This window comes from Pseudoalteromonas sp. NEC-BIFX-2020_015 (genome assembly GCF_012952265.1).
Lineage (GTDB): Bacteria > Pseudomonadota > Gammaproteobacteria > Enterobacterales > Alteromonadaceae > Pseudoalteromonas > Pseudoalteromonas neustonica.
In genome coordinates, this window is record NZ_JABCJL010000003.1 from 115,343 (window position 1) to 173,013 (window position 57,671).

Annotated in this window: 43 protein-coding genes, 1 pseudogene and 1 riboswitch (1 of these 45 cut by a window edge); of the genes and pseudogenes, 15 read left to right on the forward strand and 29 right to left on the reverse strand. The window is 40.1% G+C overall.

Going from position 1 to position 57,671, the window contains the following annotated elements; all coding sequences use genetic code 11:
* Together HH219_RS03510 and agaR are read right to left on the reverse strand one after the other, a co-directional pair.
* On the reverse strand, nt 1–674 hold the 5' portion of the coding sequence (locus tag HH219_RS03510; protein WP_054205311.1) for a D-tagatose-bisphosphate aldolase, class II, non-catalytic subunit. Its footprint begins 607 nt before the window's first position; the window shows 674 of its 1,281 coding nt (coding positions 1–674); the start codon lies at nt 672–674; the stop codon falls past the left edge of the window.
* 44 nt (nt 675–718) lie between these two features.
* A complete protein-coding gene (gene agaR, locus HH219_RS03515) occupies nt 719–1,489 on the reverse strand; it encodes a transcriptional repressor AgaR (protein WP_054205312.1) in 771 nt (256 codons plus the stop codon).
* Between the two features lie 264 nt (nt 1,490–1,753).
* Here agaR and HH219_RS03520 point away from each other — a divergent pair, with 264 nt between their 5' ends.
* From HH219_RS03520 to HH219_RS03530, 3 genes are all read left to right on the forward strand, one after another.
* Complete coding sequence (locus HH219_RS03520) at nt 1,754–3,127, forward strand: Gfo/Idh/MocA family oxidoreductase (RefSeq protein ID WP_054205313.1); 1,374 nt, start codon at nt 1,754–1,756, stop codon at nt 3,125–3,127.
* 93 nt (nt 3,128–3,220) lie between these two features.
* Complete coding sequence (locus HH219_RS03525) at nt 3,221–6,058, forward strand: TonB-dependent receptor (RefSeq protein WP_169326641.1); 2,838 nt, start codon at nt 3,221–3,223, stop codon at nt 6,056–6,058.
* A gap of 44 nt (nt 6,059–6,102) precedes the next feature.
* On the forward strand, nt 6,103–7,395 hold the full coding sequence (locus HH219_RS03530) for a DUF3472 domain-containing protein (protein ID WP_249118438.1): 1,293 nt from the start codon (nt 6,103–6,105) through the stop codon (nt 7,393–7,395).
* A 392-nt stretch (nt 7,396–7,787) separates the two neighbouring features.
* Here the strand turns inward: HH219_RS03530 and HH219_RS03535 are convergent, their stop codons facing one another.
* From HH219_RS03535 to HH219_RS03620, 19 genes and pseudogenes are all read right to left on the reverse strand, one after another.
* Nucleotides 7,788–8,348: a hypothetical protein gene (locus HH219_RS03535; RefSeq protein WP_054205316.1), complete on the reverse strand. Its 561-nt coding sequence runs from the start codon at nt 8,346–8,348 to the stop codon at nt 7,788–7,790.
* Between the two features lie 316 nt (nt 8,349–8,664).
* Nucleotides 8,665–9,108, reverse strand: coding sequence for a hypothetical protein (locus HH219_RS03540; RefSeq protein ID WP_169326643.1), 444 nt, complete (start codon nt 9,106–9,108; stop codon nt 8,665–8,667).
* A 215-nt stretch (nt 9,109–9,323) separates the two neighbouring features.
* A protein-coding gene (locus tag HH219_RS03545; protein WP_169326644.1) for an IS3 family transposase occupies nt 9,324–10,485 on the reverse strand; the annotation gives its coding sequence in 2 pieces (ribosomal slippage) (nt 9,324–10,221 and nt 10,220–10,485; 1,164 coding nt in all).
* A gap of 79 nt (nt 10,486–10,564) precedes the next feature.
* A complete protein-coding gene (locus HH219_RS03550) occupies nt 10,565–10,990 on the reverse strand; it encodes a hypothetical protein (protein ID WP_054456204.1) in 426 nt (141 codons plus the stop codon).
* On the reverse strand, nt 10,978–11,130 hold the full coding sequence (locus HH219_RS03555; protein ID WP_161803896.1) for a hypothetical protein: 153 nt from the start codon (nt 11,128–11,130) through the stop codon (nt 10,978–10,980). The genes HH219_RS03550 and HH219_RS03555 overlap by 13 nt, the downstream gene beginning before the upstream one ends.
* A gap of 421 nt (nt 11,131–11,551) precedes the next feature.
* On the reverse strand, nt 11,552–12,040 hold the full coding sequence (locus tag HH219_RS03560) for a hypothetical protein (protein ID WP_054454387.1): 489 nt from the start codon (nt 12,038–12,040) through the stop codon (nt 11,552–11,554).
* 634 nt (nt 12,041–12,674) lie between these two features.
* Complete coding sequence (locus tag HH219_RS03565) at nt 12,675–13,202, reverse strand: hypothetical protein (RefSeq protein WP_169326645.1); 528 nt, start codon at nt 13,200–13,202, stop codon at nt 12,675–12,677.
* Nucleotides 13,203–13,376: 174 nt separating this feature from the next.
* On the reverse strand, nt 13,377–13,976 hold the full coding sequence (locus HH219_RS03570; protein WP_054205889.1) for a hypothetical protein: 600 nt from the start codon (nt 13,974–13,976) through the stop codon (nt 13,377–13,379).
* 211 nt (nt 13,977–14,187) lie between these two features.
* The gene (locus tag HH219_RS03575) at nt 14,188–14,712 is read right to left on the reverse strand and encodes a hypothetical protein (protein WP_169326646.1); all 525 of its coding nucleotides are present in this window, start codon (nt 14,710–14,712) and stop codon (nt 14,188–14,190) included.
* Nucleotides 14,713–15,163: 451 nt separating this feature from the next.
* Nucleotides 15,164–16,138 (reverse strand): transposase, encoded by a 975-nt coding sequence (locus HH219_RS03580; protein ID WP_054205886.1) that lies wholly within the window; start codon nt 16,136–16,138, stop codon nt 15,164–15,166.
* 96 nt (nt 16,139–16,234) lie between these two features.
* The gene (locus HH219_RS03585; protein WP_054205885.1) at nt 16,235–17,032 is read right to left on the reverse strand and encodes a hypothetical protein; all 798 of its coding nucleotides are present in this window, start codon (nt 17,030–17,032) and stop codon (nt 16,235–16,237) included.
* A gap of 484 nt (nt 17,033–17,516) precedes the next feature.
* Nucleotides 17,517–17,737: pseudogene (locus HH219_RS22380) on the reverse strand (hypothetical protein); the annotation flags it as partial.
* Between the two features lie 48 nt (nt 17,738–17,785).
* The gene (locus tag HH219_RS03590; protein ID WP_054205883.1) at nt 17,786–18,508 is read right to left on the reverse strand and encodes a response regulator; all 723 of its coding nucleotides are present in this window, start codon (nt 18,506–18,508) and stop codon (nt 17,786–17,788) included.
* A gap of 88 nt (nt 18,509–18,596) precedes the next feature.
* Nucleotides 18,597–20,219, reverse strand: coding sequence for a sensor histidine kinase (locus tag HH219_RS03595; protein ID WP_054454393.1), 1,623 nt, complete (start codon nt 20,217–20,219; stop codon nt 18,597–18,599).
* A 17-nt stretch (nt 20,220–20,236) separates the two neighbouring features.
* A complete protein-coding gene (locus HH219_RS03600; protein ID WP_054205882.1) occupies nt 20,237–21,781 on the reverse strand; it encodes a tripartite tricarboxylate transporter permease in 1,545 nt (514 codons plus the stop codon).
* A gap of 3 nt (nt 21,782–21,784) precedes the next feature.
* Nucleotides 21,785–22,255, reverse strand: a complete 471-nt coding sequence (locus HH219_RS03605; protein ID WP_054205881.1) for a tripartite tricarboxylate transporter TctB family protein — start codon at nt 22,253–22,255, stop codon at nt 21,785–21,787.
* Nucleotides 22,256–22,266: 11 nt separating this feature from the next.
* On the reverse strand, nt 22,267–23,247 hold the full coding sequence (locus tag HH219_RS03610; RefSeq protein ID WP_054205880.1) for a tripartite tricarboxylate transporter substrate-binding protein: 981 nt from the start codon (nt 23,245–23,247) through the stop codon (nt 22,267–22,269).
* A gap of 13 nt (nt 23,248–23,260) precedes the next feature.
* Nucleotides 23,261–24,502 (reverse strand): porin, encoded by a 1,242-nt coding sequence (locus HH219_RS03615; RefSeq protein ID WP_054205879.1) that lies wholly within the window; start codon nt 24,500–24,502, stop codon nt 23,261–23,263.
* A 277-nt stretch (nt 24,503–24,779) separates the two neighbouring features.
* Nucleotides 24,780–26,426 carry a methyl-accepting chemotaxis protein gene (locus HH219_RS03620; RefSeq protein WP_054205878.1) on the reverse strand — a complete coding sequence of 549 codons (1,647 nt, stop codon included), beginning with the start codon at nt 26,424–26,426 and terminating at the stop codon, nt 24,780–24,782.
* A 338-nt stretch (nt 26,427–26,764) separates the two neighbouring features.
* Here HH219_RS03620 and HH219_RS03625 point away from each other — a divergent pair, with 338 nt between their 5' ends.
* From HH219_RS03625 to HH219_RS03655, 7 genes are all read left to right on the forward strand, one after another.
* Nucleotides 26,765–28,042, forward strand: coding sequence for an HlyD family efflux transporter periplasmic adaptor subunit (locus tag HH219_RS03625; protein WP_169326647.1), 1,278 nt, complete (start codon nt 26,765–26,767; stop codon nt 28,040–28,042).
* Nucleotides 28,039–28,794 (forward strand): ABC transporter ATP-binding protein, encoded by a 756-nt coding sequence (locus tag HH219_RS03630; protein ID WP_054454372.1) that lies wholly within the window; start codon nt 28,039–28,041, stop codon nt 28,792–28,794. The genes HH219_RS03625 and HH219_RS03630 overlap by 4 nt, the downstream gene beginning before the upstream one ends.
* Nucleotide 28,795: 1 nt before the next feature.
* Entirely contained in the window at nt 28,796–31,249 is a 2,454-nt protein-coding gene (locus HH219_RS03635) for an ABC transporter permease (RefSeq protein ID WP_169326648.1), read from the forward strand.
* Between the two features lie 67 nt (nt 31,250–31,316).
* Complete coding sequence (locus tag HH219_RS03640) at nt 31,317–32,696, forward strand: sigma-54 dependent transcriptional regulator (RefSeq protein WP_169326649.1); 1,380 nt, start codon at nt 31,317–31,319, stop codon at nt 32,694–32,696.
* A complete protein-coding gene (locus HH219_RS03645; protein WP_169326650.1) occupies nt 32,696–33,979 on the forward strand; it encodes a HAMP domain-containing sensor histidine kinase in 1,284 nt (427 codons plus the stop codon). The genes HH219_RS03640 and HH219_RS03645 overlap by 1 nt, the downstream gene beginning before the upstream one ends.
* Nucleotides 33,980–34,071: 92 nt before the next feature.
* The gene (locus HH219_RS03650; RefSeq protein WP_169326651.1) at nt 34,072–37,032 is read left to right on the forward strand and encodes a DUF3857 domain-containing transglutaminase family protein; all 2,961 of its coding nucleotides are present in this window, start codon (nt 34,072–34,074) and stop codon (nt 37,030–37,032) included.
* Between the two features lie 916 nt (nt 37,033–37,948).
* Complete coding sequence (locus HH219_RS03655; protein ID WP_169326652.1) at nt 37,949–39,412, forward strand: sensor domain-containing diguanylate cyclase; 1,464 nt, start codon at nt 37,949–37,951, stop codon at nt 39,410–39,412.
* 14 nt (nt 39,413–39,426) lie between these two features.
* Here the strand turns inward: HH219_RS03655 and ylqF are convergent, their stop codons facing one another.
* Nucleotides 39,427–40,371 (reverse strand): ribosome biogenesis GTPase YlqF, encoded by a 945-nt coding sequence (gene ylqF, locus HH219_RS03660; RefSeq protein WP_054205870.1) that lies wholly within the window; start codon nt 40,369–40,371, stop codon nt 39,427–39,429.
* A 90-nt stretch (nt 40,372–40,461) separates the two neighbouring features.
* Here ylqF and HH219_RS03665 point away from each other — a divergent pair, with 90 nt between their 5' ends.
* Both HH219_RS03665 and HH219_RS03670 read left to right on the forward strand, forming a co-directional pair.
* Nucleotides 40,462–40,998: a YaeQ family protein gene (locus HH219_RS03665; protein WP_054205869.1), complete on the forward strand. Its 537-nt coding sequence runs from the start codon at nt 40,462–40,464 to the stop codon at nt 40,996–40,998.
* Between the two features lie 22 nt (nt 40,999–41,020).
* The gene (locus HH219_RS03670) at nt 41,021–41,617 is read left to right on the forward strand and encodes an alpha/beta fold hydrolase (RefSeq protein ID WP_169326653.1); all 597 of its coding nucleotides are present in this window, start codon (nt 41,021–41,023) and stop codon (nt 41,615–41,617) included.
* Here the strand turns inward: HH219_RS03670 and HH219_RS03675 are convergent.
* Nucleotides 41,614–41,823: a hypothetical protein gene (locus tag HH219_RS03675; RefSeq protein ID WP_169326654.1), complete on the reverse strand. Its 210-nt coding sequence runs from the start codon at nt 41,821–41,823 to the stop codon at nt 41,614–41,616. The two genes, HH219_RS03670 and HH219_RS03675, sit on opposite strands and share 4 nt — an antisense overlap.
* Before the next feature lie 357 nt (nt 41,824–42,180).
* On the opposite strand from HH219_RS03675, the gene HH219_RS03680 reads away from it, so the two are divergent.
* On the forward strand, nt 42,181–42,654 hold the full coding sequence (locus tag HH219_RS03680; RefSeq protein WP_054205866.1) for a Dps family protein: 474 nt from the start codon (nt 42,181–42,183) through the stop codon (nt 42,652–42,654).
* 225 nt (nt 42,655–42,879) lie between these two features.
* On the opposite strand, the gene HH219_RS03685 is transcribed toward HH219_RS03680, so the two are convergent.
* Nucleotides 42,880–45,819, reverse strand: coding sequence for a TonB-dependent receptor (locus HH219_RS03685; protein WP_169326655.1), 2,940 nt, complete (start codon nt 45,817–45,819; stop codon nt 42,880–42,882).
* 240 nt (nt 45,820–46,059) lie between these two features.
* Here HH219_RS03685 and HH219_RS03690 point away from each other — a divergent pair, with 240 nt between their 5' ends.
* Nucleotides 46,060–46,806 (forward strand): response regulator transcription factor, encoded by a 747-nt coding sequence (locus tag HH219_RS03690; protein ID WP_169326656.1) that lies wholly within the window; start codon nt 46,060–46,062, stop codon nt 46,804–46,806.
* Here the strand turns inward: HH219_RS03690 and HH219_RS03695 are convergent, their stop codons facing one another.
* The 5 genes from HH219_RS03695 to HH219_RS03715 form a co-directional block, all read right to left on the reverse strand.
* Complete coding sequence (locus tag HH219_RS03695) at nt 46,807–47,205, reverse strand: hypothetical protein (RefSeq protein ID WP_054454348.1); 399 nt, start codon at nt 47,203–47,205, stop codon at nt 46,807–46,809.
* Nucleotides 47,206–47,240: 35 nt separating this feature from the next.
* A complete protein-coding gene (locus tag HH219_RS03700; protein ID WP_169326657.1) occupies nt 47,241–49,316 on the reverse strand; it encodes a S9 family peptidase in 2,076 nt (691 codons plus the stop codon).
* Nucleotides 49,317–49,418: 102 nt separating this feature from the next.
* Nucleotides 49,419–49,985: a hypothetical protein gene (locus tag HH219_RS03705; RefSeq protein WP_054205862.1), complete on the reverse strand. Its 567-nt coding sequence runs from the start codon at nt 49,983–49,985 to the stop codon at nt 49,419–49,421.
* 118 nt (nt 49,986–50,103) lie between these two features.
* A riboswitch (cyclic di-GMP riboswitch) is annotated at nt 50,104–50,196 on the reverse strand.
* A 185-nt stretch (nt 50,197–50,381) separates the two neighbouring features.
* Nucleotides 50,382–53,555 carry an efflux RND transporter permease subunit gene (locus HH219_RS03710; RefSeq protein WP_054205861.1) on the reverse strand — a complete coding sequence of 1,058 codons (3,174 nt, stop codon included), beginning with the start codon at nt 53,553–53,555 and terminating at the stop codon, nt 50,382–50,384.
* A 15-nt stretch (nt 53,556–53,570) separates the two neighbouring features.
* A complete protein-coding gene (locus HH219_RS03715; protein WP_169326658.1) occupies nt 53,571–54,749 on the reverse strand; it encodes an efflux RND transporter periplasmic adaptor subunit in 1,179 nt (392 codons plus the stop codon).
* Nucleotides 54,750–55,039: 290 nt separating this feature from the next.
* Here HH219_RS03715 and HH219_RS03720 point away from each other — a divergent pair, with 290 nt between their 5' ends.
* Nucleotides 55,040–57,556: a zinc-dependent metalloprotease gene (locus HH219_RS03720; RefSeq protein ID WP_169326659.1), complete on the forward strand. Its 2,517-nt coding sequence runs from the start codon at nt 55,040–55,042 to the stop codon at nt 57,554–57,556.
* Nucleotides 57,557–57,671: the final 115 nt, after the last annotated feature.

Genomic DNA, 57,671 nt, shown 5'->3' on the forward strand with positions numbered 1-57,671 from the left:
ACAACTAATCCCACTACACGCTGCCATGCAGATGATAAACCGAGCTGTAAAAATGCATCGTGATGCAGCGCTAAGGTACTTGCAACATGGGCAGTTTGCGTAACAGCGAGCGTGTCAATATGCTCATCTGCTCCACCTGGTGGGGGGACTTCAGTGCCTATCACGTACACCAAATCACTGTGACCAAATGTATCAACGGCTGTTTTTTCAGCCACAGCACACAACTGCGCCGCACGTATTGCCACCGTTTCATCTGCTAAAATTGCGTCGTCATCAGCGCAGCGCATACTGGTATCTAGGTGGATTTTTTTGAACCCTGCCGCCACATAACCAGCAATTAACTGCTCAGCCTTTTGCATCGCTGATCCAGCATCCTCGTCACACCAACACACTGGGCCTAAATGATCTCCACCTAGGATCAGTTTATCGACCGCAAACCCCTGCTCAGTCGCTAGCTGCTCAACAAATGCTATAAAATCAGTAGGCAACATGCCGGTATAACCGCCAAATTGATTAACCTGATTAGCAGTCGCTTCTATTAGTAGGTAACTGCTGTCTTGCTTGGCTTGCAATATGGCGGCTTCAAGCACCAATGGATGCGCCGAACACACGGCATAAATACCTTGTTTTTCACCGCGTTTATTCGCTGCGATTAATTGCTGTAATATCGTCATTGCAAGCCTCTATGTTGGTTAATCTTTTGTAGTTATGACTAAAGTCAAAGGTCAATTATGTGTAGCTGTACACCCGCATTCTCGATGGCCGTTTTAATCTCAGCTGGAATGCCACTGTCTGTTATCAATACATTTACTTCACTGGCGGCTATAATTTTATGCACGCCTTTACGGTTAAATTTACTGGAATCGGTAACAACAATGATCTCTCGCGATACTTCGCACATCACTCTGTTTAATAAGGCTTCCAATTCAAAATGCGTCGTGATCCCCACATCTTTTTCAAAACCATCAACACCTAAAATCAACTTATCAAAGTGGTACTGCTGCAAATGCTGCTCAGCTTGGCGGCCATAAAATGACAATGATTTTTTACGTAGCGTGCCACCAGTCATTAATACTTCAACGGATGGTGCATTCAACAGCGAATGTGCGACATTCAACCCGTTAGTCATCACCACGACACCATGGTGATTGGTTAAATTTTTAGCGACCTCTTCCGTTGTGGTCCCTGAATCTAAAATGATCGATTCACCATCTTTAATTAAGCTTGCAGCAAATTTGCCTAGCCGCTCTTTAATTCCGCGATTTGCGTCATGCTTCTCTTTTAATGACAACTCTTGCGTAAGGCGATTACTCATCACAGCACCACCGCGAGAGCGCACCAACAAACCTTTTTCATCCAATTCATTTAAATCATTTCGAATAGTAACCGTCGATACGCCAAACAGCTGAGCAAGCTCAGGAACCTGTACGCGTTCTTGCTTGCAAACTAATTGCACAATTTCATGACGTCTTTCGATAGTGTTAAGCATGCCCGCTCTCTTTCATTATTTACTTTCATTCATTGTACTCAGCTTTCACTTACTTTCAATTTAATTTATTTACATTTTTTATTTATTAACAATAAATAACACCAAACAACTGAATTAAAACAACTTAAATGAAAATTAAAATTACACACCGCCACAAATGAAAGTAAATGAAAGATTTTTATCTTGCTTTGATGTTTTCTTGGGTGTACAAATAAAAGCCTACGAAAGCGAATTCACAAATAATAAATATATAAGGGCAATGTCATGGGCGATCTCAACCGTAGACGGTTTTTACAATCAATGGCCGCAATTGCAGCAACAAGCGCAGCTTTAGGCTGTGCTTCGACAGTAAATCCCAAATCAATACTCAGAACGCCGCAACAAGGACGTTCAACCCTTGGCTTAACAGTGCCAAAAATGGATGTAGTAAGAGTGGGCTTTATTGGGGTTGGTGAACGCGGAGTTGGCGCTGTAAAACATTTTTGTCATCTTGATGGCGTTGAGATAAAAGCTATTTGTGACACCCATCAAGCCGTAGTAGACAGAGCTGTGAAAGTTGTTGTTGATAAAGGCTTTAAAAAACCAGATACCTACGGTAAAAGTGACCTCGATTATAGGCGTATGTTAGAACGCCAAGACATTGATATTGTCATTATTTCAACACCGTGGCAATGGCACACCCCCATGGCTGTCGATACCATGGAAAGCGGTAAACACGCTTTTGTTGAAGTGCCCGCAGCCGTGACAGTAGAAGAAGCATGGCAACTTGTTAATACCTCTGAGCGCACACAAAAAAATTGCATGATGTTAGAAAATGTTTGCTACGGCCGTGACGAGCTCATGGTGCTTAATATGGTTCGCCAAGGGGTTTTTGGAGAGTTATTGCACGGTGAAGCGGCGTACATTCATGAACTTCGCTGGCAGATGAAAGAAATTGATCATAAAACAGGTTCTTGGCGCACCCCTTGGCACGCAGCTGTTGATGGTAATTTATACCCAACTCATGGTTTAGGCCCAGTGTCCCAGTATATGAATATTAACCGTGGCGACCGTTTTGACTATATAAGCTCAATGAGCTCGCCATCATTAGGGCGCGCCGCCTACGCTAAAAAAGAATTTCCCGCAGATCATAGCCGCAATAAGCTTAACTACATTGCGGGTGATATGAACACCAGCATTATCAAAACAGTAAAAGGTCGTAGCATTATGGTGCAACACGACACCACCACGCCACGCCCTTACTCTCGTCACAACCTAATTCAAGGCACTAACGGCGCATTTGCAGGCTTTCCAAATCGGATCGCACTTGAGCAAGGTGGCAGTAAAAGCTACCACGAGTGGGATTACGACATGGCTGATTGGTATAACAAATACGATCACCCGCTCTGGCAAAAAATGGGCGCTGAGGCTGAACGTAACGGCGGCCATGGCGGCATGGACTTTTTAATGTTTTGGCGCATTGTGTTTTGCCTGCGCAACGGCGAACCACTTGATCAAGATGTGTATGACGCAGCCGCATGGTCTGCTGTTTTCCCATTATCAGTAGAGTCTGTCGCTGATCGTAGTAACAGCAAGGACTTCCCTGATTTCACTCGCGGCCTTTGGCAGCAAGCAAAGCCACTTGGCATTATTTCGTGATTTCCCCCAAGCGTACTGGAAAAAGACACCCAACACGCTTGGTAATAAACCAATAAAAAATAACCATCAACAAGTAAAATACAGGTAACTATTATGAAAGCACAATTAAAACTGTCCACCCTGTTTTTGTCCATGAGTGCCATTTTCAGTGGTGCTACGCTGGCTGCTGAAGAAGACAAAAAAAAGGAAAAAGAAGCCGAGACCGAGCAGGTAGAAGTAATCGAAGTCAGAGGTGTTCGCTCAAGTATTAAGGAATCCCTGTATTTAAAACAACAAGCCGTTGGGGTTATGGATGCCATAGTAGCAGAGGATATTGGTAAGTTTCCCGATCAAAATATTGCAGAGGCACTGCAACGGATGACGGGGATTGCGATTACCCGTAACGGTGGCGAGGGCCAAAATGTTACCGTGCGAGGTTTAGGTGGTGACTATAACGTAACCACCGTTAATGGTCGGCGCATGGCATCAGAGCATTCCAGCCGTAACTTTAATTTTGACTTAATCGCCCCTGAAATAGTCCAATCCCTCGAAGTATATAAATCCCCACAAAGTAAAACACAAGAAGGCGGCATTGGCTCTGTCATCAATATCAAAACCCGTAAACCTCTCGATTTAGACGGTTTTACTTTATCTGGCAGTGCAAAAGGTATTTATGAAGAGCGTACGGGTGATATAAACCCACAAGCATCCTTTTTGATTAGCGATACTTTTTTTGACGATACCTTTGGCGCATTATTTACCGCGGTTTATTCTGAGCGTACTCAACGAGCAGATTCTTATGAAGGCCAAGGGTTTTATGATCCAGACGAAAATGTAGACGTTCGTATTCCAATCGATAGCAATGGTAACGGTATACTTGAAGATAACGAGCAATCATATCCCTCGATCATTCCAGGCTACGTACGTTATTCAAACTGGCAAGATACCCGTGAACGCCTTGGCGCAAGCCTAGCGCTACAATGGCGCCCCTCTGACAAGTTTGATGTGAACTTTGATAGCATGTACTCACAGTACGAAACCAATGGCGAACAATATCAGATTTCATTTGTCACCTATGACGAATCATGGACTCCCGGCATTCCGGCAATCGGTGAAGTAAAATTTAATGATGATGGCAATGCAAATTACGTAGAGTTAGTTGATGGCGCAATGGCAGAACTGCTTAATGTATCTGTACCGCGTAATACCGATACATGGCAATGGGGCTTTAATACAGTTTGGTATGCCACAGAAAGCTTAACGGTTGATTTAGATATTTCACAATCACAAGCAAAAAATGTGAGTAACGGTAATAACCGCTTTATTGTTGCGCGTGGCTTTGTTGATGGTATCACTATCGACCAAACCGGCAGTAATATGCTACCAGATGTAACAATGACACCAGCGCTTAGTTCTGAGCAACCTTTTGGCGCACATTACAGCTACAACTCCGGCACTGATGTTAAAGACAAAATCGAAGAAGTACGCCTAGCAGCAACTTACATCCCTTCGTTTGAACTCGTCAAAGATGTGCAATTTGGTCTACATTACGGTAAACAAACTAAAGAGCGCAGCGTATTTAAATCTAAAAATGCCTCAATGTTTAGTAACGGCGGCGCTTACTTTAAAAACTCTGAGTACGATAGTTTTGATGACTCAAGTGTAGAAGAGCTTGGCGGCTTAAATTTATTCCGCTTACCTGCTGATGTATTAGTCCCTGCTAATTTTGATAACTTCTTAGATGGCGAACCCGGCAAACACCCTGATCCATGGGCAAGCTTTGATTACGACAAGCTGTATGCTTTTTATGAAACAATCAACCCACAAGCAGCTCAAGATAAAATTGTTGCAAAAAACAGCCCTAAAGATTCATTTGCACTAACAGAGCAAACCCTAGCCGCCTTTGTTGAAACAAACCTACAAGGCGATTTAGGCCAATTACCGTTTGCACTAAACATGGGCGTACGAGTTATTAAAACCGACGTCACATCGGATGGTTACACCTTTGATGTAGATAACGTTCGCTACAATGTGACTGAAAAAGATGGCGCATTAAGCTACCGTGTTGATGGTGATATTGACGATTATTATGCACGCTCAACCACAGAAGAAAGCTACACGGATGTACTGCCTAGCTTAAACTTCAAACTTAATTTACGCGATGATTTATTGTACCGCTTTAGTGCCGCAAAAGTGATCACACGGCCAAACCTTGGTTACTTATCACCGTACAGTTATTTAGATTTTAATAATGCTGAATACCATGCCTCTAACCCAGGTATCAAACCACTGAGAGCAAATCAGATTGATACCACTATTGAATGGTACTTCTCTGATTATGGCGCACTCACATTTGCAGCTTATTATAAAGACATAGAGTCTGTCATAGCCCGTGGCCGTGTAGGCACAGCACAAGTAGGTAATTACTTTAAAGATGGCGTTGCAGTAGACGGCCCTATTTTTACTAAAATTTCACCTACATCAGAAAAAGGCGCAACCATTTTAGGCTTTGAAACAGCTTATCAACAATCTTTTGATGAAATACTCCCAGCCCCCTTTGATGGCTTAGGCGTACAAGTAAACTATACTTTTACAGATAGTAGCTATGACGATGAAGAATTAAACGACCTTCCTTTTGTAGGAATGTCTGAGCATTCGTATAACGCGGTTATTTATTATGAGAAAGGTGATTACCAAACGCGTATTGCTTATAACTGGCGCGACGATTACCTTGTATACCCAGACGCATGGGGCGGCCCAGAATGGGCGGCTGATTATGGTCAATTTGATTTTAGTGCTAGCTACAACATTACTGAAAAAATGCGCGTTGATTTAAGCGTAACTAACTTAACAAACGAACGACAATGGTCGTATGTTAAAACTGAAGAACAGATTCGTCGCTTGGCGCGCTATGGTCGCTCGATTAGCTTGGGCTTTTCGGCATCATTTTAAGCTGATTAGCGCCGTTTATCGGCGCTTTTTTTATGGAACACACTATGAGATTTTTACTACTTGTTGCCTCATTAATAGGGAGCTTATTTTCTTCCTTTGTAACGGCGACTCAAACCACTGACTACTTCATTCCCAGTTATGGCAATAGTGCCACCAGCCATAGCATTAAAGAAAACAAAGAACTTATCAGCGATGAAGGGATTACGCATTGGCAAGACCCCACAATACCAATAAATCACTACTTTTACCTGCCAACAAAAACCCCTTTTAATTTAAAATTACGTGTAAAAGTGACCGATGGCAACAGTCAATTAAAAGTCGACTTTAATCAGCACAGCCAAATTATTAAACTCACAAACCAACAATTTCAAGACATCGATCTTGGGAAGTTCAACCCAACTGATGCAGGCTATCAGCAACTCACGCTTAGCGGGTTAACTCGCAGCAGCAACACCTTTGCTGATATTCAAGGGGTTATTGTCACGCTAAATAAAGACGCTGCTGCCCCATTATATGTAAAAGATGATATTTATTGGGGTCGTCGTGGGCCATCTGTGCATTTAAACTACCCAGTAGCTGATACCACTAAAAACTATCAATGGTTTTATTCAGAGCTGACTGTGCCACAAGGCTACGATAAGCAAGGCTCTTATTTTATGGCCAATGGTTTTGCAGAAGGCTACTTTGGCATTCAAGTTAATTCAGCCACTGAACGGCGCGTATTATTTTCAGTGTGGAGTCCTTTTCATACCGATGACCCTGCTGCTATCCCTGTGGAAATGCGTATTCAACAACTTGCTAAAGGCAAAGATGTTTACACAGGTAAATTTGGTAACGAAGGCTCTGGGGGTCAAAGTTACCTCGTTTTCCCATGGCAAGCAGAGCAAACCTATCGCTTTTTACTTAAAGTTAATCCGACTAAAAATCTTGCCAATCATACTGATTACAGCGCCTACTTTTATGATCCTATTGCTGCAAAATGGCTATTTATCGCATCATTTAGACGCCCAAGTACCAATACATATGTAACAAGACCACACAGCTTTTTAGAAAACTTTATCCCTGATGCAGGCCAGTTTGAACGCAAAGCGCTTTATAGCAATCAATGGCTTAGAGACACCCAAGGCCAGTGGCATGCACTAACTAAAGCACGTTTTACCTATGATGCAACCGCCGCTAAAAAATCGAGAATGGACTATCAAGGTGGCACTGAGAATACGGGGTTTTACTTACGCAACACCGGCTTTTTTACAGGACCTACTAAATTACACAGCGAATTTGAACGCCCAGTGAGTCAAGCGCCTGAGGTAAACTTAAACGCCTTGCCTAACAATTAAAGTTATTTCAACGTCGCGTTTTGTCCAATCCGCATATTTGTCGCTCCTTCAAGCGGCAAATATACTATAGTACGTAATCGACAACTGGCCTTACACGAATGTTTACAATCGATTTTCCTGACGCCCGGTTACAAGCAAATACTGTGTCACTTAAAAATAAAAACACGATAAAATTAATAGTTTTTTCATTATTTCCCTTAATTTTTTTAGAATGAGACAGGTCAACAAAATGTAAGACCTGTTCCTAATATTTTGTAAAAGGCAAGATTCAAGACCTGACCCTATTCACTTTATTCTAAAAGCCCATATTTCTTTATAGGTTGTGCCATCAATAATAGTGTGTTTCTCACGATTGCGACCGAATGCACCTGACCCTAAATACCTCACTCATTCTATCTAATTCCTTCATCACTCCATAAAGTTCGAGAAATTAAAAAAAGATTATCACCTATTTTCGTATAGTCATCGCTTACATAATCATAATGCTCAAATATTAATACCCCATGCTCTAAGCTATAGAAGTAAGAACCATAGACCTTTCCTTCATCTATTAACTTTGGTCTTTCTCCAATAGTTATGAAGAAGCCCGAATAGTTATTACCACCAAGATCTAGTTCAGTTTTAGTTATATTATATTTCAACCTACCACCTAACACATTACCTGAACTATACTTCTCAAAACTTCCGCTTGGTAAAACACTTTCCCTCGGAATGGCAATTATTGTCGAGTCAAAAATAAAACACTTTCTGAACCCATCAATATTACAATTTGACAATGAATTTACACCACTCCCTTCTAAAACAATCTTACTTTTAAGATTTATTTCCAATACCTCACCATCTATTCTGTAATAGCGATAAGACTTATAACTACCTTCTGTATCAACCTCATAGCTACAGGCCGGAATTAAAAATAAAAGCATCAAAAGTAAAAGTTTAAATGAAATTTTCATTAAATTTAATCCTTCTTATGTTTAAAACTATTAAATGCGCACGATAGCCCGTTAGTGCACCAATTATTATAGTTCCCCCAAAAAATTTAAGTTGACACCCATCTTAATAAAAAATTTAAGTTGACACCCATCTTAATTATTCACCGAAAGCAAACTTTAGGATGGGTGTCATCTTTGTTTTTTCTTTTCCGATAAAATTAATAGTTTTTTCATTATTTCCCTTAATTTTTTTAGAAGGAGACAGGTCTGCAAACTATAAGACCTGTCCTTGAGATTTCATAAAAGGCAAAATGCAAGACCTAACCCTAACACTTTTTTAGTAGCTTTCGAACCATTCATAAGGCGAGACTATCCCCCAAGCCCAGTCACCGAAAAAAAATAAAAAAGCAGCTGAAAAAATAATAATTACAATTATTAGTATTATTATTAAATTTAAAAAAGCCAATCTGGTTCCTTTAAGCCTAGTTATAACCTCAATAAAAAAAGAAACAGAGCCAAATAGTAAAACGACTATTATCAAACCTATTAATTTTGAAAGCTCTTGCTTTTCAAATATAAATTCAGTTACTAGTAACCAAATTAAAAAATAGAGCGCTGAAATATCGAGTACTAAAGTTAAGTCTGTATTTTTCTCTAAAAATAATGAATCAAATTTATCCGTCGCTAACAAGTATATAAACACAACAAAAAACTTTAAGTAAAAGCTAATTGAATAACCGATCTCAAACTTATCAAAATTTAAAAGGTATAAATCAGCCAATAAAAAAAGCGATATAACTAAAACTGATTGTAATATCGCACTTTTGTTAAAGAAATCAGGTCGACTATTCAATTACATACTTCCCATCTAGTCTAACTTTCATTCTTGGCTTTCCAGAACCCATTAAAGGTATTTTCATTCCTTTTCCCTTAAAATAACTAATTTAAGTTGACACCCATCTTAATTATTCACCGAAAGCAAACTTTATGTTGTGGTCAACTAATTCCGGACAGTGAATTAAGTTTTTCTTCGGCTACTCCAGGGGCAACCATTTGGTTGTGGCTATGCGGCCTGCGCCAGTTATAGTAATTCATCAAATAATAGCTAATATCTTTTTCAGCTTCTTGATAATTACGATAACCCAATGAGGGAACCCATTCTGTTTTTAAACTTCTAAATAGGCGCTCCATCGGGGCATTATCCCAGCAATTCCCTCGGCGACTCATACTTTGTTTTATACGGTAACGCCACAGCCTTTGTTGAAACCTTTTTGCGCTGTATTGACTCCCTTGGTCTGAATGAAACATCAGCCCAGATGGTTTGCCTCGTTGTTCGTATGCTCTATCTAATGCTTTAATAACTAAGTCAGTATCAGGCTTATCAGACATTGCCCAGCCAACCACACGACGAGAAAACAAGTCAATAATAACAGCCAAATACGACCATTTCTTACCCGTCCATATATACGTAATATCCCCACACCAAACTTGGTTTGGGCTATTTACTTCAAATTCACGGTTAAGTCTGTTTGGAATGTCTGGCCGCTCCCCCTTCGCTAATTTATATGAATGAGGCCCAGGTTGTTTACAGACCAACCCCATGTCACGCATGATACGGCGTACCTTAAAGACGCCAACAGGTAAGTCAGCGTCTTTTAGCATCGCCACCAACATGCGGCTACCAGCAGCTCCACGACTGAGTGAAAATAACTCATTAATCGTTGACCTAAGTTGCACCTCTTCAAGTTTAATTGATGTCACACGCTGCTTAAAATCATAATAACTTGAACGCGGAACATTAAATACGCTACAGACCATTTCCACAGACTCATGCTCACTTAATTGGTCTATCAACGAATATTGTTCATCTCGTCTGACATTAAGAGAGCGGTAGCTTTTTTAAAATTGTTTTTTCTCTTTCAAGCCGATTAACTTTAGCTTCAAGCTCCTGAATTCTCAGCTGCTCAGGAGTAAGCGCTTTAGAGTTTGGTGTTGTGCCACCACGCTCATCTTGTAATTGCTTAACCCAACGACGAAGAGCTGTTTCACCGACTTCTAGTGAGCGAGCAGCTTCTGGGAGTGAGTATCCTTCATCAAGGACTAATTTTGCTGAATCAAGTTTAAACTCTTGAGAAAAAGAGCGACGTTGTTTTGTCATAGAACACCTCTGTTTGAGTGGTAATAATACCACCTAAATTTGTGTCCGGTTTCATTGAATCACAACATTAGGATGGGTGTCATCTTTGTTTCATTGTAAAGCTAAACCTTTTAATCACCCCATTTCTATCTGGTAGTATCGATACGCTTTTCACTTCATTTAAGCTACCCGTTAGCTTTCCATTTTCTTTGTAAGAAAAAAAAGCATGAATAGAAACTCTCTTACCTTCTAATTTTCTTAAGCTGTCCTCTGGCAAATTAAGCGATAAAGAGAGAGCAGCACCATAGTCATAAAACTCATAAGACTCTTTATTTGGAAATAAAAAATGGTCTTTACTTTGAGATGATATTACACCTTGTAAAATAACTTCTTTATCTTGAAAAGATGCTCTATTACCTAATATTTCGAAAATACTAGTTTTATTTGGTCTTGCTTCTAGATCAGAACATCCGAAAACAAGTAAACACAGTGATAATTTATAAAAAACAATATTTAGTTTAGCCATTTATACCTATCATCCTTTGCCATTTCCCCGCCATTATTAACCCAATCAACCCCGTCGTGGCGATATAAAAAACCTTTTTGCGTGATTGAGCCATCTAGAGCAGATGCTGCTTTAAATGCTGAATAGTCAAACTTAGCCATTACTCTCCCACCTGCGGTCATGTAGGTACAAACTTTAGAATGGGTGTCATCTTTGTTTTTATCTTTGTTTCTATTTGTCGCTCCTTCAAGCGACAAATATACTATAGTACGTAATCGACAACTGGCCTTACACGAATGTTTACAATCGATTTTCCTGACGCCCGGTTACAAGCAAATACTGTGTCACTTAAAAATAAAAACACGATAAAATTAATAGTTTTTTCATTATTTTCCTTAATTTTTTTAGAAGGAGACAGGTCAATAAAATGTAAGACCTGTTCCTGATATTTTGTAAAAGGCAAAATGCAAGACCCGCTTCACAACACCACTCATATCCCAGTACCTGAACAATCATGATAAAGTATTATGAAGCAAGTGATCTGACCCTATTCACTCTTTTTCCTATTTCTAAAAGCTTAATCTATGCTTCAAAACATCCATATTTAGATATAACCAGGCTGTTACTTGAAAACTTTCTGTACTCACTATTTATTTTCACAACTTCCATAAGCGAAACTATATACTCCTCTTCTGAAATGGTTAATTTATAAATTTTCTCTATTGGGATATCAATAATGAAGATTTCACCGGCTTTAATTTCAACTTCGAAAGGAGTTATTTTTTCATGATGTTTTAAAAAAATTTTCATGAATATAAGCAAGCTATTACCAGTGTTAATGGCTTGCTTATATTCATCGTATTTAAATAAAGCTAACCCACTGAAATCAGTATTGAATCTTATTTTTCTTGAATCTTTTAAATTGTTATTACTGTAGCCTACTAATAAATTAAATTCTTCATTTTCAAAGTTACAGCTTAAATTGACTTTAACATCGACTGCCCTACTTTTAGCACAAGATAAACATGTGAATATCATCAAAGTTACAATAGCTAGTTTTTTAATCAACATAATTTTTCCCCATCATACTATGTTCTAAAACATAAGGGTTGTGCCTCAAATGAGAAATAGCAGACACTCTTTCTCTCGGTGAAAACGATCTATGTGCTACAGAATTAAGAACCTTTATATCCTTAATCCTTGAGCCAAAACTGGTATCTCCATTATGCACATGACCATAATCAAAACTTGGTAAATGTGATACTTCATGAATAATTGTAGTTTGAGGAACATCACCATATCGAAGGTTACTCTTAAAGTAATTGTTAGAAAACCCGATTTGAGTAGAGCCAGCCTCAGCAAAGTCACTACCTCCTGTATTATAACACTGCCAAAAACTGGACAGACATTGGCACTAAACGATGACTGAGGCGAAAGCCAAGGGCCTTAATTAACCATCAACGATGCTTAATTGAACAGCCTAAATTCATATGGGTGACTGGTGCATATTCACACCAATCGACGTCATTACTGGATGCATAGTCATATTTAAAGTGAGTTTAAAAAGTAACAACACTTGGTTTTTTGAATAAAAAGATCAAGAAAACACAGCTGCCTGCTTGACCGGAACTTTCTAATGGGTGACCCTATTTACTCGCACTTTACAACGGCTGACTAATGGGTGACCCCAACTTTTCTTTTTTTATCAGTAGTAAGCAAGTGCTGCTGCTCTCTCTATTTTACTGACCAATTCATATAAATCAGAATTTTTTGTCATCCCAACAAAGTTGTAACTCTTGTAACTAGAACTGCTATTAACTTCGATTGAGTAACACGAAAAGCCAAAAACATTTTCGGTTGTAAAATGATCAGAAACATTAATAGTCTCTAATGATTTGATAGCATTGAGAACATTATCGACATATTGAGGCGATAATAAACTAAAGACTTTATTTTCCTCACTGTTTATATAATAAACTGTTCCTTTTGATATCTCATTTTCGAAAAGTGTCACACTATAACTATTACTACTAGGATGCAGCTGTCGAACCAACAAGAAGTTATTTAACTCCGAGAGGCCGCTAATACTATTATTAACTTCACTTTCTAAGCCATTGATCAACTCATCATTAAAGTTACATAATTCCTCATATTCATGTAAGTTTGTTTCAAACCTGGTACATGAAGTTATCAATGTAACGGTAAGAGCAAATAATAGTTTAAGGTATTGCATATAATGTCCCTTTTTCTTCAAGATAATGCGTACGTTGATAATTTGCACCAGCTTGCATTCTAATTCTGTTTGTATATCTTAATAATTTAAGTTGACACCCATCTTAATTATTCACCGAAAGCAAACTTTAGGATGGGTGTCATCTTTGTTTCTCTATTCAACTCATTTCTGTTTTCACCGTTCTCCTAGCTCGGCGAAAACATCCTTATTCAGATAGTTAATTTGACTATCTTTCATCCGGAAAAGGTGCTCTTCCTGATTAAAGACGCTCTCTCTTTTACTAAAGATTTCATTAATTATCTTTACTGAGACAGGATGTGATTCATTTGTATATTTCAATACCTTAGAGTTTTCATCTCTATACTCAGTTACAGCACAAGAGCTATGAAATAATTTAGACTCACTAGCTGGTTCAGTAGATAGAGCTCTTAACTTATCAAAAATCAATCGACCTTCTCCAACCTCTAAATTTTGAGACTTCCACCCTCCAAACTGAAAGAACTCATGCAACTCAAAGCGATTTTTCTTTTCAACAAGTAAATAATACATTAATGAATTTCCACCTGCTGTCTTAAATACAAAGTAAGAACCATCACTTATAATATTTGCACCTTTTTTTACTGGAGAGTTACTAAGCTCAAAAAATGAGTTTAAATTAGCCAACGTTAACCTGCACTTTTCTTTTTCTTTATAAGATTCAATAAAGAAAAAAGCTAAAAAAATAGCAATTAATATTGGTATAAATAAAATTTTAGTCAATTCTTGATTTCGCATCTTTATAACTATCCACAAAGCTATTTGAATTTTTACCTAGACCCGAATTTAAGTTGAGAATTTAAGTTGACACCCATCTTAATTATTCACCGAAAGCAAACTTTAGAATGGGTGTCATCTTTGTTTAATCTTTGTTTTTTCTTTTCCTTAATTCTTTAGAATGAGGCAGGTCTGCAAAATGCAAGGCCCGTCCCTATAAATAGCACTTAGTTTAATCATCAGGCAAGGTAAGTAAATCATCAACTATTCCAAACTTACTATGTAATGACCTTATTGTTGATTGGTTTCCATTAATGATGTAGCGAGTATACATATCAGCAGCATAAACAACATATTCAGTACCTTTTTCAAAATTCAATCTATCTCTTTTTATTAGCGTAGTGTAAATTTTGACTTCTAAAGGTTTAAATATTGCGTCTTCTTTGAGTTTTGTAAACTCCACATTTTGAAACAGTAATGGATTGTCAAACGGATTATTCGTTGCATATACATCTTTCGCCTTATAAAAATTAAAAGCATGCTCAGTAAAATGAGTTTCGTCAAAGTAATTTGAAATTACCTTAATTTCAAATGCGGTATTATTTTTTAAAACAACACTCGTATTACAATATACCAAATCGCAAATTGTATATATTTCAGCTGAAATGGGTCTAGCTGGCTTTTCAATCGAACTTGAAAAGCACACCTGTGAATTAACTATTAAACATAATAGAGCTAACATTTTATTTTTTGACATTCTATTTCCTTGAAGCACTAGAAACTGACCATTCAAACCTATACGCAGAATGTTTTAGCCAATTGCGGTTATAACTAGTAATTTCAGCTGGTGTTCTTAGTAAACGTGCTTGAGAAGATATCACACGTAAGCTATCTCTTGCAGTACGAGAAGAACTTATTGTATGCCTTGATATGGGTGCATTATTTCCAGTTCCATCCACACCATCGGCATTAGCAAAAACTTTATGCGCACCTTGAAAACTTAAGTTAACACCCATCGCAATCATTCATTGGAAGCAAAACAACAAACACATCGCTTGAAGTCATCAGTAAGTGAACATTTTCGACATAATCACGATCTAAACACGGTTTCACTGAATTTGGCTAAATTCAAAAATGCAGGAGTCTACATTGCGGGCACATACGCTTTTCCCTTGAAGAGCAATTTTAGTTTTAAATGAGTGTTAACACTACGCCAGTAGTTTTTCGCAGTTGCTGAGGTTGCTGCGTCGTTTTCTGTTTAAATTTTCGCAGTAACCTGCGTGTGATGACGGTCTACCCACTGCGCCATGAAATACGCGGGTAAAGTGTGTGGTGAGTTTTAACCAGTTTTCAGGGGAGATATTGATGCGCGCTAAAAGTGGTAAGTTCGCCTCTTCAATGTGGCCGCGTTTGTCTTCACGCAAGCATCGCCCTGTGAGCTCTACTAATTCTAAGTAAGACTTTAGCTCAAACGGTAATCCTTTGGGCATGTGCTGCCTGGGCATCCCTGCAAAGCGCAGGAGTTGTTTGGGTTGTTTGCCGTCCTTTGCACTTTCAATGCGTTTTTGTACACTGGTGTGGGCTGACTCTTCTGGGGTATTCGCCATTTTGGCTCTAATTGGGTTTAAATCGACATAGGCCATGCATGCAGCTATGGCGGCTTCATCTAATAATGCGTGTGATTTGAATCTTCCCTCCCAGAATCGGCCTGTACACCCGTCTTCTTTATTGGCTTTGCGGGCGATATCTTCGTTTAACTGTCGCATAAACCAACTAATACTGGTTAAGCGTTCGCGGTATTCGGTAATGGTTTTATCTAAAAAGAACCGCTCGGCGTCGCTAATTTTTTCACCCTGAATGTATTTATTGGTGAGCACGGTGCCCTTACAGAGTTTATGCCAACGGATAATAATGGCTTTATCATTAAGGCGCTCTGCTTTTTTATCATCAACATACAGCACTAAATGCGTGTGGTTACTCATTACCGCATAAGCGCAAACGTCAATACAAAATACCTTGGCTAGACTGAGCAGTTTGTCTTCAACCCACCCTCTGCGATGCTCAAAAGACTTCCCTGTAAAACGGTCTTCACCGCACAAGAAAGCACGACGAACGCAACGTGAAATACAGTGATAATACTTTGTATCAACCAAACTTACTTGACGCTTTCTTGCAATTGCCATGTGACACCCTGATTATATTTTACACTAATTAAAAGTTAGTGAAAAATATAAAAAATACAAACTTTAGAATGGGTGTCACCTTTTCACCTTTGTTTTTTAATCTGTTGATTTAGGTGGTGGTACTTGCCTGCACTTCCCACTACTGTCGCAGTCTATAATTGTTACTGCGCCAACTCTAATACTTGTAGAAAACCCAAATCTTGAAAATGCACCAGATGCAGCCCCAATATTACTATGGTTGTTAAATTTGTATGTTCCAATATCACTTACTTTAAATGGTACGGTATTATTGTCACTATCTCTTGCTTCCAGAAGTTCTATAATAATTATTCCCCCATCTATCTTCATAGAAAAAAGTACCTTTCCTCCATTAGCAGTAGGTAACCAATATTTGTTTAACTCACCAGATAGAAAACCTAATTTTCTAGCTTTATCTTTTACTGCTTCGATTGTTATTGAACTAACCCAAAGTTGATCTTTAATATAGTCTGTTAAATTATTTTTATTTCTAGAATAATTTGGCAAATCCCAGACGTTATTAATGACATCTGGGGGGGCTATGCTTGAAGATGTATTATTTCCTAATTCATTAAGGGCATCACTAACTTCTTGAAATATTTTTTTATCCGTTTCCGAGGTTTTAACTCTAATAATTTCACGATGACTCACATACCCGTGCTCTTGATCCCATTCTGTGTAGTTTTCATAAGTTTCAATTTTTGATTGTGTAAAATCTAATACATTTATTGTTTGTCCGTGCTCACCCCAGCCTACATTTCCAGCTCGTATCTTCATATCATTGGAATTACAACCATGACAAGTCGTTGCTATTTTATCTCCAGCAAACACTGATTGAGAAAAGAAAAGCAAGATCATGAATATTTTTTTTAACATATTTAATTTCCTTATTTGCCCATTTATTAAAAACACTTCCCTAAGAAGATAGGCATAAATCAAAAAAAAGCGTATTGAACAGCACCTTTTTTTTTGGGGGGGGTTATAACCCCCCCCCAAAACGGCGTATATTATACAGCTCAAATATTACACTAAACAACCATACTGTAACCATACTGCAATGTTAAATTCACAAGAAAAAGCCAACTATTTTTATTCGTTTAAACAGCTTAGCGATAGATTACTTTTCAATAAAACGTGCACGAAGGTCTTCGCCAGTAAACTATAAACTAGACAGCCACTTTAATAGCACCAACACAGCTGCTCCTTTAAATTTACTTTTTAGGTTATGAGTTTATCTTTTACTGCTGCGTTACTTTCATTTCACCCATTAAATGAGTTACTTGTCCTCTTAAGCTTAAATTACACGCATGAAAATGACTGCATAGTTGCAGTTTTAACTTTTTACTGGGGACTTTTAACTTTATGCCAGCAACTTTTCGCAGTTACCTATATTTGCTCGCCGTTTTCTGTGTAGATTTTCACAGTAACTTTCTTATGAAGATGCCCCGCCTACTACGCCATGAAATACGCGCGTAAATTGCGTGGTCAATTTTAACCAGTTTTCTGGGGAATATTGACTCTTTCTAGTAAAGGTAAATGTGTGCTTTCAATATACCCACGTTTGCCTTCTCGTATGCAACGCCTAGCAAGCAAAGCGCCAGAGATTAACCTAAGCGCTTTGCCACATCACTAACCCATTTTATAGCAACGTTCAGGCCGACCAATACTGCCATAGCTTTGGTCGGCGCTGACTTGTTCAGCCTCTAGTAAATATTCAAGATAACGCCTTGCTGTAGAGCGACTCACTCCCACTAAATCGCCCATTTGCTGGGCAGTAAATGGTGTTTTTTGATTATTTTTAAATGCATCCATAATCTTTTTCAGCGTAAGCTGATCAACCCCTTTAGGGAGCCTTACCACCGCTTTACTTTGCTCATTTGAGCCAAATAACGTATCCACCATAGATTGCGTGACTTCGTCTGCGTCTGATAGGCAACGTTGACGCGCTTCAAAACGCGCCAATGCTTGATCAAGGCGATTGAGCATCAGCGGCTTAACTAAAAAGTCACAGGCACCAAGCTGCATGGCCTTTTCAAGAGTTTCGACTTCTTTGGCTGCAGTAAGCAACATAACATCACTTTTTATTGCACGTCGGCGTAAGTCACTTAATAACTCAAGGCCATTGCCATCTGGTAAATGAATATCGAGTAGAATAAGGTCTGGCTCTATCGCATGCAACAAGGCCGTTGCCGTGCTTAGGTTTGCAGCAATACCCACAACCTGATACTGGCCTTGACGCTGGCTTTGCCTTGCAGCTTGATTACCCGCCACACCATTTGGTAGCAATAAGTATTGCGCCAAAAGTTGTGCGACTTCTATTTCATCTTCGATGATAACTACTGAATATGTCATTGTTTATTACTCATTTTTAGCATTGCTAATGTGCCGCATTTCGTTTTATTATTATTTGCTTTACCACGGCTTGTTACCCTAAATTACGTTATTTAGGAATATAAACGCTTAGTCGTGCGCCTTTTAAATCTGATTCACCAATTTCTAAACTCCCTCCACAGGAGTCCAAATTGGTCTTTACTAAATATAAACCAATACCGTGTTCTGCCCCGGCTTTAGAGCTGTATTGTGGCGTAAATATCACTTCGTGATCATCGCCAACACCAAAACCACTGTCTTCTACATCGAATAACAGCGTTTTACTGGTTTCATCAACGGTCACTCTTACATACGGTGTGCGTTCGTTACTTGCTCTAATTGCTGCATCAATGGCGTTATCGATCAAATTACCCAGTATTGATACCACTCGTTCGAGCATCTCGGTACGGGCTATTGCACCGAGTAGACTATCTGGGTTTAATTCCAACGTAACATTGAGTTCGCGCGCTTTGTGGTATTTACCCACCAACAAACCTGCGAGCACGGGGTCTTGAATATGCTCTAACAAATGGTGTATTTGTGCTTGCGAGCCTTGACTTTCTTGGCCGATCAGCTCAATTGCCTCATCGCTCTTTCCCATTTGGATCAGTGCGCCAATTAAATTTAATTTGTTTGAATAGTCGTGTGTTTGTACACGTAAAAGCTCTGCAAACGCTTGTACCTTAGTCAATTGCTGACTTAAATACTCCAGCTCATCGGCAGGACGCAATGTTAATAATATGCCATCTGCCTGACCTTGTACTTGCAATGAAAACCGCGACAATACTAAGCGTTTATCCGCTGCAAACAGTTCAAAACCAACCATTTTACGACGTTGATTACGCAGCAAGAACTCAGCATGCTCAGGGAGTAAGTCACTTAGCATTAAATCTTGATTTATACAGGCGGTAGGTTTGTCTAAAATCTCGCAAGCTCTTTGGGTTAATTTGCGCACTCGACCATCGGGGTCTAGAGCTATGACACCGCTGCGCATGGTGTTTAAAATGGCATCTTGCTCTGAGAATAACCGCGCAATTTCGTCAGGTTGTAAACCAAATATGGCATTTCTAACGCGCCGCCCAATAAGCACCGCCGCTATAATGCTCAAAATAACCAGTAAAACTCCCCAAATCATCACCTCTACAATGCGTTCTTGAATCAAAGGTTCAATCGATTGCACCAAGAAACCAACCGACACCAACCCGATAATATCCCCCTGCGCATCATACACAGGCACCTTGCCACGAATTGACTCTCCCAAACTCCCTTTAGCAATAGAGATATAACGCTCTCCCTGCAAGGCCGCTTGGCTATCACCACCAACCATGCGCTTACCGAGTTTATTGCTATCTGGGTGAACAACTCGATGGGCATTTTTATCGCCTATAACAATAAAATCTGCGCCAGTGAGCTGGCGCAGATTTTCGATCTCTTGATTGATAGCGGTTAATTTTTGCGGATTATTTAATGCTTGAACAACATTGTTGCTCGCAGCAATACTGGTCGCCACCGCAAGGGCTTTATCACCTATGTGGTCGTTTAAGCTTTGCGCGGTAATCTGATACACCAATCCACCAAACATCAATGCTTGAAGTACGCACAACCCGGTTACCCAAATAATTAATCGCGTTTCTAAGCGCTTGGGCTTTTTAACCATGCTTTGCAATGGATTTAGTTTTTTGGTGTATTTCATCATTACCTCAGCCTACCTCACGATGCATGCTCTGATTTCACTTTAAGCGCGGCTTTATCTGCACGACGCTGGGTTATAAAGTCTTTTAATGGGAATAACAACACTAATATTGAAATAACAAAAATACTCAATGTCAGCGGGCGCTCCCACAAAAAGCTTAACGAGCCGTCAGAAATCATCATAGAGCGGCGGAAATTACGCTCAATCATGTCACCTAAAATAAAGCCTAGTAGTAATGGTGCCATTGGGAAAGCCAGTAACCGCAAGACTAAAGCGACAATAGCAAAGCCCACCATCATAAATAAATCAAAAGTATTAAAGGAGACGAGATACACGCCAATTAAGCTAAAGAACAAAATCATCACAGTCAAAACAGACTTTGGCATTGCCAGTACTTTTGCAAAATACGGGATTAACGGCAAGTTCAAAATAAGTAGCACAATATTGCCAAAGTACATGCTTACAATCACCGCCCAAAACACGCTAGGGTTTTCTTGCATTAACATAGGGCCCGGTTGAATACCGTAGGCAATTAATGCACCGAGCATAATCGCAGTTGTACCTGAACCTGGGATGCCTAATGTCAGTAATGGTACAAATGATCCCGTACATGCTGCATTATTGGCAGACTCTGGCGCTGCTAAACCGCGCAATGACCCTTTACCAAATTTCTCTTTTAGGCCTTTAGGCGCTAAGTTTCGCTCAGTTGCATAAGCCATAAAGCTGGCAATCGTTGCACCTGCGCCCGGTAATACACCTACAATAAAACCAAGAATAGACGAGCGACCAATAACAGGGGCTATATCTTTAATTTCTTCTTTAGTTAATTTGGTTGAGCCTATTTGTGGTGTGTCTGAATCATTAATGCCCTTAACGTCTTTTTTCTCCGGACGTGTAACATTAATAAGTGCTTCAGCCAGAGCAAAAGTTGCCATAGCCACCAATAAAAAACTAATACCATCAAGTAAATCAGCTTGGCCTAAAGTAAAACGCTCAGTACCTGAGGACGGATCAATACCGACTGTTGCCAACATAAGACCAAATACGGTCATCATCATGGCTTTTAAAAATTGCCCTTTATTTGAAAATGCTGCGATTGCTGTTAAACCTAAAAACATCAGCACGACATAATCGGGAGATTGAAAGCTCAGCGACACTTTTGCCAACAGCGGCGCGGCCACCATTAATAATATTGCGCCAATTGTGCCACCAATAAAGGAGGAATAAGCAGCAATTGCCAATGCTTTACCAGCGTGGCCTTGCTTTGCAAGTGGGTAGCCATCAAAGGAAGACGCTACGGTCCCAGCAACCCCTGGTGCATTTATTAAAATAGACGAGGTTGAACCGCCAAATATTGCGCCGTAATACACTCCAGCCATTAAAATCATACCCGAATCAGCACCAATGCTGTAAGTAATGGGGATCATCAATGCAATAGCGGTAATAGGGCCCAAGCCCGGCAACATGCCGATAAAAGTACCAACAAAACACCCTATGATCACATAAAGTAAGTTGTTCCAGTCGAGTACGGTCGACAAGCCCAGCATAATTCCATCAAACATAACTTAACTCCACAGGTTGCCAGGAACCAAATAAATGCCCAGCACTTGGGTCATTAAAAACCAAAACACCACAGCAACAGGAATTGAGGCCAGTAATAAAACTGCTTTACGGCGCTCGCCCATCACAAAAAAGCCTATTAACAAAAATGCACTGGTTGAGAGTAAAAAACCAATTGGCTCTAGCATAGCGCTGTATAACACCATTAAAATTAGCAATGCCACTGTGCGCAGTACATTCGATTTTTCAAGTGTTTGCTGCTCATCACTTGGTTGCTCTTTTGGCTTTAGCAAGGTTGCTGCTATCGACAGTAAACACACAATAATACCAAATGCCGCATAAACCTTAGGTAAGGTGGCTGAGGTCACTGTTTCATACTCTTCAAATGGGAGTAACGGAATTTGCCATGCAATAATGGCGTATAGGGTAAATAGCGCCAAGAATAAACTTGGCCCTAGTAATTCGCGGTTCAACATTGGCGCCTCGATTAACGTAATGTGCGAATAAAACCAAGCTCTTCCATCACGACTTTGAGCTGTGCTTCTTGTGCTTCGAGTGACTTAATGAATTGATCTTTTTCTTGAAACAGGTTTAACCAACCATTACGCGCACGGACCACTTCCCACTCAGGTGTTGTTTGTAGCTTACGTAATTTTTCAGTGTATTCTGCCAGTTTGTCGGCTGGTAAATCGGGAGCTGCAAAAAAGCCACGCCAATTCACAAATTCCATGTCATAACCTAGTGATTTAAGTGTTGGGATTTCAGGGTAATCAGGTAGTGCATCCCCTGAGGTCACAGCTAAAATACGTGCTTGACCGCCATTAGCCACTTCTAACGCTTCGCTTAGACCCGTTGAAAGCAAGTTAACTTCGCCAGATAGTAAACCAGCTTTTGCTTTACCGCCTGCATCATAAGGAATATAACGTAACCTGCGCCCATCAAGGCCTGCGGCTTTAACCGCTTGCGCTGCAACTAAGTGATCCATGCTGCCACGCGCCGAGCCACCGGCTACTTTTACCGAGCTTGGGTCTTTTTTCATTGAGGCGATCACATCTTGCCACGTTTTAAATGGCGAATCATTACGTACAACAAATGCACCATAATCGGCGATCATGCTGGCAACAGGCGTTAGATCGCGATAGCTATACGGAATTTTACCCGTTAATGCACGCAACACGATAGGTGTTGAGTTAACCATTAAAATATCGCCTTTTTTAGTCCCTGACTCAATCAAATATGCGATTGCACGGCCACCACCGCCACCCGACATATTTTGAAAAGAGGCATTATCTTCAATACCTGCTTTTACTAAGCCTTCGCCTACACCACGTGCTGTTGTATCCCAACCGCCGCCAGGACCACCGGGTACTAAAAAGTGAATATCGGCCAGTGCAAATGGACTGCTTAATATGAGCGATGCTGCAAGCACCGTCGTTTTAACTGATTTAAATGATTTGAATAAATTCATGTTCCGCTACCTCTTAAAATAAGTACTGCATACGTGCGCTAAAGCCCATACCCGAATCTTCATCACCTACAAGCGCGATTGTTCCTGGGCCTTCTACATCGCTGTAAATAAGGTTACCCATAAATTTAATGTCGCTGCTAATGTAGTAAGAAGTGCCTAATGTGTAAGTTGTTACTTCAGTGCCTTGCGTACTGCTTGTTGCGTCCATTTGCGATACACGAGCAACAAGTTCCCATGCGTCTTTAACGCCTTTAGGCTGTACAAATAACGCAGAACCCGCTTTGTACTGGCGCTGCTCGCCCCCTAGAAAGTAACTGGCTGATACATGAAAACCATCAAAGCGCTCACCATCAAGGGCGTCGGCGCTATTTACGGCATCAAGTGAACGACTGGCGTATTCCGCCTCAAGAGTGAGTGAGTCAGCTTGAAAAGCAAACTCAAGACCTGTTTGCGATAAACTATCTAATGCGACAGCATCACCACCAACAGCGTAATCCACCAAGCGCACATTGGTTTCGCGAATTTCACCACGGGCAAAACGCGCCCCTAATTCATTACCACCCATATCACGATATGAATGCCACGCACCTAGGTGAATAACATCGCCCGGCGACGCGCTCGACCACGTTAAACGCCCTGTTGCGGCAAGTGTTAAGTTATCATCTTCATCATGGCCTGATGCACCAAATGCATCGTTTTTATACACACCAACGGCATAACGCACGCCACTGTCTTTAAAATATTGATAAGCCGATACACCCCAACGGAAAAACGGTGAGAAAGTATTTGCTAAGGTACTACGCTCAATCGTGTTGATATGCTTAGAACTCGTTAACGCATTAAGCGACATATCTTCACGGATTTTACCCACCTTCACTTTTAGGCCGTTATCGAATGCATAACGCACACGCGCCATCACGATTTCAGCTGTGCCCTCGCCAAACTCAAGCAATAATTTGTGATCCCAATTACCGTGCTCACTTTCCACGTACGTACGAATACGGCGCGGGAAAAAATCACTGCCAGCATCACCGTCATTATTTGCGTTATATGCACCATTAAAGTAATTGTAATCAAGCTGAACGCGGCCACCAAACTCAAGGTCAAATGCTTTGTTGCCTTTCATTGAGTCGACTTCTTTTTGTAGCTCATCCAATTGCTGCTGTAGTTTTTGTGTATCGTTGTCGGCCAACACAGAGGTACTTGCTAACGCTGCTGCAACAGCTAACGCCAGTTGTGTATTACTTGCTTTCATTGTTTTACTCCACACCAATTATTTTAGTTTTGTTGTCATTAAGATGAGCTACTGCACACTGCCATCTAACTTCGAGCATAGTGTTAACGTGAGATTAACGAAATGTTTAGAAGTTAAGCTGCATTGATCTGTTTAAAATGCATTTAGCGCATAAAAACCACGCACAATATGCACAAAAAGAACGAGCAATAACTCATTGATAGTCATCTATTATTTAACGGGGATTAGCTAATTTAAGCGGATTAAGGGGCAGCATATACTCAAGCCCCTTCATTACTTATACTTTGAAGTTGCTTACTAAGTTGTCTAGCTGTTGACACTGCTGCGCCAATGCTTGGCATGCACGTTCAGCATGATCTACTTTTTCGAGCATATTACCGCTTGATGTAGCGATGCGCTGCACATTGATATTCACGTCTTCACTCACTTGGCTTTGCTGCGTCGCCGCTGTAGCTATTTGCATGTTCATATCATTAATGATGGTGACGGCATCATTAATGCGCTGCACCGATTGCGCCGCCCCGCGAGAGTGCTCAATAGTTTGCTGCCCGCTTTTAGTGCTCGCTTGCATTGCACTAACGGCCTGATTAGTCCCTTGCTGAAGCTTTTCAATCATGGCATTAATTTCACCAGTGCTGTCTTGTGTACGACTCGCTAACGAGCGCACTTCATCAGCAACCACAGCAAAACCACGTCCTTGCTCACCGGCTCTAGCGGCTTCAATGGCTGCATTTAACGCGAGTAAATTTGTTTGATCGGCAATCCCGCGAATAACATCAAGCACAGTGGCAATGTTCATCACATCTTGCTCTAGGGTGTTTATTACATCACTTGATGCTGAAATGTCGGTTACAAGTTGATTAATTAACGAGATAGTTTCTTCGATAGTCGCTTTTGCCACGTTTGCATCGTTATTTGCGTTACTTGTAGCGCTAGCTGCATCGTTAGCATTATGGCTAACATTATCGCTGGTGGTACTCATTTCATTAACCGCCGCAGCCACCTGCTCACTTTCAACTTGCTGATTACTGGCTTCGTTTAGCACACTGGCTGTAATAGTACGTAAGTTTGCCGTTTCAGTGCGTACCTGCTCAGCCGAACCAACAACTGCAAGTACCGTGTTATGAATTTTACTTATAAAAGTATTAAATGAACGCGCTAATGAACCCATTTCATCTTGCGATTCAATATTTAAACGCTGGGTTAAATCACCTTGCCCGCAAGCTATGTTTTCAAGTGCGAGTTGCATTTGCTTTAATGGCGCTAAAATAACGCCTGATAACAACCACGTAGCAGCAATCGATAATACAAAACTTAATAACATGCCAAATTGCAGTGCATAACTTGCCGAGGTTTGTTGCTCGTCAATCTCAATGAGTGAATTTGAAAGTTTAGCGTCTATTTCATCACGCATGGTAGTAACGTTTTTGCGAATGCGGCCAAGCACCGTTTCCATATCTTGTTTATGTTCAGCTAAATAACTTGCTGCTAAAGCATGATCACTAAATAACCCTTGATAATAACGAGACCAAATAACTACATCGGCTTTTATATTATCGATTCGCTGTGCATTTATCGCATCGATGTAACCTGAATCAACCAACTTTAATGGACTTGAAAGACGAGCATCTACACGCGCTATATTGCTTCTATACTCGTCTTGCTGAATTAAATAGTTTTGCTTATCACCTTGGCCTAACACCATGCTTAAGCCAGCGGTTTTTACTTGGAATAGATCGCGATAACCATCTTCTAGATCATCAAGTACAGTGCGCACTTCTAAACTTATAAAGCTATTAAGACGTGCCTGCTCTTTAAATGTATAAAGAACATACCCTGACAACACAGAAAATATAACTAGGGCAACAACCACAGGAATAGCAAATTTAACCCTAAAGCTAAGGTTATTTATTAATTGACTCATTTTTGATCACTTATTGATTTACAGGCAGAAGGAAATACGAGGACAGCAATAAAAAATAACGTTATGTACCTGAAAAGACAAATAAATTAAATGAACAAAAAGCCCAAAAAGAACAAAACAACAGCCATTTTGGAAAGATTAATTTTGAGGGCTGAATAAGGCCGCGACCACATCAATATTTAAAAATCACTTTACTCCCATTTTTAAATTCATATTCCCATCGATGGGAAAACCCATGCATCCATAAATATTTAATTTATTTATTTTCAATAAGTTAACCTTTGGCATAAAACTGGCTTTATCTGGTTAATTATTTTTGATAACGAATAACACATACCATGGATATAGACAGCACCTTAGCGCGAAGTAATAAACCAACGTCGCGTAAAAAGCTCATTATTGGTTTATTGATTATTGGCTGCGGATTAATTGCTTTTGCTTTACAGCAGTGGCTTGCTCCTCATTCATTAGCGGCCAGTCAGCTGCAAATTACCAGCGTAACCCAAGCTGACTTTGTGGTAAAAATTCGTGGGTTTGGCCGCTTAAAATCAAAGCACCAGCGTTACTTAACCAATACTGATACCGCCATGGTCGAAGCAATTCATGTTTACCCTGGCACGCGAGTTAGTAAAGACACGGTTATTTTAAGCCTCGTAAATCCACTTCAAGCGCAGCGTTTATCAGTCGCACGGTTAGAGTTAGCGAGGCAAAAAGCCAGCGTTAACGAACAAATAATCAATCAAAAAAGTCAACTGCTAGAGCGCCAAGCAAACCTGACTATTTTAAAAAGCGATCTTGAAAGTGCCCAGCTGCGTGCAGAGGCCGAAAGTAAATTGATCGAGCAAGGTATTGTCTCTAGCCTTGATTACAAACGCAGTTTATTAACCGTTAAACAGCTAGAACAACGTGTAGATATTGAAAAACAGCGCTTAGCCCAATTAGCCGATATGCACCATGAACGCAGCAAAATTCAGCAAGAGCTATTGAGCCAATTTGAACTAAATTACCAAGTACAACAACAAGCTTTTAATGATTTACAAATAACCGCAGGGATTGATGGCATGCTGCAAGCACTTAATGTAGAGCTTGGTCAAAATCTCACGCCGGGCACACGGCTTGCGGTCGTTGGTTCTGATACAGCCCTTAAGGCTGAATTGAGTATTCAACAAAGTGAAGCTGAAAAAATAACGTTAAATATGCCCGCTAAAGTAAATACATTTAGCGCAGGTGAAAGTAGCGAAGTTTTGGCTAAAGTCACTCGTATTGACCCTATCGTCAGTGACGGCCGTGTAATGATTGAGCTTGATTTAACAGGTACGCTGCCAGCTAACGCTCGCCCCGACTTAAGCATTGAAGGCTATGTAATAAGTCACATCATACCGAACGCTCTGACCATTAATTTACCCATAAAAGCACAAGCAAATAGCAATGCCATGCTTTTTAAGCTCAACCCGACCACTCATTTAGCACGCCCAACTAAAATTGAATTTGGTACACTCAGTGATAACAAAATTCAACTTTTAAGCGGCGCAAAAGTGGGTGAACAGCTGATCATTTCAGATCTCTCTAAATGGCAGCATTTGGCAACTATAAAAATAGAACAGGAAAGTTTATGAACGCAAATACGCTTATCTCATTAAAAAATATCGCCAAGGTTTACCGCAGCCAAAGTGTTGAAACCTACGCTTTAAAGAATATTGACCTTGCTATAACGCAAGGCGATTACATCTGCATTAGTGGTCCATCAGGGTGTGGTAAATCAACGCTACTGTCTTTACTTGGCTTACTCGACAGCCCTACCGAAGGGCAATATTTAATTAAAAGCGTCGATACTAAAACCCTTGATATGGACCAACAAGCAGAGCTACGTAATTTACACATTGGCTTTATTTTTCAGTCTTTTAATTTAATAGATGAACTCTCGGTGTTTGATAACGTGGCGCTTCCGCTTACTTATCGAGAACCAGCTATGAGCCAAGCCGATATTCAAAGTGCGGTAAAGCATGCGCTTGATGAAGTTGAAATGGGGCATCGTGCTCAGCATAAACCAAACCAGCTATCTGGTGGGCAACAACAACGTATTGCCATTGCCCGCGCCCTTGCCGGTAAACCAAGTATTTTATTGGTCGATGAGCCAACCGGTAACCTCGATTCTAAAAATGGTGATGCAGTGATGGACTTACTTGATGCGCTAAACCAAAAAGGCACCACCATTTGTATGGTAACCCATGATTTACGTTACGCAGGACGTGCAAAAACTCAGCTAAAATTACTCGATGGCGAAATTATCTCGTATTCGCAGGCGCGCCAAGATGCACACACTGAAAATACCAGCGCTGTACCCGCTAATACTGCCGAGGTAATTTAACATGAGCCGTTTAACTAAAACACGTAGTCAACTGCGCTTGGCGTGGGCATCACTGATGAACGCACCGGGGTTTGTTACCGCCGTTGTTGCCACCTTGGCGCTCACTCTCGCAACGTTATTTGTAGTGCTAAGCCTGGTTAATAGTTACTTTTTAAAACCCCTTGATGTGTTTGACGAAACCCGCATGGTGGTGGTTGAGCAAAGCCTAACCTATGACGACTATGATGCGGTTGGCTTTCAAAGTTACCAGTCAATTGTGCACTGGCTTAAAAACAACCAAAGCTTTGAGCAAGCTTTTATGATGAATGCCGCTGAAAATGTTTTTTTATACTTAGACGGCCAACCAAAAAAGGATGTGCTGTATGTGGGTGGTGAATATTTTGAGCTCCTACATACTCCTTTTTTACTCGGACATGGCTTTAAAAAGGGCGGAACTTTAGAGGAAGCTGATAATAGCGCGGTCATTTCAGAGAAGTTCTGGAAAGAACATTTTAATAGTGACCCTGATGTAATTGGTAAGTCCTTAAAAACAGCCAGTGAGATTGAAGGTGATGGGCATATAATAACGGGGGTTGTAGCGGCTAATTTCAGCCCACCCTACATGATTAAAGCGGGCTCTGTTGATGTGTGGTATCCAACCAGTTCTGACCGTCGATTTTTCCATAATGATGACTGGCAAAGCCCGTGGACCAACACCTTTAGAAACTTAAAACTGATTGCAGTATTAAAATCTAGCGTCACTAACGAGCAAGTAAAAACCGACTTAAAAGCTCAAATTGATACGATTAAATCCCAGTGGCTTAATAATGGCGGTATAACTGATGTAAAGCCCGTTGTTACACCGTATCGCGAAGTTGAACTTGGTAATAATGATCAACTTAGTTTAATGATGCTTGCAGGTGCAGTAGGGCTATTGATCATCGCTGTACTGAACGTCAGTACCTTGTTTTTCTCGCGCGCATTAGCACAACATAAAACCTTAGCACTGCAAGCCGTACTGGGCGCAAAACGTAAAACTTTATTTAGCAGCATTTTACTGCAATCACTCATTTTAATGAGCATATCGGTCAGTATTGCGCTGTTTTTATCTATTTGGGGTATTCGGTTATTTAAAGTACTTGCAGAAGGACGTTTACCATTAGTAAACAGCTTGGCTGTTGACCTTAATTTGGTGCTGATTGCGGTAGTTATGTGCATTGCTCTCGCATATATATTTTCGATGATTACCGCACGTTTAGTTAACTACAAAACCTTAAATAGCCAAATGCAAAACAGTGGCAAAGGCGGCGTGTCGCAAGTATCTGGGCGTACTGTGCGTATACTAATTGGCACACAAATGTTTGTGGCCGCTTTATTAGTTAGCTTTTCAATTATGATTGTTAGCAAAGCACTCGACACCATTAATCGCCCACTGGGTAGCGACACTCAAAACCTGTACTTTGCACAGTTATTTCAAACCAATAACAATGCAACACTGGCTGAGCGCTACGAGCAAATTAAGCAGTATCAAAAAGTATTACAAAATAGTGAGGGCATTAAAGATGTTGCTATTGGGCAAAGCCCGGTATCCGCAAGGCAAAATGCCAATACCTTGACCGATGTTGAAGGTAAAAGCTCAATCTTCTTTCCAAGCCAGTGGGTCGGGCCTGATTACTTTGATTTAGTGGGCACAAAAATACTCGCTGGGCGTACTTTTAGTGAGCAAGCAATGCGCGGTGAAACTAACGAGCTATTGGTATCTATCAGTGTCGCTAAATGGCTATTACCCGATCAAGAGTACACAAATGTTATCGGTAAAAGCTACAAAGGCCTTGAAGATAAAATGTTTGAAATTGTCGGCATAACGGAGGATTTTAACCATCCTAAATATTATGATGAATCATTTGGGCGGCATATGTGGTGGCCGGCACAGCCTTGGAGCTATATGTTTGTTATTGAAACAGAGCAAGGTGTTGAGCTTACCAGTAAGCAAGTTTTAAGTTTATTAAGAAAAGCCAATAGTCACCTAACGTTATGGCAATTTAGAGACTTACAACAAGAGTACGATGATTTATTGTATATGAGCCACCTAACCGTTGCACTATGTAGTACCTTGGCATTATTTACTCTATTATTAGCAGCAATAGGCATCTTTGGCGTGTTGAGCTATAACTTAGGCCTGCGCCGTTATGAGTTTGGTATTCGCATGGCGCTCGGCGCTAAAAAGATACGCTTATTTAAACTCATGAGTAAAGAAGCTGTTATTCCCGTACTCATTGGTTTTATTCTGGCCATAGCAACCGTATTGGCGGGTTACTTTATGCTACAAGAACAGCTAATATCGTGGTTAATTATGGACGTGCGACTACAATTAATAGCATGGACAATTACCTTGATTATTGCCATGTTTGCCTGCTTTAGACCACTATTGCTGTTAATTAAAGCCAAACCTATGGCCGCGCTTCGTAACGACTAAGCGAATATTGTTTACCCACCAAGCAAAAGCAAAGCAATTTGCTTTTGCTTGAAACAAGAAGAACAAAATGGACACAATTTTAGTTATCGACGACCAAGCCGATGTGCGCATGGCCGCCATCGTGGCGTTAAATCAAATTGGCTATCAATGCATTGAAGCACAAGGCCCAGAGCAGGCACTGGAGCTAATTAATAGCAGTACTATTAGCCTGATATTGCTAGATATGAATTTTAAACTCGACACCACCTCAGGCGACGAAGGGCTGCGATTTTTAAAACAACTACAGTCGCTTGGCTCAACAATACCCGTGGTGGTAATGACCGCATGGGCCAGTGTTGATGTTGCCGTAAAAGCAATGCAATTAGGCGCGCTAGATTTTATAGAAAAACCGTGGAACAACTTGCGCTTAACGGCGGTAGTACAACAGCAACTCAAACAGCAAAAAACCAGCCACGACAATGCTTGTTTAAAAGCCTTAAACACCACTAAAAATGCCGATTACATTGCCAATTCCCCCGCTATGCGGCAACTACTTACACGCGCTAAACGCGCAGCAAAAACCGATGCCAGTATTTTAATCACCGGTGAAAATGGCACCGGAAAAAGCTTATTAGCACAGTATATACATCAACATTCTAACCGTTGTGAACAACGTTACGTGAGCGTAAATATTGGCGCTATTGCCCCCTCATTATTTGAAAGCGAGTTATTCGGCCATAAAAAAGGCGCGTTTACCGATGCCAAAGAAGACCGCCTAGGACGCTTTGAAATAGCCAACGGCGGTACCTTATTTTTAGATGAAATAGCCACCTTGCCGCTTGAACTGCAAAGTAAAATGCTGCGTGTGCTAGAAAGCCAAGAGTTTGAAGTATTGGGTTCAAGCCAAACGCAAATAGCCGATGTACGGATTATTGCTGCCACCAATGCAGAACTTGCCAAAGCGATTGAAGAGGGAGAATTTCGCCGCGATTTACTATTCAGGCTCAACACTATTGAGCTACATATTCCACCACTGCGCGAACGAGTAGAAGATATTATTGAGCTGGCAAACCACCTACTCACAACTCATGGTAGAAAATATAAACGAACAAATATGACACTCACGACACACGCAATGACTGCCCTCACGCAATACAGTTGGCCGGGCAATGTACGCGAACTTAGCCATTGTATTGAACGCGCCGTGATCATGAGCGATAACGACAACATTACAGCCAATGATTTAATTTTAGAACAACCCAGCAGTGAGGTCAGTCATAGTGCAGCAGGTGATAAATCATTACCTTTATTGCCACTGGAAGAGCTTGAAAAGCAAATGATTCAAAAAGCACTGGCCGAATTTAATGGCAATGTCATTGCCGCAGGCGAGTTTTTAGGGCTCAGTAAGTCGGCCATATATCGTCGTATTGATAAGCATCAGCTCGATTTAAAAGAAGCAGACAGTTAATGCCAAACGTGCTCTCATTTGAACAACGTATTAAGCGGTATATTTATTTAGTTGCCGCAGTCTTACTTTTACTGTGCGGCTTGCTCGCCATTGCATGGGATGTTGATTGGTTTACCAGCGCCAGCATTTTATTACCAATAGCAGCGCTTGCGATAGGCGGTTTAGTTAAATGCTACCGACTCATTACTGATGTGATAGATCGCTTTGGCCTGCAATTAGATGCGTTAGCGAACGATGAAAGTAACAGCTGGCATTTAGCGCAATATCAAGGCGGGCGTATTAGCGGTCTAAAAACTGATTTTAATAAGCTCAGAAACAAAATTGCTAAAAATAAACGCCATTATATGCAAACCGAAGAGTTTGTATTTGAGTTTGTTGGCATACTTGATTTACCCATTGTTATTTTAGACCCTCACGGGCTTATATATTTTACCAATCAAGCATTTTTAAATAGCTTAACCAACCCAACCATTGATGGTTTAACAGCTAACAATCTCGGCCTCACTTACAGCCAAGGCAATTGGCAACAAAACGATGAATCACGCTTTGAGCAGCGTTTTCATATTTCATCACAAACTTTTTGGCGCGCCGGGCGAAGCTATGAACTACTCACTTTATTTTCTATCGAGCAGCAATTACGTGCCAATGAAAAGCAGGTATGGCAACGCTTAATTAGGGTTCTTAATCATGAAGTAAGAAACTCCCTAACCCCTATTTATTCAATGAGCCAATCATTGCAACTGATGAAACAGCAAGGGCAGATCAATAAAGAGCCTGACTTAGCCAGCGACATGCTGCTAGTAATTGAAAAACGTGCTCAGCATTTACTCGACTTTGTGGCCAGCTACAGCGCATTTTCGCAGTTACCTGCAGCAAAAAAACAAGCGGTGACGAACGAGACAATTAACCTTAGATTACATGCTTTATTTCCACAGCTCGACATTAAAGCCGCTGAGATTCAGCACTTTAATGTTGATCTTGGGCAGTTAGAACAAGCACTAATAAACCTAATTAAAAACGCTTTTGAAGCAGGAGGCAAACACGCACCAACACTTAATTGGCAGCAGCAAAGTGATAAGGTCATTATTGAGCTACTCGATAGCGGTACTGGTATTACAAATCCCGACAACCTATTTGTGCCCTTTTATTCAACTAAAGAACAAGGAGCTGGCATAGGCTTAGTTATAAGCCGCGAACTTATTCGTAACCAAAGTGGTCAACTACAGTTATTAGCCAATCCTTATTGCCAAGGTACACGCGTATTAATTACCTTACCGAAATAAAGAATCCTCTTCATTTTATTGGCTTAAAAGCAATAGCTTGGTAATCTAACGCCTATAGGGAACACCAAAAACCAACCAAAAGAAGAACAATAATGAAATGGACTCAGTTAACCAGCCTCGCTCTTAGCGTGTGCTTTTTAGTTATAAGTTTTTATAGCACCAGCCAAGAATACCAAATACAAACTGCCGATAGTTGGGTAAAAAAACACCCCCTCCTTGAAACTGACATTCCCGTTAACCAAATTATCGATGGTACTTACTATTTACTCCTCGATACCCAAATCAACGTTTCACAGCAGCAACCTACGCAACGCTATACGCGCACAGTTATGCAGGCCGTGAATCAAAGTGGTATTGATTATATAAGCCAACTAAATTTAGATTTTGATCCCAGTTATCAAACCCTCACCCTGAATGGGCTGGGCCTTATTCGTGATGGCCAATACATAGATAAACTCACCAGCGCGCAATTTAAGGTTTTACAACGAGAAACTGAATTAGCCAATGGCATCTACAACGGCAGCCTTACTTTAAATATTATTGTTGATGACATGCGCGTAAACGACAAACTCGACTACAGCTTTACGATTACGGGGCGTAATCCTGTTTATCAACACTTTAGCGTGTCTCGTACGTTAAACTGGTCAGTGCCCGTTGCACAACAATTTATGCGTGTGCTGTGGCAAAAATCAACGCCACTTTATATTAATACCGTCAATGGTGAGACTGATATAAAAGACACTCCGCTTGCTGTTGGGCATGACTATCAAATCAGCTTACGTAATCAAGCAACTGTTGCATCTTCAAATCAAACACCACGTTGGTATAGCCCTTATAAACAGGTTTTTTTCTCTGAATTAAACACATGGCAAGAGGTCACCGAGTGGGCTATTCCTTTATATCAATCTGCCATTGAGGTCACTGCTAGCGTTGCGCAAGTTGCCGATGATATTACTATGCAAAACCTCCAAGTCACTGATCGCATTGCCGCAGCCTTGAAGTTTAGCCAAGATGAAGTGCGTTATTTGGGCTTGGAAATGGGCACAAACTCACACCAACCAACACCCGCATCAGAAACTCTTGAACTGCGTTATGGCGACTGTAAAGACAAAACAGTGCTCCTTATATCATTACTCAAAGCGATGGGGATCCCAGCTTACCCAGCTCTGGTAAACACCGAAGAGGGCAAGCGCTTAAATCGGCTTCCTCCTTCTGCGAACCAGTTTGACCACGTTATTGTTACACTTGAATATGCAGGGCAACGTTATTGGTTAGACCCAACGATAAGCTATCAAACGGGAAGCTTAGAGCACCTAGCTCAACCAAACTATGGCTATGCATTAATCATTAAACCTTTTGAGCAGCAGCTCACAAAAATGACGCCACCTGTTGACGGTCTGAGAATTAAAACCACTGATAACTACACCATAGCGCAAAACCGTGAACAACCAGCAACCTTCCAAACTAGCTATTTGTATAGCGGATTTGAAGCCATAAATAGACGCAGCTCACTAGCACGCAACGGCCTTGATCAAATAGCCAAAGACTACCTAGAGTATTACCAAGGCTACTTTAAAGGTCTAACTATTGCTCAGCCGATGACAGTGACTGAAAATGCCAATGATGGTGAATTTTTAAGCAATGAGTTTTATTTGATTGATGATTTTTGGCAACCCGCTGACCCAGATCTAAGAGCTGATTTTTATGCCTCAGAGATTCAAAACAGTGTTTACGAACCAGATCAAATTACGCGTACCGCTCCGCTCTATTTCCAGTACCCAAATAACATTGAAACAACCATTAAAGTTAAATTTGAAGAACAAAATTGGCAATTTGATAACGAACAAGTCGAAGTTGATAACCCTTTCTTTTACTTTAAAAAGAATATTCACTTTGCTGAAAACACCCTCACGCTTAATTTTTCATTTAGCGCCAAACAAGACCATATTCCAGCGGATCAAATCAAGCTATACCTTGATGAACGAGAAAAACTGATCGATCACACTCACTTTGGCATTATTAAATATATTGATGGCGAAGCGACTACAAGTGATTCTGGCGGGTTGGATCTCGAAGACAATTGGATCATTGTTTTGCTATGTGTGTACCTTATAGGCATGGTGTTCTTTATAGTGGCATGGCGCATAGAATCAGCAAAACGCCCAACCTTCAATAACACTCATTTTTACCCTGTATCGAACGCTAAATTTATTATTTATAGCATATTTACCTTAGGGCTATTTATTAACTACTGGAGCTACCGTAACTGGCTGGCGATAAAAGCACAGCAAGATAGCCATATAATGCCGATTGCTCGTGGGATTTTTGCACTGTTTTTCTTCTACTCTTTATTTTTAGAGCTACTTGCACACAGCCAAGAGCACCATAAAAAAAATAAAATCATGCCAAATGCACTAGCCTTAATTGGCTGGTTACTACTTATAGTAATTACAGCCACTACACGTTTTAGTGACTATGCAACTATTGGATTATGCATTATCCCACTCATTTGGCTACCGCTGGTGAACTATATTCAGCATATAAATCAATCATCTGAAGCACTGATATATAACTCTAAATGGCGTATAAGAAACATCGTTATCAGCATAATTTGGGCACCAATTTTATTTTTAGGACTGCTGCAAGAGGCTTATTTATTACCCGGCGCATCAATTGTCAAAGGTGAAAAGCTATGGCCATTTCAGGTGCAATTTTTACAACGCCAACAACTAATGCCCATTGATGAAGATATTTTATATTTTTACAGTGATGCTTTTTTTGATTTTCGTAGTGATGGTAATGGCATTACTGACAACTATATATTTAGCTATTGGCAAAATGAACAAGGGCAGCTTGAATCACGATTAAAGCACTTTAAAGATATTACGAGTATCGAAGTAACCTATGGAAAAACGAAATTTGATAACACCGTGATTAAGGTTATCGATACCGAGCAACAATACTTTTTACTTATCATCGATAGCGAAGGGCAAACAGATAAAGAGCTTGCAGAACAAATAAATCGTCGCCTTGACCATTACAAATCACTTTAGCTCCATTAGGGCTAACAGTAACTCTTTGCTTTATTTGTACTTTTTACAAAAAACAAAATAAATGAGAATTATTTGCAAATGGGTGTTGACAGATTTATAGATCTAACTGATAATCAATATCAACAAGACGGCAAAGTACTACGACTTGTACGGAATAAACTGATTTGTTTCTCGACCCTGAAACACGTGTGGCGCACGTAAACAGCCAAGGTTACCTGTTGCTAACCGCAACGCCCCTTGATGTTGACGACAGATAACCGCCCTACTATTTTACTTGCTACATTGCTCATATCGGTGACGGTAGATATGATACTAAAAAGCCCTTACGGGCTTTTTTTATGCCTGAAATTCAACAGCAGCACAGCACCATAAACTCCCCGAAAACCTTCTTTTTTAATGTTAATTAAAATACCAACATGATAATGAGAATAATTTTCAATTAGGTGTTGACACTCACTTAAATCTAACTGATAATCAATATCAACAATACGACAGCGCACAACGACTTGTACAGAATAAACTGATTTGTTTCTCGACCCTGAAACACGTGTGGCGCACGTAAACAGCTAAGGTTATCTGTCACTAACCGCAACGCCCCTTGATGTTGGTGACAGATAACCGCCCTACTATTTTACTTGCTACATTGCTCATATCGGTGACGGTAGATATGATACTAAAAAAGCCCTAACGGGCTTTTTTTATGCCTGTTAATTAATAGCTTATTATCACAAAAGGTCGACACGCCCTAATAGCTTATTCAGCTTTGAATAATAAAATAAGCAAAATTATTTCTCGTTCTTCACTCCAATACTAAAATGGAGTAAACTCTGCCGCTATTGTTATTCATGGCGCTTATTACATTGAATAAATGAATTATTTAATTCGCTAAAATAGTCATATTCTAAATAGAATTAGTATGATTATCGACTCTAAGGTATGGATGCTTTTTATGTTACTGATGCGCAAAAAATACAATACCATCTTGCTCGGCTTCCTACTTTGCGGCTTTATACTTACCAGTTGGTTAAGTTTTAACCTCGCCCATAACTCAATTAGTAAAGAGACAGTCAACCCACTCTCCCTGACTCAAGATACTGTCTACTCTGAAATACAAGAAGATTTAATGCAGCCCATTTACGCTGCTAAAAATATGGCTAACAATACTTTTTTAAGGCGCTGGGCAGTCCAAGGGGAATCTAAACCTGAACCCTTAATTGAATACCTTAAATACATAAAACAAGATATAAATATCGACATCAGCTTTTTTGCATCAAGCCAATCTGGGGTTTTTTATCATGATGGTGATGGTGTTATCAGTGGCTCTGAAAATTTCACTCAGCAACAATGGTTTATTGCCGCCATTAACTCCCCCCATGATTACGTTATTAACATTGATCAACATCATTTAACGCCCTCAAAATATACTTTGTTTATAAATTACAAAGTGGTTGATGCACACGAAAATATAATTGGTATTGCAGGCGTTGGGATCACACTTTCAAAACTAAAAAAAATCATTACCCAGTATCAGCGTCACTATCATCGTAAGATCTATTTTATTGATGAGCAAGGCTCTATTACACTCCAAGCGAGCTCTGAGCCGACAAAACTCACCAACATACATCAAAATGATGAGTTATTACCTTATCTAGATAATATATTTTTAAAGCAACAAACTGCATTTGAATTTGAATACAATTCACAGCCAGCCATTTTACATAGCCGCTGGGTGGAGCAATTAGGATGGTATTTAATTATAGAGCACCATAACAAAGGTACGTCGTCATTGGTAAGCCAAGAGATACTCTCCAGCTTATTACTAAGTGGGTCCCTCATTTTACTCGTGCTATGTTACGCCCATCGCACATTTGATAAGTATCAGCGACAGATAGAAGCGATAGCATCCTTTGACAAGCTTTCTAACGCACTAAATCGCCAAGCTTTTGATCCATTATTGACTCAACACGTCATACAAGCCCAACAAAAACAACAACGCCTAAGTTTAATACTGCTAGATATTGACCACTTTAAGCATATTAATGATAGTTACGGACATTTAGCAGGAGATAAAATAATTCAGCAAGTTGCCCTTACTTGTCAACAAGTAGCGCAAGGTAATGATGTGGTTTGTCGATGGGGTGGTGAAGAGTTTATTGTACTCCTACCGCACAGTGATCTCGCTAAAGCACAGCAAACAGCTGAGCAAATAAAACACCAGCTAAAAAACATGGTTCAAGTACAAGAAATTGCAGTGACGGCCAGCTTTGGTGTAGCGCAATATCAAATAAAGGAATCTGACGAGTCTTTTATTTCTCGTGCTGATAACGCCCTACTCCAAGCTAAAAGACTAGGGCGAAACCGTATTACGTTAGCAAGCTAACGCTTAACAACTAGTTAACGGCGATTTTTACGCGCACGCGCTCGACGTTGTTTTTTCTCTTCTTCTTTAGCGGCTTTTTTAGCTTCAGCTGCTGCACGCAAGCCTGCAACCATTATTTCTTCTTCTTCACGCATCGCCGGCGTTTCCATAGTGATCCGGCCAATAATGCCATCGCGTAATTCATTAATTAGAATTTCAGACATCTTATAAGTATCTATTTGATTGCCACCACGAATACAACCACGCTTTTTGCCAGCCATTTCAACAAATTCCCAATCACTCTCTGGTAATTCATCAATTTTATAGCGTGCTTTTAAAAGTGCCGGGTAAGCACGTAACAAGTATTCAGCCGTATAACTTGCCACTTCTTCATACTCAATCGCGGTATCACGAATAGCGCCAGTTGCGCCCAAACGGTAGCCCGAGTTTTCGTTTTCAACTTTTGGCCACAACATACCTGGCGTGTCGTAAAGCATAATGCCATCTTCAAGCTTAATACGTTGCTGGGCTTTAGTAACCGCAGGCTCGTTACCTGTTTTTGCTACAATTCGACCTGCTAACACATTGATCAAGGTAGACTTACCAACGTTAGGTATACCCATAATCATGGCTTTAATTTGCTTATCAGCACCCACTTTATGCGGTACTAACTTTTTACACAGCTCGTTAATACGATGAACTTCAGCCGCTTTATCGTTACCAAACGCAATAGCCTTTACGCCATTTTCCTGCTCAAAATAATCCTTCCAAATTTGCGTCATTTTAGGATCAGCTAAATCGGCTTTGTTCAATATTTTGATAACCGGTTTGCCTTCACGCAACGTCGCCACCATCGGGTTTTCACTGCTGTAAGGAATGCGCGCATCAAGCACTTCAATGATCACATCCATTTGTGGCATTATTTCTTTAATTTCATTACGGGCTTTATTCATATGCCCAGGGAACCACTGGATAGCCATTTTAAACTCCTACAGATAATTTAGTGCTATTTTAACTGGCTCGGCGAGTAATTGCGCTATACTGGCGCAAATTTTTTCAAATAAACTGTTATGGCTCTTAAATCTACGATTATTAAAGCGCAATTATCGCTTAGCGATATGGACCGCCACCTTTACCAAGATTTTAATTTAACCTTGGCGCAGCACCCTTCTGAAAACGATCAACGCTTGATGGTTCGCTTACTTGCGTACGCACTTAATGCGTGTGATGGCCTTGAGTTTACCAAGGGGCTGTCGGCTGACGATGAGCCAGAAGTGTGGCATAAAAACTACAGTGACGAGATTGAGCTGTGGATTGAGCTGGGTTTACCCGATGAAAAACGCCTTAAAAAAGCCTGCAATAAAGCTAAAAAAGTGGTGCTGTATACATATGGTGAAAATAACCAAGCAATTTGGTGGCAAAAACACCAACCTAAGTTGTATGATTTTAAAAATTTAAGTATTTTTAGTTTAGATTTTACTGCCACGCAGGCGCTTGCAGCATTAGTTGATCGTAATATTTCGCTGACAATGACTGTTCAAGATGGCGAAGTATGGGTAAGTACCGATAATACAAATATCGAGATAAAACCACAGCAATTAATGTAAGCATTATTAAATAAGGGCGTATATGGCAATTCAACAAGTTGTAGTATTACATGGTTTGTACATGTCAGGCTTTGTAATGCGTCCGTTGTGCTCTCGTTTAAAAAAATCAGGCTTAGATATTCTTAACCTGTCTTATAATACGCTCAGCCCTGATCGCGATGCTATTTTTGCTCAAATTGATGCTTTTATAGATAATAAAAATACGGCACTGGTGTGCCATTCAATGGGAGGGTTAGTGGCGCGCGCTTATCTTGAAGCAAATTCGTACCAAAGCCAAAATGTGAAGAAGGTAATTACGCTGGGAACCCCGCATAAAGGCAGCCATATTGCAGAGCAAATGCAGCAAAAAGGGTTTGAAGCATTTTTAAAAAACAGCGTTGAGTTTTTACTCTCTAAAAATGGTGATTGGCCGTTTAATGCTAAACTTTATAGTATTGCTGGCGATCTACCTATTGGGTTAATGCCGCTTATTGCTAAGGGCAGCCAATCAGATGGTACTGTATTGCTTGATGAAACTAAGCTCAATGGCATGGCAGAACATAAGGTGTTTCACTTAAGTCACACCGGTATGATCTACTCACGCCAAGTAATGAAATACATTGTTGGGTTGCTCATTTAATCTTCTGCACTCGCTGCTACTTTGTAAGCAACAAATGCGATAATCCCTAAAATCAACGGTGTTGGTGCTGCGATATAACCAAATGTATCAAAATTAGCAAAGCTAGCACCCGCTAAGTGCCCTACCACCCCGACAACAAATGCCAGTAAAGCGATACCCACAACAATCAGTTCCATTTTGCTTTCTTTTTGTGTTTTAGCCTGCATGTGAAATCTCCTAGTAATTAATCTAGTTTGATTATGCGCCGACTGTAAATGCCGATTTTGACCTAAATCAAACTATTTACCTGCCTTATTACTCAGCAATATAAAGCTTGTTCTAGATCATCTTTTTGAGTTTATTTTAACCAATAAACGACTATTTAACTCCTGGGGTGGTTTTTCTTAAATAAGCACCCAGTTCATTAATTAGGGTCGCTTTTATTGAATTTTCAATTAGCCCCACATTAATAGGTAAAAACTATCAATATTATCGATTTTAACCATTTTACAGATTACAAAAAATGGCTGATACTCTTTATCAACAGCTCGAAAGTATCTTATTAATTTGTTCAGGAGAAAAATATGTCACAGGTAAATGCTATTGGCCTTAACAGTGCAAAAAGTGAAGATATCGTAACGTCACTTAATACACTGCTAAGTAGTTACCAAATTCAGTATATGAATGCGCGTGGTTTTCACTGGAATATTAAAGGTCGTAATTTCTTTGAACTACATGTGAAATTTGAAGAAATTTATAATCTATTACTTTTAAAAGTAGACGAAATTGCAGAGCGTATTTTAACGCTTGATGGCGCACCACTTCATGCGTTTTCTGACTACCTTAAAATTAGTGAAATTAAAGAAGCTAAAAACATCAGTGATGGAGTAGCCGCAGTAGAAAACCTGCTAGCAGGTTACAGCACACTGATTAAAATGCAGCGCGATATATTAGTCCAAGCTGGTGATGCTGGCGATGAAGGGACAGCGTCACTAATGGGCGATTACATTACCGAGCAAGAGAAACTTGTTTGGATGTTAAAAGCTTACTTAAATTAAGCCTTTTGCGGATAGATAAAAGCCCTCGTTAGAGGGCTCAAGTAGGGATAAATCGTTAAATAATAAGCGATTCAATTTGTATACTACCCTTTAACTAAATAACAACAACGCCACTGTTACCAGTGGCGTTTTTTTAGGTTTAAACGGCAAGCGTGTACGTAACCACTTATTCATAAATAACAAAAAGCCTCACAATAGTGAGGCTCTGATTGATTATAAAGCTAACTAAAACTTACTTCTAAAACCAATATAGTAGGTTTGTCCTATTGGATCATATGTCCCTGCACTGGTTTCAGTTCCGGTGCTTGAACCACTTACACCAGAAATAATACGCGGCGGTTCTTTATCAAATAAATTGTTTGCCCCCATATATAATTCTAGGGAATCATTTATATGATAGCTTGCTTGTATATCATGATATGTAACCGAGCCAACACCCACTGATCCTGCTGGGATATTATCGAAGCCATTTAAAAATTGGTCGTCAAAATCAGCAGCTCCGGTATAAGTCATGCTCCAGTTAAAATCAAAATCATTAATTTTATAACCCAAATTCCAGTTTGCTTTATGCTCTGATGCGCCAACTTCACCAGCAAACGTATCTTTATCAGCGCCTGGTAATGGGATTGAATAGCCATCGATTAAATATGTATACGCTAATCGAGTACGGAACGAGCCAGGCCCAATATCAGTCGCGTAAGTTAGTGTTAAATCAACACCTTCAGTACCTAAACCACCACTATTTGATACGCCACTATCAATAAACTCTAATGAACCAGCACTGTTATTACCCGCCGCAGAACTACGACGTGTAATAAAGTTACAGAAACTTTCATCGCCGCCATAGCATTGTGAAAGAATAAACTGACGTGGTGTAGCTACTATTGCATCATCGATTTCGATATCAAAATAGTCAATAGTAATATCCAGACCAGAAATTAAGTCCTCAGGAGTAAACACAACACCCACTGTAACAGAATTACCAACCTCTTCTTTTAATTCTGGATTACCACGGTTAAAACCACTAATACCTTGAAGGTCAGATTGGTTAAGTGTAAATACCCCATTTTGCGCTATATTATTTGCTACACCTGCATCAGCTCGACATGCGGCTTCGGCAGCACCACCACCGCTCCCCCCAACTCCTACACATGGATCAGTTAAACCACTAGGAAATGTTTGTGAAGGCGGCGAAAACAATTCATTAATGTTTGGAGCCCGTGTTGAACGAGCTCGTGTGGCACGTACACGAAGACCATCAATAACAGCCCAATCAAGTCCCACGTTCCAACTTTCTGTATTACCGACAGTTGAATAGTCAGAAAGTCGAATAGCTGCATTCATGGTTACTGTTTCAAGTAATGGTATATTTGCTTCCAGGTAATACTCTGTAACATCAAATGCTCCTTCTGTAGCTGGAATTGCATTGCCCGCATTTAACCCAGCCTGCTGAAGCGCATCAAACTCACTACGTGAAAATTCTTCGCGGTATTCAAAACCCGCTGCAATTCCTACCATGCCTGCTGGTAATTCATATAAATCACCAGTGATATTTCCCCCTATAATTTCTTGTTCGACTGAAGTTGATAGCATGCTTGGTGCGCGTACAAAATCAATCGCGCTTTGCGACAATGAATTAAAACCAAAAATATTTACCGGGGCGCAATTAAAGCCCCGCGCAGTGGCATCGATACAAATTGCCTCATTGGTAATACCATCTCCATCCAAATCAAAACGATCATTAACCGCCTCTAAACCTCGGCGAAAACTTTGCACATTAACTAAGCCACTTGATACTTGCGACTCTTTTGTTTTTCCGTAAACATAATAGGTATCGTAAAACCAGCTATCGTTAATTTCACCTTCAAAACCGATTGCTAACCTAAATGTATCTCGCTCAGCTTTTGCCCCACGATTGCCAATATCACTTAGGCGCTTAGCAAAGAAAATATCTTTAAAGCCATCACCGTCGGTGTCTGTTGCTGCGTTATAAATATCATCTGGCACATAGGCATTGCGTAATACTTCATCTTGAACTAAAAATTCAATAGGCACTCTACCATTGGCATAAATATCATCTGAAGCAAATGGGAATGGTTCTAGCTCTGAGTTAGTTGTGCTTGACGCATAAGTTCCTTCAAAAAAGAAGCTATGCTTATCTGATAACTCATAGCTGCCATTGGAGGCAAATAAATAACGCTCTGTAGGAATTGCGATGGTACGTACGCCATTTCGGTTAAAACCATCAGGTCCTATGGTGTCGTTACCATTCGTGCTAAAGCCATTTTGTAAATTATTACTCGGGTCATAAGTAAAACGAGAATCTCCAGCATCAAAACGACCTTGCGGCGGGAATGATGAGAAGAACGGACGAACAGCTTCAAAAATATCACTCGCTTGGCCTGTTTCTCTATTCTCAAAGGCAATTTGAGCAATCTGATCCACAGATGAACGCTCACGATCTCGAGAAAAAACAGCACCTTGATCTGAGTAGCCTAAATGAAACATAGCATTGCCTCTACCATCATTGCTACTTAAGCCCGAAGTAAATGAAAATTGCCGAGACTGATCATCCCCCTCTTTTGACTCACCAAATTGACCTTCAAACTCAATGCCTTCAAAATCATCTTTTAGTACAAAATTAACAACACCGGCTACTGCATCAGAGCCATAAACAGATGATGCACCACCGGTCATGATTTCGACTCGTTCGATAAATTGGCTCGGAATGCTGTTTAAATCAACCGCAGAGCTTCCTGGAACACCAGACACATAGCGTCGACCATTGACTAAAACTAAGGTTCGTTCTGATCCTAAATTTCGTAAATCAACCGTCGCCACGCCTGCACTTGATGTATTAAAATTTGAATTTGTGCGACTTATTGCCGGAGAACCGAAAGCTGGGTTTTCAAGTAGTAAGTCTTGAATGTTTAATGAGCCTGAAGAGTCAATCGCAGCACTATCAACAACTTGAATAGGCGCTGAAGACATCGCTTCAGCAGAACGAATACGTGAACCAGTCACCTGGATACGCTCAACAGATTTAACATCATCTTCAGCTGCTGCAAGGTTTAAAGGCAATCCTGCTAATAGCGAACCACTAAGCGCTAAGCTTAATGCTGAAAACGTAAATGTTCGATTTTGCATCTTTCTTTTTTTGTTCATATTAATTCCCCTGAATTATCGTTTTTCTAAGTAACGAAAATGTTACTAAGCGATAACACTAAGGAAATAAAAAAATTCACTCTATCGTTATTACGTCAATCGCATAGTTGGTGGTGCAACAGGCGGGTTTGATGTGATCGAGCAATAAAACACATACAACAAAATTAACATTTTAAATTTAATATGAATGAAATTGGGACAATTCAGGTCTTCTTTGTTAAATATATATGAGTATATCAAATGTTTACTGCTTACTTTAATGCCTTAACACTCATTAACGATGAAGAATTCAATGCTCTGCTTGATATACAGCTTGATGGCAATAGGCATTTTTATTCCCACACATCAACAACCTTAGAGCAATTAGATAAACTTGATACAAGCCAATTTAATGTCATATTGCTGCAACTATCCGAGGCACCACAACCGACCCTACTGATCCAACTTGTTGACCTGAGTAAAAACGCTAAATTAGTTATTATTGCTGACGATCCAAAGCTCGCGACTTTAGCTTTTGAGATAGGTGCCGTCGATTTTATTACTACACATAGCCCTATTTCACGGCTAAATAAGTGTTTTGAAAAACTTATCCATCTATGCCCTTTAGCAAGTGCGATGGAGCAAGCACATCAGCTTACAAAACCACTGGTAAATTCACACCTAATAGTTAAAGATGTTGGGAAAGTGAGACTCATTGAAATAGACGACATTATTTGGATTAATGGCGCAGGAAATTATGTCGAGCTGCATTTTTGGCAACAAGATGCCGCTGTATTACACCGTGAAACGATGAAGAATATTGAGCAACAGCTCGCTCCTGCGGGGTTTATTAGAATTCATCGTTCAACACTGGTAAAGCAAGCTGTTATTTCTGAGCTGACAGCCACCGATAGTGGTGACTATAAGCTAAAACTAAAAAATGGCGTGCAACTCAATCTCTCAAGGCGTTATAAAAATAGCTTAGCGACGATATTACAAACCGCTTAATTAAAGCCAGTTTTTTACATAAATATGCTCTGGATATTGCTGCGTATATTGTTGCAAGCTAGCGTGATACCGTACATCCATACCACTTTCACGCCAAATGTTCTCAAGCAGGCTTTGAGCTATTAAGTTTGGTTGAATATAATCAACTTGCTTATAGCCTCGCGCTTTTACACCATGAAAATACGCCTGGGCGACCTCCAAGCTATCGGCCGTTACTAATTCAAAGTCTGCTAAATTAATAACTGCATGCTCTATTGAATTAGGTGGTAACTTGGCTAGGTCATCAAACACTTCTTTAGTGAACGCAATCACACCTTCACGATTAAAGCATCCACTGATTTTAATATAAATCATTGGAGGTTCAATGGAGTATTGCCAATTACCATGCGCGCCAAACATTTTAGTACCTCATATGGTAGTTAAATTTTAATCCATTACTTAGCTAAGCTAATAAAAAATGCCATTTCCAGCGCTTTTTCTTCTAAGCTTTTAAAGCGTCCAGATGCACCACCATGGCCTGCATCCATATCCGTTTTAAATACTAAAATATTATCATCTGTTTTGTATTCTCGCATTTTAGCCACCCACTTCATTGGCTCCCAGTATTGAACCTGAGAATCATGCAATCCTGTCGTGACCAATATGTTTGGGTATGCTTGTGCCTTTATATTGTCATACGGCGAGTATTTATCAATCACATTATAATAGTCAAGGTCATTTGGATTTCCCCATTCATCGTATTCGTTGGTGGTCAAAGGGATTGATTCGTCAAGCATAGTTGTCAGCACATCTAAAAATGGCACGTGGCAACCAACCCCTAAGTAAAGCTCTGGTGCTTGATTAACGACGGCTCCCATTAATAAACCACCTGCACTACCACCTGAGGCAAAAACCTTATCTTGTGCTCCATAACCTTGAGCTACCAATGCGTTAGTTGCATCAACAAAGTCATTAAAACTATTTTGCTTATGCTCTTTTTTACCTTGTTCATACCAATCTCGCCCCAGCATTTCGCTGCCACGCACATGGGCTATTGCATATACAAACCCACGATCTAGCAAACTAAGTGAAGTGCTCGAAAAGCTAGGATCTATGGTGTAACCATACGCACCATAACCATATTGAAAAAGTGGATTGGTTCCATCTTTATTAAATGTGTCTTTACGATACACTAGGGATATGGGTACTTTTACGCCATCACGTGCTGTTATCATTAATCGTTCTGAGGCGTAATTTTCAGGATCGAAGTCACCTAAGACTTGCTGTTGTTTTAATAAGGCCTTTTTACCGTTATTTAAATCTACTTCATACAGCGAACCCGGTGTTGTCAGGCTTGAATAATAAATACGTGCCACGTGCGAATCATGCTCTGGGTTCATTGCTATAGCGGCATAGTAACAAGGGTCATCAAATTCTAACGTCATTCGTTGCTGTTGTTTATTAATAACAATAAAACGCGTTTGTCCTTGCTCGCGCTCAGTCAGCACTAAAAAATCGTTAAATATTTCAACACCTTCTAAAAGTACCTCTGCACGATGGGGCGTGTGCTCAAGCCACTGCATCTTATCCGCAATAGTGGTGGCGGTTGCCGTCATTAAACGAAAGTTTTTTGCCTGCCAATTAGTAACAATATAAAATGTGTCATCAAGTTTATCGATATCAAATTCATGACTTTCTTCACGCGGCATCAACTGAGCAAATTCGGCCCAAGGCTGATTAGCATCTAACACCCACATATCATTAGTTTCAGTGGTCGCTAAATCAATAATAATTAAGCTTTCATCGCGACTTTTACCTAACCCCATAAAAAAGCTGCGATCTTGTTCTTCATACACTAATACGTCGTCAGATTGTGGTGTACCTAATATATGGCGATAAACCTGATAACCCAACAAGGTTTTCAGATCTTTCTTAACATAAAAAACAGTTTTATTGTCGTTCGCCCAAACAACTTGGCCTTCGGTGTTTTCTAATACATCCTCAAGCAAACCATCGCTATCAATTTTTTTAAATTTAACCACATAAATACGACGACCATCGGTATCTTCAGAGTAAGCAAGTAGTTGTTCATTTGGGCTAATCGCCACCTCGCCTAACTCGTAAAATTCAAAACCTTCAGCAAGTAGGTTTACATCTAATAGCAATTGTTTATCTGCCGTAGTCATTGAACGACTACGGTAATGGCGAGAGTATTCGTCATCGCCACGTACTTCACTGTGGTACCAATACTCGCCATCTTTTACCGGGTAGGTATTGTCATCTTTAACAATTCGCCCTTTTAGCTCCTCAAACAATTGTGTTTGAAAAGGCTTAATTTTTGCGAGTTGCTGATCGCAATAATTATTTTCGGCTTCTAAATGTTTAAGTATCGCAGGCTCAGAGCGATCATCATCACGCATCCAATAGTAATCATCAATTCGTGTTTTTTGATGTGTTGTTAAAGCATGCGGCTGCTTATGTGCAACCGGCGCATTTGAAAGTACAGACAACGATAAGTTTGATTGAGCCACAGAAAAACCAATAAAAAATTTTGAGAATCTGAGTCTACCATAATTTTTAAATGCGCATAAAAAAGCCCACTCAATGAGTGGGCCAAAGAATGCCAAATAGCATTAGGGGGAAACTTGCTGCCAAGCTAAATTCCAACTTTGGCCAACACCAGGCTCATAAAGTGGGTTATTTTCTTCTTTAACTTTGCAAAATTGACTGAAAGGCCAAGGCTTACATTTATAAATTAAACCTGTTTTTGGCTGTAATACTTTAACGCCGGCATTATAGTCATTACTTTTTTCTGGGTAAACATAATCATATGCTGGTTTGTCTGTTTTTATATCATCGCACTTTGCAATGCAATGAAACGTTATTTCAGCACGTTCAATTCCACACCCCTCAAGGGCGTAAATTTGATTTGACCGATAGGCAACGATTAGCCCTTGTTCGGTCATTTTACCTGCTTCAACTAGCGGTATATGTGTATTAATGTATTCGGCAATAAAACGCGGCCAACTGTGTGGTTCACCCTGCTCAGCGCTGGTGATTTGGTAGTTAAATGATAAACCGACTAGCTCTCCTTGCATGTCAAAAAAGGTTACCGTCACCCTATCACCCACAAATAATTGGGTATGGTGATTTAAGCAACCAATTGGCATCCATTTTCCGCAAGCCAATGACGTATGCATAAACAAAGCAACACCTTAAGAATCACTAATAGGTACTATCCATCATTTGACGGATAAAATAAATACTTTTTTATTACTTTTAGGACAAATGGCACACAGTGAGGGTGTAATAACGCCGTGCGACGGCCCCGCTATCTTAGTTTTAGCACGCTAAAACCTTAGACCGGAAACTTTGCGTCCTAACCTTTCGATTAGTTTGCCAATACAGGTGGATTATAAAGTGAGCTGCAGCACAAATCAAACAAAAGAATGTACTAAAAATAAAAAACCAACCCTTAACACCTATAAAAATTAAAAACCGACTGTTAAAGGTGGTCTGAGTATCGATTTAAAAAGCAAAAAGCCAGTGCGTAATGCACTGGCTTTTATAACTCATTAGATTTGAGTTGTTTTTCTTTAGGCAAGTTGTTTCCTACGTGAAAATAGGCCTTTTATTTTTCTAAATAGGCCTCTAAATACGCCACCTACGTCACTCATTATAATGTACAAACACGGTACTAATAAGAGTGTAATCAGGGTTGCAAACATAACAGCAAAACCAAGAGCAACCGCCATTGGTATTACGAATTTAGCCTGTAAACTGGTTTCAAACATAATCGGTAATACACCAGCAAACGTAGTAATTGAAGTAAGTAAAATAGGCCTAAAGCGCGCACAACCCGCTTCAATTACAGCATCTTTAATACTCACTCCAGCACGACGCGCTTGGTTTACAAAGTCAGTCATAACTAATGAATCATTGATCACAACACCTGCGGCAGCAATTAAGCCAAAACCTGACATTAAGCTAATATCTAAACCAAACCAGTAATGACCCCAAATTGCTCCCGTTAAACTAAACGGAATAACCGACATTACGATAAGAGGCTGTGCGTAACTTTTTAGTGGAACCGCTAACAAAATATAAACTAAGAACATGCCACCAATAAAGAACATGATCTGCTCATTAGCTTGTGCTTGTTGTTCCTCTATAGCACCACCTAGCTCAGACTTAACACTTGGGTATTCTTCTTTAAGCTGCGGTAGTAGGTTTTCTTTCACTTGCTTAACCACTTCGTTTGGCTCTATCACTTCTTCGTCGATGCTGCCATATATGTATACTGTACGGTAACCACCTTCGCGGCGAATATAGCTGATACCTGGCTTTTCTGTAAGCTCAACCACATCACCAAGTAATACTTCTCGGCCTTGCGGAGTTGTGATCACGGCATGCTTAAGTGATGAAAAAGCTTCGCGTGTGAGTTTTGGGTAACGCACCATTACACGTACTTCTTCACCACCGCGAATAACACGCTGCGCTTCACCACCATAAAAACTCGCCCCAACTTGATTAGCGATCGATGCTAAATCCAAGCCTAAATCATAGGCAACTGGCTTTAAGCTCATTTGCACTTCTTTGCTCGCAGGGTCAATGGTTGAGCTGATATCAAACAATCCCTCTTGTTGTTGCAATAATTGAATAAAGCGACGCCCGGCTTCATTAAGAGTGTTGATATCAGAACCAAATAATAGATAACCAAACTCACCATCACCACCGCCACCATTAACGTCATCTTGGATTGTGAGTGATTTTACACCGGCAATATTTGGCATAGCATCACGCCAGCGACGTGAAAGCTCAAACGCATTGTATGGGCGTAAATCTTCTTCAACCAACGGTGCAAGTAACTGGGCTTCAGTACGACCTTGATTAAATACTAATACGTCACGAACAATCTTTTGGCCAAACTCACGCTCAGTTTGTTTATCAACTTCAAGTACCATGGCTTCGATTTCACGAATAGCAGTAATCGTTTGAATATCAGAAGCGTTATCGTTCATCTCTAGGTTAATTTGTGGAAAATCGTGCGGTACTTTTGGTGTAGGAACCATGCGTACTTGGTTTGATGAAATTAATCCAAAGGTAAAAATTAACATCCCGATAAAACCAAACAGTACCACCCAACGCCACTCAACACAGCGCACAACAAAGCGCTTATAAGGGCCATTTACAAAACCAAAAAAGCGATTATTAAAACGCGCTCGCCAACCATTCGGATCGATAGGCGGAAAGTTCGTGTGTGCAATATGCGCTGGCAATATTAGCTTTGATTCGATCAAACTAAATATTAAACATAAAATCACAATGACGGCGATACCATAAAAGAAAGCACTCTCAGGACCACTTGATAACGTAAACGGGGCAAATACTGCAATGGTTGTTAAAACGCCAAAAGTTGCAGGGGTCGCCACACGTTTTGCGCCGTTGACTACATTAACTACACCACCACCTTTTTTCTCTATTTCAGTGTAGGCACTTTCACCGATGACAATGGCGTCGTCCACCACAATCCCTAGCACCATTATAAAGGCAAAGAGTGAAATAATATTTATGGTCACACCAAATAATGGCATCATCATCATCGCGCCAAGGAAGCAAACTGGCAAACCAATCATTACCCATAACGCCAATTTAAAGCGCAAAAATATTGATAACATAATCGCGACCAATACCGCTCCTTGCAATAAATTGGATAGCATCATGTCTAGGCGGGCATTTAGGTAGTAGGTCATATCCATTAACGGCTCTAGTCGAACACCTAATGGAAGATTTTTATTTTTTTGATCAATATACGCTTTTACAGACTCTGCAACTGGGATCATATTTTGATCTTCGGTTGCCTTTACTGATAAGTAAACTGCATTTTCACCGTTAAACTTAAAGTAACGTTCGCCTTCAGTAAATTGGTCTTTTATTACTGCAATATCTTGCAGTAATACTTTAGCACCATTTTCACCTATTTTAACGGGGATCTGACGGAACTCTTCACCTGAATAAAATTGGTTTTCAACTCGTACTGAAATAACACCCGAGTCTGTTTTTAACTGCCCAGCTGAAAAATTAGCTGAATAACGACGTATCGCACCTGCGACGTCAGTTAACGTTAAATTATACTGGCGCAATGTGTCAGGTTCGATTTCAATCGCAATTTCATCAAGCGGTACATCATTAACAACCAACGACACATTTGATAACTGCAGTAATTCGCTTTCAATACGATTGGCAATGGGCTTAAGCTCGCTCAATGGTAAGTCAGCAACTAAAGTCATACCAATCACATCTTGGCGGAATTCTATTTGACTTATGGTGACCGGCTCCATTCCTGCAGGAAAAGTTGCAATACCATCTACGCGCAACTTAACTTTATCAAGCACTTCACTTAATTCAGCATCAGTATTTATTTCTAATTGCGCGCTACCGCCATTACGAAATGAGCGATAGACACCTTTTTTGATTTCGGTAATATCCTTTAAAGACTCTTCAATCTTAATTAAGATACTTTCTTCCATTTCCTGAGGCGACGCCCCCGGGTAATTGGCATTAATAGAAATATAATTGATTTCAACGTTTGGGAACATCTGGCGTTGCATCGTAAAAAAGCTTATAACACCCATCAAAATGATAAAAAACATCATTAAATTTGCGGCAACGGAGTTATTCGCAAAGTAGGCAATTATACCTGTTTGCTTCTCTTTGCTTACAGGATCAACACTTGGTTGATCTGAGCTGGGTAATTCAGTGTTATTCATAACGCAGTCACCCTTTTATAATTTTTCTGTGGCTGCACTATCTAGCGCATCACTTTTTTTAACGTCTGGAACACCCGCAACTTTTACTGCCATACCCTTTTGTGGGTACTCAGGTAAAGTAACAACAAGTTGATCATCCGCTTCTAATCCATCGCTGATATAAAAGTATTCACCCTCTTCGCGAATTACTTTCACTGTACGTGACTCTAATTGCTGCTCTTCATTTACAATCCATACAGTTTGATTATTAACCAGCTCTTGCGGTAAACGATAAATATTCTGCAACATCGTCCCTGCAAAATTTACTTGTACATAACTGCCAAATTTAATTGCTGGTTGTTTATTTGTAAGGCCATATGGGTCATCAATACGCACCACTAAACTACTCATACGCGTTGCGTTATCAATCACACCAAGATCTCGATCTATTACTGCTTGGCGAGTAAAACCATGTAAACCTGTTTTAATCACTGTTGCTGTAATACCTTTTACGCGCTCAGGTAAAAATACATTATCAAAACCAGCGATAGGAATGATGATTTCTGCTTGTTCGATATTATTTAATTCTCCAATTTGAGAACCCATATTAATATATTGGCCAACACCAATATCACGGCTAACAATAAGTGCGTCATAAGGGGCTGTTACATCACAATTATCTAAATCACGTTGCGCTCGCTTTAAACGAGCTTGAGCTGATTTAACAGATGCTTGGGCACTTAATACTTGTGGTTCACGTAAAAATAATGCGGTACGCACTTTACCAGGAAAACGCTTTGCTTCATCAGCTGCAACTTTAGCTTGCGCCTGCTCTTCAATTAGTTTCGATTGCGCTTGGGCCAGTTCTGCTTCCGCCTGTAATAAGGCTGCTTCGTAGTTATCTTTTTCGATGCTAAACAATGTTTCACCGCGGGCAACTATGCCACCTGCAACAAAGTTTGGATGCCAACTCACCACTTCTCCCGACACTTGTGCAGAAAGGCGTGTGCTTTCAAGTGGCTTAACTTCGCCATAGCTATTAATAACCACTTGGTGATTGTTAGCCGAGACAGGCTCAACTTTTACAGTGGGTCGTGTATCTACGATTTCTTTCTTATCTGGCTCTTGTGCGATTGCATTTATTCCCACAAAGCCGACAATACCTATGCCTAGTGCGACAAAAGGAAGTATCCATTTCAATATACCTGTACGCATTATTATTATTCCCCTTAAAATTTCACTGACAGTATAATAACAGAGCTAAATGAAACATTAACGTGACATTTGTAAGCAACTGTTACAATTTATGTACCAAAACAGGAACGCTTATATTTTACTCTGTTTATCTTTTAGAAATCATTTTTTGAACATTTTGTTACAATAAAATAAACATTAAAATCAACACATTACATTGAACGTAACAGCATTCATCGCGGTTCTCTTTTTTCATTAATTTTATTCGGTACTATTACCTAAATTTTTTACAAGCTGAATGAAATATAAAAATGAAATTAACTACACTCACATTAGCACTGAGCTTAGCATTAGCAACCAGCGGCCACACATTAGCTGCCGATAAAAAAGATGACAAAAAAAGTAAAACTATTGCTGAATTAATTAAAAACAAAACTGAATTCGCTGGTATTTTTAGCTTATACCAAGATGAAAAAACTGGCGCTCACTTAATGGTGATTAACGAGTCGCAACTTGATACGCCATTTGTGTATTTCGCACATACTGTTGATGGCGTGACTGATGCTGGGCATTTTCGTGGCGCATACCGTGAAACCAAGCTAATTGAATTTAGAAAGTACTTTGACCGTATTGATATTATTAGTAAAACACCGCGCTACCAGTTTGATGAAAACAGCGCAATTGCAAAAGCAGCCGATGCCAATATCAGTGAAGCGGTACTCGCTAGTATTAAAATTGAAAAACAAGAAGAAGGCAAAATCGCTTTTAATGTAGATAAGCTTTTTCTAAGCGAAGCGCTACATAAAGTATCTCCATGGCCAAACCCAAACGACAAAAACGCTAAAAAACGTTTTAAAGTCGGCAAATTAAGTGATAAAAAATCGCGCATTATAAAACAACGCCCTTATGCTAATAACTTAGATGTTGTTGTAGATTATGTATTTGAAAATGCTAACCCAAGTGTTCGTGGCTCAAGCGCCGTTAGCGACCCTCGCAATGTATCTGTAAAAGTACAACATTCATTTGTAGCTTTACCTGACAATAACTATCAACCGCGTATTGATGATGCTCGCATTGGTTACTTTACTAACCAATTTGATCAAATGACTTCGCCAGATTGGGCACCATATAAAGATGTGATAAAACGCTGGGATTTACAGAAAAAAGATCCAAGCGCCGCATTATCAGAGCCAGTAAAACCGATCACATGGTGGATTGAAAATACCACACCAGTTGAATGGCGTGATACCATTGCAAAGGCAACGCTTGCATGGAATACATCGTTTGAAAAAGCGGGAATTAAAAATGCCATCGTAGTAAAAATACAACCAGATGATGCTGATTGGGATGCGGGCGATATAAATTATAACGTACTACGTTGGACTTCATCACCTAAGCCTCCATTTGGTGGTTACGGCCCTGCACTTGCAAACCCGTTAACCGGCGAAATCCTCGGCTCAGACATCATGCTTGAGTTTGTGTTTATGAAAAACCGCTGGATTTACGACACGCTCTTTACTCAAGGCACTATGAGCCACAGTAATGAACATGCAAATACCGGTGAACTAAACTGCTCTCTTGGTCATGAAATTCAACAAAATATGATGCTTGCAAATAGCCTATCAACAGGTGCCAGCATTGAAGATAAAGAAATTTTGCGCCAGGGTCTTACACAGTTAGTTTTACATGAAGTCGGCCACACACTGGGCCTTAACCACAACATGAAGTCATCTATATTGTGGAATGAAAAAGACGTACATGACAAAACAAAAACGCAAGGGATCGTGACGGGTTCTGTTATGGATTATGCCCCAGCTAATATCGCACCAATTGGCATGACACAAGGTGACATTTTCCAAACTAAGCCTGGTCCTTATGATGATTGGGCCATAGAATTTGGTTACAGCCAAGCTAAACCAGACAATACTGCTGAACAACAACGTCTAGAAGCCATCTTAGCCCGCTCAACAGAACACAAACTTGCCTTTGGTAATGATGCTGATGATATGCGTGCGCCAGGTCGCCATATTGACCCACGCGTTATGATTGGTGATATGTCGTCTAATCCTGCAGCATATGGCGCAGACAGAATGGCACTAATCAATAAGCTGTTTACTGAACTTAAAGATAAAGCCCGTATTGAAGGTGAATCGCATCAACAACTGCTAATCTCGGCAAACAGCTTGTTTGGTCAATACAGAACACAAGCTAATGTGATTTCTCGTCAAATTGGTGGTGTGTATGTAGAGCGTGCTGTAGTAGGTGGGAATGAGGCGGTTGCACCTTATACACCAGTGCCACTTGAACGCCAACAGCAAGCGATGCAAATTTTAGCTAAAAACGTATTTGCACCGGACGTGCTAACTAGCATGAAGCCACTTTATAGCTACATGCAACAGCAGCGTCGTGGTTTTAATCATTACGGTAAAAATGAAGATCCTAAACCGCATAAAATGATTTTAGGCATGCAAAAATCAGTGTTATCGCAGCTGCTACACCCTGCTGTAATGCAGCGTATTTCAGACACCGCACTTTATGGTAACCAATACAGCCTTAGTCAATTTATGGAAGAGTTATCAGCCAGCATTTTTGTCGATAGTAAACGAGCGAACTCAATCAGCCACAATTTACAAATTGAATATGTAAATCAGCTAATTGCTATTGCCGGACTGGGCAAGACAAGCAAGCACGATAACCTAGCTAAAACAGCCGCACTTTATCAACTAACCCAAATTGCTGATCTCAGCACTGCGTGGGGAGCAGATACGGCAACTAAAGCACATAAAAAGTATATAGACCGCTTAATTAGTAAAGCACTAGAAGCATAAGTCGTTAGACCGTACTTTTATTATATGATCGTCTTGATCAATATAAAAAAGTACGGTCTTTTTATAACACCAAATTATTGATATTTATGCGTAAATCAACCTAACAACATTACTT

Bases quoted from the DNA above. Each gene is read 5' to 3' on its own strand.
- HH219_RS03595 (WP_054454393.1), bottom strand. From the start codon at position 20,219: ATGAAATACACCAAAAAACTAAATCCATTGCAAAGCATGGTTAAAAAG.
- HH219_RS03650 (WP_169326651.1), top strand. From the start codon at position 34,072: ATGAAATGGACTCAGTTAACCAGCCTCGCTCTTAGCGTGTGCTTTTTA.
- HH219_RS03620 (WP_054205878.1), bottom strand. From the start codon at position 26,426: ATGAGTCAATTAATAAATAACCTTAGCTTTAGGGTTAAATTTGCTATT.
- HH219_RS03600 (WP_054205882.1), bottom strand. From the start codon at position 21,781: ATGTTTGATGGAATTATGCTGGGCTTGTCGACCGTACTCGACTGGAAC.
- HH219_RS03615 (WP_054205879.1), bottom strand. From the start codon at position 24,502: ATGAAAGCAAGTAATACACAACTGGCGTTAGCTGTTGCAGCAGCGTTA.
- HH219_RS03710 (WP_054205861.1), bottom strand. From the start codon at position 53,555: ATGAATAACACTGAATTACCCAGCTCAGATCAACCAAGTGTTGATCCT.
- HH219_RS03610 (WP_054205880.1), bottom strand. From the start codon at position 23,247: ATGAATTTATTCAAATCATTTAAATCAGTTAAAACGACGGTGCTTGCA.
- HH219_RS03635 (WP_169326648.1), top strand. From the start codon at position 28,796: ATGAGCCGTTTAACTAAAACACGTAGTCAACTGCGCTTGGCGTGGGCA.
- HH219_RS03575 (WP_169326646.1), bottom strand. From the start codon at position 14,712: ATGTCAAAAAATAAAATGTTAGCTCTATTATGTTTAATAGTTAATTCA.
- HH219_RS03565 (WP_169326645.1), bottom strand. From the start codon at position 13,202: ATGCAATACCTTAAACTATTATTTGCTCTTACCGTTACATTGATAACT.
- HH219_RS03585 (WP_054205885.1), bottom strand. From the start codon at position 17,032: ATGTTAAAAAAAATATTCATGATCTTGCTTTTCTTTTCTCAATCAGTG.
- HH219_RS03670 (WP_169326653.1), top strand. From the start codon at position 41,021: ATGGCAATTCAACAAGTTGTAGTATTACATGGTTTGTACATGTCAGGC.
- HH219_RS03555 (WP_161803896.1), bottom strand. From the start codon at position 11,130: ATGGCTAAGTTTGACTATTCAGCATTTAAAGCAGCATCTGCTCTAGAT.
- ylqF (WP_054205870.1), bottom strand. From the start codon at position 40,371: ATGGCTATCCAGTGGTTCCCTGGGCATATGAATAAAGCCCGTAATGAA.
- HH219_RS03630 (WP_054454372.1), top strand. From the start codon at position 28,039: ATGAACGCAAATACGCTTATCTCATTAAAAAATATCGCCAAGGTTTAC.
- HH219_RS03590 (WP_054205883.1), bottom strand. From the start codon at position 18,508: ATGACATATTCAGTAGTTATCATCGAAGATGAAATAGAAGTCGCACAA.
- HH219_RS03530 (WP_249118438.1), top strand. From the start codon at position 6,103: ATGAGATTTTTACTACTTGTTGCCTCATTAATAGGGAGCTTATTTTCT.
- HH219_RS03675 (WP_169326654.1), bottom strand. From the start codon at position 41,823: ATGCAGGCTAAAACACAAAAAGAAAGCAAAATGGAACTGATTGTTGTG.
- HH219_RS03655 (WP_169326652.1), top strand. From the start codon at position 37,949: ATGATTATCGACTCTAAGGTATGGATGCTTTTTATGTTACTGATGCGC.
- HH219_RS03605 (WP_054205881.1), bottom strand. From the start codon at position 22,255: ATGTTGAACCGCGAATTACTAGGGCCAAGTTTATTCTTGGCGCTATTT.
- HH219_RS03520 (WP_054205313.1), top strand. From the start codon at position 1,754: ATGGGCGATCTCAACCGTAGACGGTTTTTACAATCAATGGCCGCAATT.
- HH219_RS03535 (WP_054205316.1), bottom strand. From the start codon at position 8,348: ATGAAAATTTCATTTAAACTTTTACTTTTGATGCTTTTATTTTTAATT.
- HH219_RS03645 (WP_169326650.1), top strand. From the start codon at position 32,696: ATGCCAAACGTGCTCTCATTTGAACAACGTATTAAGCGGTATATTTAT.
- HH219_RS03685 (WP_169326655.1), bottom strand. From the start codon at position 45,819: ATGAACAAAAAAAGAAAGATGCAAAATCGAACATTTACGTTTTCAGCA.
- HH219_RS03625 (WP_169326647.1), top strand. From the start codon at position 26,765: ATGGATATAGACAGCACCTTAGCGCGAAGTAATAAACCAACGTCGCGT.
- HH219_RS03640 (WP_169326649.1), top strand. From the start codon at position 31,317: ATGGACACAATTTTAGTTATCGACGACCAAGCCGATGTGCGCATGGCC.
- HH219_RS03570 (WP_054205889.1), bottom strand. From the start codon at position 13,976: ATGCGAAATCAAGAATTGACTAAAATTTTATTTATACCAATATTAATT.
- agaR (WP_054205312.1), bottom strand. From the start codon at position 1,489: ATGCTTAACACTATCGAAAGACGTCATGAAATTGTGCAATTAGTTTGC.
- HH219_RS03720 (WP_169326659.1), top strand. From the start codon at position 55,040: ATGAAATTAACTACACTCACATTAGCACTGAGCTTAGCATTAGCAACC.
- HH219_RS03715 (WP_169326658.1), bottom strand. From the start codon at position 54,749: ATGCGTACAGGTATATTGAAATGGATACTTCCTTTTGTCGCACTAGGC.
- HH219_RS03665 (WP_054205869.1), top strand. From the start codon at position 40,462: ATGGCTCTTAAATCTACGATTATTAAAGCGCAATTATCGCTTAGCGAT.
- HH219_RS03705 (WP_054205862.1), bottom strand. From the start codon at position 49,985: ATGCATACGTCATTGGCTTGCGGAAAATGGATGCCAATTGGTTGCTTA.
- HH219_RS03560 (WP_054454387.1), bottom strand. From the start codon at position 12,040: ATGTTGATTAAAAAACTAGCTATTGTAACTTTGATGATATTCACATGT.
- HH219_RS03680 (WP_054205866.1), top strand. From the start codon at position 42,181: ATGTCACAGGTAAATGCTATTGGCCTTAACAGTGCAAAAAGTGAAGAT.
- HH219_RS03525 (WP_169326641.1), top strand. From the start codon at position 3,221: ATGAAAGCACAATTAAAACTGTCCACCCTGTTTTTGTCCATGAGTGCC.
- HH219_RS03550 (WP_054456204.1), bottom strand. From the start codon at position 10,990: ATGGCTAAACTAAATATTGTTTTTTATAAATTATCACTGTGTTTACTT.
- HH219_RS03695 (WP_054454348.1), bottom strand. From the start codon at position 47,205: ATGTTTGGCGCGCATGGTAATTGGCAATACTCCATTGAACCTCCAATG.
- HH219_RS03580 (WP_054205886.1), bottom strand. From the start codon at position 16,138: ATGGCAATTGCAAGAAAGCGTCAAGTAAGTTTGGTTGATACAAAGTAT.
- HH219_RS03690 (WP_169326656.1), top strand. From the start codon at position 46,060: ATGTTTACTGCTTACTTTAATGCCTTAACACTCATTAACGATGAAGAA.